The organism is Nitrosospira multiformis (assembly GCF_003050865.1).
Classification (GTDB): Bacteria; Pseudomonadota; Gammaproteobacteria; order Burkholderiales; family Nitrosomonadaceae; genus Nitrosospira; species Nitrosospira multiformis_E.
Genome location: NZ_QAOK01000003.1, coordinates 1 through 57,671, shown reverse-complemented (window position 1 = coordinate 57,671; position 57,671 = coordinate 1). Strand labels below are relative to the sequence as shown.

General features: G+C 54.4%; 49 protein-coding genes and 1 tRNA gene (1 of these 50 running past the window's edge). 18 read left to right on the top strand and 32 right to left on the bottom strand.

The annotated features are described in order from the left end of the window. Window positions 1–471, top strand: the 3' portion of a protein-coding gene (locus tag C8R21_RS02530) for a M23 family metallopeptidase (protein WP_308811369.1). The gene continues 339 nt to the left of window position 1, outside the view; 471 of the gene's 810 nt are visible here — the last part of the coding sequence; its start codon lies off the left edge, out of view; it ends in the stop codon at window positions 469–471. 90 nt (window positions 472–561) lie between these two features. Next, on the top strand, window positions 562–3,312 hold the full coding sequence (gene secA, locus C8R21_RS02525; protein WP_107761301.1) for a preprotein translocase subunit SecA: 2,751 nt from the start codon (window positions 562–564) through the stop codon (window positions 3,310–3,312). 337 nt (window positions 3,313–3,649) lie between these two features. Here the strand turns inward: secA and C8R21_RS02515 are convergent, their stop codons facing one another. From C8R21_RS02515 to C8R21_RS02485, 7 genes are all read right to left on the bottom strand, one after another. After that, window positions 3,650–4,216: a cytochrome P460 family protein gene (locus tag C8R21_RS02515; protein WP_107761299.1), complete on the bottom strand. Its 567-nt coding sequence runs from the start codon at window positions 4,214–4,216 to the stop codon at window positions 3,650–3,652. A gap of 203 nt (window positions 4,217–4,419) precedes the next feature. After that, complete coding sequence (locus tag C8R21_RS02510; protein ID WP_107761298.1) at window positions 4,420–6,528, bottom strand: M3 family metallopeptidase; 2,109 nt, start codon at window positions 6,526–6,528, stop codon at window positions 4,420–4,422. Window positions 6,529–6,594: 66 nt separating this feature from the next. Then, window positions 6,595–7,869 carry a dihydroorotase gene (locus C8R21_RS02505; protein WP_107761297.1) on the bottom strand — a complete coding sequence of 425 codons (1,275 nt, stop codon included), beginning with the start codon at window positions 7,867–7,869 and terminating at the stop codon, window positions 6,595–6,597. A 5-nt stretch (window positions 7,870–7,874) separates the two neighbouring features. Continuing rightward, the gene (locus C8R21_RS02500) at window positions 7,875–8,825 is read right to left on the bottom strand and encodes an aspartate carbamoyltransferase catalytic subunit (RefSeq protein WP_074975559.1); all 951 of its coding nucleotides are present in this window, start codon (window positions 8,823–8,825) and stop codon (window positions 7,875–7,877) included. Next, on the bottom strand, window positions 8,818–9,327 hold the full coding sequence (pyrR, locus tag C8R21_RS02495; RefSeq protein ID WP_074975560.1) for a bifunctional pyr operon transcriptional regulator/uracil phosphoribosyltransferase PyrR: 510 nt from the start codon (window positions 9,325–9,327) through the stop codon (window positions 8,818–8,820). The genes C8R21_RS02500 and pyrR overlap by 8 nt, the downstream gene beginning before the upstream one ends. Further along, the gene (ruvX, locus tag C8R21_RS02490) at window positions 9,314–9,769 is read right to left on the bottom strand and encodes a Holliday junction resolvase RuvX (RefSeq protein ID WP_107761296.1); all 456 of its coding nucleotides are present in this window, start codon (window positions 9,767–9,769) and stop codon (window positions 9,314–9,316) included. Before ruvX ends, pyrR begins: the two co-directional genes overlap by 14 nt. Before the next feature lie 72 nt (window positions 9,770–9,841). Continuing rightward, entirely contained in the window at window positions 9,842–10,402 is a 561-nt protein-coding gene (locus tag C8R21_RS02485; protein ID WP_107761295.1) for a YqgE/AlgH family protein, read from the bottom strand. A gap of 204 nt (window positions 10,403–10,606) precedes the next feature. On the opposite strand from C8R21_RS02485, the gene C8R21_RS02480 reads away from it, so the two are divergent. Next, complete coding sequence (locus tag C8R21_RS02480; RefSeq protein ID WP_107761294.1) at window positions 10,607–11,071, top strand: sodium:proline symporter; 465 nt, start codon at window positions 10,607–10,609, stop codon at window positions 11,069–11,071. Here the strand turns inward: C8R21_RS02480 and C8R21_RS02475 are convergent. The 9 genes from C8R21_RS02475 to C8R21_RS02430 all read right to left on the bottom strand — a co-directional run bounded on the left by C8R21_RS02475 (window position 11,059) and on the right by C8R21_RS02430 (window position 21,521). Continuing rightward, a complete protein-coding gene (locus tag C8R21_RS02475) occupies window positions 11,059–11,508 on the bottom strand; it encodes a hypothetical protein (protein ID WP_107761293.1) in 450 nt (149 codons plus the stop codon). The two genes, C8R21_RS02480 and C8R21_RS02475, sit on opposite strands and share 13 nt — an antisense overlap. Before the next feature lie 553 nt (window positions 11,509–12,061). After that, window positions 12,062–12,550, bottom strand: a complete 489-nt coding sequence (locus C8R21_RS02465) for a pilin (protein WP_107761291.1) — start codon at window positions 12,548–12,550, stop codon at window positions 12,062–12,064. A 55-nt stretch (window positions 12,551–12,605) separates the two neighbouring features. Beyond that, entirely contained in the window at window positions 12,606–13,031 is a 426-nt protein-coding gene (locus C8R21_RS02460; RefSeq protein ID WP_107761290.1) for a universal stress protein, read from the bottom strand. Window positions 13,032–13,062: 31 nt separating this feature from the next. Next, the gene (locus C8R21_RS02455; protein WP_107761289.1) at window positions 13,063–13,794 is read right to left on the bottom strand and encodes a TerC family protein; all 732 of its coding nucleotides are present in this window, start codon (window positions 13,792–13,794) and stop codon (window positions 13,063–13,065) included. Between the two features lie 46 nt (window positions 13,795–13,840). Then, window positions 13,841–15,073 carry a patatin-like phospholipase family protein gene (locus C8R21_RS02450; protein WP_107761288.1) on the bottom strand — a complete coding sequence of 411 codons (1,233 nt, stop codon included), beginning with the start codon at window positions 15,071–15,073 and terminating at the stop codon, window positions 13,841–13,843. Between the two features lie 40 nt (window positions 15,074–15,113). Continuing rightward, entirely contained in the window at window positions 15,114–16,514 is a 1,401-nt protein-coding gene (fumC, locus tag C8R21_RS02445; RefSeq protein ID WP_107761287.1) for a class II fumarate hydratase, read from the bottom strand. 270 nt (window positions 16,515–16,784) lie between these two features. Beyond that, complete coding sequence (locus C8R21_RS02440) at window positions 16,785–17,063, bottom strand: hypothetical protein (protein WP_107761286.1); 279 nt, start codon at window positions 17,061–17,063, stop codon at window positions 16,785–16,787. Window positions 17,064–17,394: 331 nt separating this feature from the next. After that, window positions 17,395–18,624, bottom strand: a complete 1,230-nt coding sequence (locus C8R21_RS02435; protein WP_107761285.1) for a ribonucleotide-diphosphate reductase subunit beta — start codon at window positions 18,622–18,624, stop codon at window positions 17,395–17,397. A 29-nt stretch (window positions 18,625–18,653) separates the two neighbouring features. Further along, window positions 18,654–21,521, bottom strand: coding sequence for a ribonucleoside-diphosphate reductase subunit alpha (locus tag C8R21_RS02430; protein WP_107761284.1), 2,868 nt, complete (start codon window positions 21,519–21,521; stop codon window positions 18,654–18,656). 246 nt (window positions 21,522–21,767) lie between these two features. Between C8R21_RS02430 and C8R21_RS02425 the strand changes: the two genes are divergently transcribed. Genes C8R21_RS02425 through C8R21_RS02415 form a run of 3 tightly spaced genes read left to right on the top strand, consistent with a single transcriptional unit; the run spans window position 21,768 to window position 22,814 of the window. Next, window positions 21,768–22,109: a hypothetical protein gene (locus tag C8R21_RS02425; protein ID WP_107761283.1), complete on the top strand. Its 342-nt coding sequence runs from the start codon at window positions 21,768–21,770 to the stop codon at window positions 22,107–22,109. Further along, window positions 22,093–22,401 carry a hypothetical protein gene (locus tag C8R21_RS02420; RefSeq protein WP_146162434.1) on the top strand — a complete coding sequence of 103 codons (309 nt, stop codon included), beginning with the start codon at window positions 22,093–22,095 and terminating at the stop codon, window positions 22,399–22,401. The genes C8R21_RS02425 and C8R21_RS02420 overlap by 17 nt, the downstream gene beginning before the upstream one ends. A gap of 14 nt (window positions 22,402–22,415) precedes the next feature. Continuing rightward, complete coding sequence (locus C8R21_RS02415) at window positions 22,416–22,814, top strand: transglycosylase SLT domain-containing protein (protein WP_107761392.1); 399 nt, start codon at window positions 22,416–22,418, stop codon at window positions 22,812–22,814. Window positions 22,815–23,054: 240 nt separating this feature from the next. On the opposite strand, the gene C8R21_RS02410 is transcribed toward C8R21_RS02415, so the two are convergent. Together C8R21_RS02410 and C8R21_RS02405 are read right to left on the bottom strand one after the other, a co-directional pair. Continuing rightward, the gene (locus C8R21_RS02410) at window positions 23,055–23,990 is read right to left on the bottom strand and encodes a pyridoxal-phosphate dependent enzyme (protein WP_107761281.1); all 936 of its coding nucleotides are present in this window, start codon (window positions 23,988–23,990) and stop codon (window positions 23,055–23,057) included. A 122-nt stretch (window positions 23,991–24,112) separates the two neighbouring features. Beyond that, complete coding sequence (locus C8R21_RS02405) at window positions 24,113–24,523, bottom strand: hypothetical protein (RefSeq protein ID WP_107761280.1); 411 nt, start codon at window positions 24,521–24,523, stop codon at window positions 24,113–24,115. Between the two features lie 454 nt (window positions 24,524–24,977). On the opposite strand from C8R21_RS02405, the gene C8R21_RS02400 reads away from it, so the two are divergent. Continuing rightward, complete coding sequence (locus tag C8R21_RS02400) at window positions 24,978–26,927, top strand: ParB/RepB/Spo0J family partition protein (protein WP_258192207.1); 1,950 nt, start codon at window positions 24,978–24,980, stop codon at window positions 26,925–26,927. Window positions 26,928–27,019: 92 nt separating this feature from the next. On the opposite strand, the gene C8R21_RS02395 is transcribed toward C8R21_RS02400, so the two are convergent. From C8R21_RS02395 to C8R21_RS02365, 7 genes are all read right to left on the bottom strand, one after another. Then, window positions 27,020–28,762 carry a hypothetical protein gene (locus C8R21_RS02395; protein WP_107761278.1) on the bottom strand — a complete coding sequence of 581 codons (1,743 nt, stop codon included), beginning with the start codon at window positions 28,760–28,762 and terminating at the stop codon, window positions 27,020–27,022. Window positions 28,763–28,773: 11 nt separating this feature from the next. Beyond that, window positions 28,774–30,615, bottom strand: coding sequence for a hypothetical protein (locus tag C8R21_RS02390; protein ID WP_107761277.1), 1,842 nt, complete (start codon window positions 30,613–30,615; stop codon window positions 28,774–28,776). A 214-nt stretch (window positions 30,616–30,829) separates the two neighbouring features. Then, entirely contained in the window at window positions 30,830–33,544 is a 2,715-nt protein-coding gene (locus tag C8R21_RS02385; protein WP_107761276.1) for a family 16 glycoside hydrolase, read from the bottom strand. A 385-nt stretch (window positions 33,545–33,929) separates the two neighbouring features. Further along, window positions 33,930–34,628 (bottom strand): DUF1826 domain-containing protein, encoded by a 699-nt coding sequence (locus C8R21_RS02380; protein ID WP_107761275.1) that lies wholly within the window; start codon window positions 34,626–34,628, stop codon window positions 33,930–33,932. A 10-nt stretch (window positions 34,629–34,638) separates the two neighbouring features. Next, on the bottom strand, window positions 34,639–35,016 hold the full coding sequence (dksA, locus tag C8R21_RS02375; RefSeq protein WP_107761391.1) for an RNA polymerase-binding protein DksA: 378 nt from the start codon (window positions 35,014–35,016) through the stop codon (window positions 34,639–34,641). A gap of 135 nt (window positions 35,017–35,151) precedes the next feature. Then, window positions 35,152–36,417: a GTP-binding protein gene (locus tag C8R21_RS02370; RefSeq protein WP_107761274.1), complete on the bottom strand. Its 1,266-nt coding sequence runs from the start codon at window positions 36,415–36,417 to the stop codon at window positions 35,152–35,154. 115 nt (window positions 36,418–36,532) lie between these two features. Next, entirely contained in the window at window positions 36,533–37,375 is an 843-nt protein-coding gene (locus tag C8R21_RS02365) for an all3515 family Zur-repressed PEP-CTERM protein (RefSeq protein ID WP_107761273.1), read from the bottom strand. A 152-nt stretch (window positions 37,376–37,527) separates the two neighbouring features. On the opposite strand from C8R21_RS02365, the gene C8R21_RS02360 reads away from it, so the two are divergent. Then, a complete protein-coding gene (locus tag C8R21_RS02360) occupies window positions 37,528–37,905 on the top strand; it encodes a Fur family transcriptional regulator (protein ID WP_107761272.1) in 378 nt (125 codons plus the stop codon). Window positions 37,906–38,025: 120 nt separating this feature from the next. On the opposite strand, the gene C8R21_RS02355 is transcribed toward C8R21_RS02360, so the two are convergent. Further along, a complete protein-coding gene (locus tag C8R21_RS02355; RefSeq protein ID WP_107761390.1) occupies window positions 38,026–39,144 on the bottom strand; it encodes a rhomboid family intramembrane serine protease in 1,119 nt (372 codons plus the stop codon). A gap of 164 nt (window positions 39,145–39,308) precedes the next feature. Between C8R21_RS02355 and C8R21_RS02350 the strand changes: the two genes are divergently transcribed. From C8R21_RS02350 to msrA, 7 genes are all read left to right on the top strand, one after another. Continuing rightward, complete coding sequence (locus C8R21_RS02350; RefSeq protein ID WP_258192206.1) at window positions 39,309–40,577, top strand: TIGR03790 family protein; 1,269 nt, start codon at window positions 39,309–39,311, stop codon at window positions 40,575–40,577. Between the two features lie 162 nt (window positions 40,578–40,739). Beyond that, window positions 40,740–41,777, top strand: coding sequence for a DUF2278 family protein (locus C8R21_RS02345; protein WP_107761271.1), 1,038 nt, complete (start codon window positions 40,740–40,742; stop codon window positions 41,775–41,777). A gap of 95 nt (window positions 41,778–41,872) precedes the next feature. Then, window positions 41,873–43,618: an arginine--tRNA ligase gene (gene argS, locus C8R21_RS02340; protein WP_107761270.1), complete on the top strand. Its 1,746-nt coding sequence runs from the start codon at window positions 41,873–41,875 to the stop codon at window positions 43,616–43,618. A gap of 14 nt (window positions 43,619–43,632) precedes the next feature. After that, window positions 43,633–44,226, top strand: a complete 594-nt coding sequence (locus C8R21_RS02335) for an SPOR domain-containing protein (protein ID WP_258192205.1) — start codon at window positions 43,633–43,635, stop codon at window positions 44,224–44,226. Window positions 44,227–44,292: 66 nt separating this feature from the next. Beyond that, window positions 44,293–44,940, top strand: a complete 648-nt coding sequence (locus tag C8R21_RS02330; RefSeq protein ID WP_107761269.1) for a thiol:disulfide interchange protein DsbA/DsbL — start codon at window positions 44,293–44,295, stop codon at window positions 44,938–44,940. Between the two features lie 9 nt (window positions 44,941–44,949). Then, on the top strand, window positions 44,950–45,762 hold the full coding sequence (locus tag C8R21_RS02325) for an SDR family oxidoreductase (protein ID WP_181258830.1): 813 nt from the start codon (window positions 44,950–44,952) through the stop codon (window positions 45,760–45,762). 84 nt (window positions 45,763–45,846) lie between these two features. Next, the gene (gene msrA / locus C8R21_RS02320) at window positions 45,847–46,323 is read left to right on the top strand and encodes a peptide-methionine (S)-S-oxide reductase MsrA (protein WP_107761268.1); all 477 of its coding nucleotides are present in this window, start codon (window positions 45,847–45,849) and stop codon (window positions 46,321–46,323) included. A gap of 90 nt (window positions 46,324–46,413) precedes the next feature. On the opposite strand, the gene C8R21_RS02315 is transcribed toward msrA, so the two are convergent. From C8R21_RS02315 to C8R21_RS02305, 3 genes are read right to left on the bottom strand one after another with little or no spacing between them, the layout of a single operon-like run. Further along, a complete protein-coding gene (locus C8R21_RS02315) occupies window positions 46,414–47,655 on the bottom strand; it encodes a multifunctional CCA addition/repair protein (RefSeq protein ID WP_107761267.1) in 1,242 nt (413 codons plus the stop codon). Between the two features lie 31 nt (window positions 47,656–47,686). Then, window positions 47,687–48,625 carry a complex I NDUFA9 subunit family protein gene (locus C8R21_RS02310; protein WP_107761266.1) on the bottom strand — a complete coding sequence of 313 codons (939 nt, stop codon included), beginning with the start codon at window positions 48,623–48,625 and terminating at the stop codon, window positions 47,687–47,689. A gap of 10 nt (window positions 48,626–48,635) precedes the next feature. Further along, entirely contained in the window at window positions 48,636–50,570 is a 1,935-nt protein-coding gene (locus C8R21_RS02305) for a lytic transglycosylase domain-containing protein (RefSeq protein ID WP_107761265.1), read from the bottom strand. A 145-nt stretch (window positions 50,571–50,715) separates the two neighbouring features. Here C8R21_RS02305 and C8R21_RS02300 point away from each other — a divergent pair, with 145 nt between their 5' ends. Then, the gene (locus C8R21_RS02300; protein ID WP_107761264.1) at window positions 50,716–52,080 is read left to right on the top strand and encodes an NAD-dependent succinate-semialdehyde dehydrogenase; all 1,365 of its coding nucleotides are present in this window, start codon (window positions 50,716–50,718) and stop codon (window positions 52,078–52,080) included. A gap of 100 nt (window positions 52,081–52,180) precedes the next feature. Here C8R21_RS02300 and gdhA read toward each other — a convergent pair whose 3' ends face one another. Next, the gene (gene gdhA, locus C8R21_RS02295; RefSeq protein WP_107761263.1) at window positions 52,181–53,524 is read right to left on the bottom strand and encodes an NADP-specific glutamate dehydrogenase; all 1,344 of its coding nucleotides are present in this window, start codon (window positions 53,522–53,524) and stop codon (window positions 52,181–52,183) included. A 550-nt stretch (window positions 53,525–54,074) separates the two neighbouring features. Here gdhA and mltA point away from each other — a divergent pair. Then, window positions 54,075–55,268, top strand: coding sequence for a murein transglycosylase A (gene mltA / locus C8R21_RS02285; RefSeq protein ID WP_107761261.1), 1,194 nt, complete (start codon window positions 54,075–54,077; stop codon window positions 55,266–55,268). Between the two features lie 51 nt (window positions 55,269–55,319). Here the strand turns inward: mltA and C8R21_RS02280 are convergent, their stop codons facing one another. After that, window positions 55,320–56,039, bottom strand: a complete 720-nt coding sequence (locus tag C8R21_RS02280; protein WP_107761260.1) for a DsbC family protein — start codon at window positions 56,037–56,039, stop codon at window positions 55,320–55,322. Between the two features lie 85 nt (window positions 56,040–56,124). Then, on the bottom strand, window positions 56,125–57,294 hold the full coding sequence (locus tag C8R21_RS02275; protein ID WP_107761259.1) for a UbiH/UbiF family hydroxylase: 1,170 nt from the start codon (window positions 57,292–57,294) through the stop codon (window positions 56,125–56,127). Window positions 57,295–57,495: 201 nt separating this feature from the next. Here C8R21_RS02275 and C8R21_RS02270 point away from each other — a divergent pair. Then, window positions 57,496–57,571, top strand: a tRNA-Met gene (locus C8R21_RS02270). The last annotated feature ends 100 nt before the right edge of the window (window positions 57,572–57,671 follow it).

Sequence of the window (57,671 nt, the reverse complement as noted above, 5' to 3'; positions counted from 1 at the left end):
ACGCTGGATGATCGCACCGACAAACTCGACGCCCTGGATTCATTGCTGATGCAGGACAGGCTCAGGAAGAAGTTTTTTCCATCGGCAATGCCGGTAGAGGGAAAGGCGTACTCCTCCGGTTTTGGCCTGCGTATCGATCCTTTTTCCGGAAAGCGCCATTTTCATGAAGGTATCGACTTCATAATGCCTGCCGGATCGCCCGTTCTCGCGGCGGCAGGTGGCGTGGTGGTGTATTCCGATTATCATCCTGAGTATGGTAATATGATTGATGTTGACCACGGCAATGACTTTGTCAGCCGCTATGCTCATGCCTCCAAGCGCTTGGTGAAGGTGGGCCAGGTAGTGGTGCGTGGACAGAAGATTGCGGAAGTGGGCAGTACAGGCCGCTCTACCGGTCCGCATCTTCACTTTGAAGTCAGGCATAGGGGCTCGCCGCAAAATCCGTCCCGGTTCCTGAAGATGCCGGGTTGAGCCGGGATAAATACTTTGCAGTGGGGGGTGAGGCCGAAAAAACCTCACCCCCTATTTTTTTGATGATCGCTTAATAGAAATAGAATTTTCATGCTCAACAATCTGCTCAAAAAAGTGTTCGGGAGCCGTAACGACAGGCTCATCAAACAGTATTCACAGACCGTAGCGGCGATCAATGCGCTGGAAGCGACGATTGCGGCGCTGAGCGATGCTGAGTTGCGTGGAAAGACCGAAGAGTTCAGGCAGCGCATCGGGGAAGGAGCCAATCTCGATATGCTGCTGCCGGAGGCATTTGCGGTCGTGCGCGAAGCAGGCAAGCGCGTGCTCGGAATGCGTCATTTCGATGTGCAGTTGATTGGCGGCATGGTGCTTCACGACGGCAGGATTGCCGAAATGCGGACAGGTGAAGGCAAGACACTGATGGCAACTTTGCCTGCTTACCTCAATGCCTTGGCGGGCAAGGGTGTGCACCTTGTCACCGTGAACGATTATCTGGCAAAGCGCGATGCCGAATGGATGGGGCGCATCTATCGATTCCTGGGGATCAACGTAGGAGTGATTCTGTCCCAGATGGATCATGGCGACAAGCAGGCAGCCTACGCGGCCGATATAACCTATGGAACCAACAACGAATACGGATTCGATTACCTGCGCGACAACATGGTGAATCATTCGATCGAACGGGTACAGCGCCTGCTCAATTTTGCCATTGTCGACGAGGTCGACTCCATCCTGATCGACGAGGCACGTACTCCTTTGATCATTTCCGGGCAGGCGGAAGGCAACACGGATGTTTATGTGCGCATGAACACGCTGATTCCCAAACTGGTCCGGCAGGAAAACGAGGACAGTCCGGGGGATTTCAGCGTAGATGAAAAAGCCCAGCAGGTATTGTTGAGCGAGTCAGGGTTCGAGCACGCGGAAAAACTGTTGGTCCAGAGCGGTTTGCTTCCCCCCGGAACAAGCCTGTACGATCCCGCGAATATCAGTCTCGTTCACCACCTTTATGCCGGTCTGCGCGCACACGCCTTGTTCCATCGGGACCAGCACTACGTAATTCAGAATGGCGAAGTCGTTATCGTCGATGAGTTTACCGGACGGCTCATGTCAGGCAGGCGTTGGTCCGAAGGCTTGCATCAGGCGGTGGAGGCAAAGGAAGGTGTTACCATCCAGAAGGAGAATCAGACGCTCGCCTCGATCACCTTCCAGAATTATTTCCGGATGTACGAGAAACTGGCAGGCATGACCGGCACTGCCGATACCGAAGCTTACGAATTCCAGCAGATTTACGGGCTGGAAACCGTCATCATTCCGACCCACCGTCCCATGATCCGTGCCGATCGGATGGACCAGGTATTCCGCACGATGGACGAAAAGCACCAGGCGATTATCGCGGACATCAAGGATTGCCAGGAGAGAGGTCAACCTGTTCTGGTGGGTACCACTTCGATTGAAAACAACGAACTGCTTTCCTCCCTGTTGACCCGCGAGAAATTGCCGCATCAGCTGCTGAACGCGAAGCAGCACGCGCGAGAGGCGGAAATCGTCGCCCAGGCGGGTCGTCCGAAAATGATCACCATCGCCACGAACATGGCCGGCCGGGGTACGGACATCGTGCTGGGCGGCAATCCCGAACCTGAATTCGAGCGCATCCGCTCCGATGAGACTCTGAGCGAATCAGAGAAAACAGAACGGATTGCGGAACTGCAACAGCAGTGGCAGACCCTTCATGATGAAGTGCTGGAAAAAGGAGGGTTGCATATCATCGGCACCGAACGCCATGAATCGCGTCGGGTAGATAACCAGTTGCGTGGCCGTTCCGGCCGTCAGGGAGATGCTGGTTCCAGCCGGTTTTATCTATCGTTGGAGGATGCGCTGTTGCGCATTTTTGCATCCGACCGCGTAGCAAGCATCATGCAGCGGCTCAACATGCCGCAGGGAGAAGCCATTGAACACCCCTGGGTGACGCGCGCAATCGAGAACGCGCAACGCAAGGTGGAGGCGCGCAACTTCGACATACGCAAGCAACTGCTGGAGTACGATGATGTTGCCAATGATCAGCGCAAAGTCATCTATCAGCAACGCAATGAACTGCTTGAGTCGGAAGATATTACCGAAACGACAACTGCGATGCGGGCGGACATGCTGCGCAATCTCATCGCACTCCATGTGCCGCCGCAAAGTGTCGAGGAGGAATGGGACATTCCAGGACTGGAGAAGGCGCTGGCCGCCGAGTATTACCTGCCCCTGCCCTTGAGGGAATGGCTGGAAAAGGAGCCGGACTTACATGAGGATAGCCTTCATCAGCGCATCATAGAGGCGGCGAATGCGCTCTACTCCGGCAAGGTGGAGCAGGTGGGAGCGGCTATCATGCATCAGTACGAGCGCGCGGTCATGCTGCAAAGCCTTGACATTCACTGGCGCGAGCATCTCGCCTCACTGGATCACCTGCGCCAGGGAATTCATTTGCGCGGATATGCGCAGAAAAATCCCAAGCAGGAATATAAGCGCGAAGCTTTTGAACTCTTCACATCCATGCTCGAAGAAATCAAGGCGGAAGTCACCAAGACCCTCATGGCAGTGCAGATCAGAAGTGAGCAACAGGTGGAAGCCGTGGCGGAAACCCACCACGCGCCAGTCAATGTGCAGTATCATCACGCTGCTTTTGAAGAAGCCCTGGGTGAAGAAGGGAGTGCCGAGAGTGGGGAAGATATGGGAGTCCAGGAGCGTCCGCAGAAACATCAGCCGTTCGTCCGCCAGGGAGAAAAGATCGGACGTAACGACCCATGTCCCTGCGGCTCAGGAAAGAAATATAAACAGTGTCATGGCAAGCTGAATTAATCTATCCCGTTTACCTGTGCAGTTCCATCCATTTTGGGATGTAATGGCGCAGCGCAAAGAACATTCCCGTCCCGGTAACGTCTATGGCGTCCGGCGATAAAGCTGAGGGGGCCGATGTTGACATCGACCCCTTCGCCTAATGGGATGGCCGGAAAGAAAAGGAACTGGCAGAAACGAAGCTCAGCAGGATAGCAGGATGTAATCAGATTGCCTTGAGTGAAACTCTGGTCCTGGTTTTGCCGCCGAGAGGCGGCTCGGCGGCAGGATTCAATGGTTGCTTTTTGAAACAGTTTCAATACGCAGCTTTAATGTGCGGTTTCAATAGGTCGATGCAGCATCAGCTTGCCCGCTTCTGGAAATACTCGTCGTAGCGGAAAATATAATCCTTGTCTTTCAAAGGCAGGTGACACCCGCGGCAGGTATTGAGATCATCGGGCGCTTTTGTTTTACCGTCCGCCATATACATTGAATATACCCAGTCTCCATTCCTGAGGTCCGTTGGCGCCCTTTCACCCCAACCGGCTCCTTTCGCCATCACGCCGATCTTCTGCAATTCCCCTTTGACGAGCTTGCCATCCGGTCCCTTGAGCGGCGTTCCGTCAGCCGCCTCGCCCGCCTTGTAGATTTCCATCACCGTAATGGTTCCATCAGGGAAGGCCTCCCCCATCTTGGTCCCGTGACCGGTGGGATTGATATAGATTTCCCGGACTTGCTTATTGTCCGGACGCTGTACTTCGGATAGAAACTTGGGCCAGCTTTTATAGTTATCCGGCAGCGGCAGTTCACCGTCACTATATTTCTGCGCCTGCTCCTCCACTTTCGGAGCGGGCGGTTTTTGCGCGCAACCCGCTAATGCTGTTATCAGCACCACTGCCGTAATGACTTTCCGTGTCACACCTTTCATCTGGTTTTCTCCTATAGTCGAGGCCGTTGAATTACTTATGGTTTTCACTTTCTTGGGTTCAAAGGGCTGAATTGGAGTCGTTTTCCCACAATTCGCAGGTTGCAACCGGTATAGGGGGAAGCATGAGCCCCATATTCCTGGATTCCGAATTCATGCAGGATGAGGTTGATTTAAGCTTCATTGCCCTTTTTTTCTCAAGCGTGTCATGCAGGCGCTGGCGCCATGCCATTATGCCGCAGGAGCGCATTTATTTCTGGCTCGCGTCCCCGAAATGCAATAAAAGATTCCAATGCCGGCCGGCTTCCACCTACTGCGAGAATTTCTTTCCAGAAGCGTAATCCGGTTTCAGAATTGACAACGGTTCCCGCGGGATTTTCCTCGAACATGCTGTATGCATCCGCGGACAACACTTCCGCCCATTTGTAACTGTAATATCCGGCGGCATAGCCTCCCCCGAAAATATGCGAGAAACTGTTGGGAAAGCGGTTGAATCCGGGAGGGATGATGACGGCAACCTGCTCGCGGACTTCATCGAGCAGTTGCTGTGCGGTTTTTTGGCCATACGGGTCGAAATCGAAATGCAAATGCATATCGAACAATGCAAACTCGAGCTGCCTGAGCATTTGCAGACCGCTCTGGAAATTCTTCCCCGCCAGCATCTTGTCGAACAGTTCACGCGGCATGGACGCGCCCGTATCCACATGCCTTGCCATCCTGCTGATTACCTCCCATTCCCAGCAGAAGTTTTCCATGAACTGGCTGGGCAGTTCCACCGCATCCCATTCCACGCCATGGATGCCAGATACGCCGAGGTCGTCTACCCGGGTTAGCAGGTGATGGAGGCCATGTCCGAATTCATGAAACAGGGTAATGACCTCATCATGAGTGAACAGGGCAGGGCGAACTTTCTCCCCATGAGAAACAGGTCCGGAAAAATTACAATTGAGGTATGCGACAGGCGCTTGAACCGCGTATTCCCGATTGTCCACACCCCCGACATACCGGCGGCTGATCGCATCATCCATCCAGCCTCCACCCCGCTTGCCTGGTCGCGCATAGAGATCAAGGTAGAACCGGCCGATGAGCTTTCCCTCACTGTCGGCTATATTGAACAGCTTGGCATCCGGATGCCAGAGTTGAATCGTGGTTGCCTCCACTGGAGTGATGTTGATGCCGTAAAGATTCCCTACCAGACCAAACATACCCGGCAACACGCTCGTTTCCGGAAAATATTGCTTTACTTCCTGTTCTGAGAAGGCATAACGCTCGAGGCGCAGCTTTTCGCTGACGTATGCCAGATCCCATGCTTCGAGGGTATCCAGTTGCAGCTTGGCGGCCGCAAACTGGCGCAACTCCTTCAGGTCGCGTTCGGCATACGGCCGAGCCTTGGTGGCGAGTTCGCCAAGAAAGTCCAACACCTGCGCCGGAGTCGAAGCCATCTTCGTCGCCAGCGATACTTCGGCATAGCATTCGAATCCAAGCAACTGTGCCTCCTCCTTGCGCAGTTCAAGTATTCCTGCAATGAGTGGAGTGTTATCCAGATTGCCCGTATCCCCGGATGGGGAGGCGGCTGTGTCCAGTTCGCTGGCGCGAGTGGAGTAAGCGCGATACATTTTTTCACGCAACTCCCGGTTGTCCGCGTATTGCATAAGAGGCAGATAGGAAGGCGCGTGCAAGGTGAACTTCCAGCCAGCCGCATTATCCCTTTCCGCAACTTCTCTCGCTGTTTGCAATACATCATCAGGAATACCGGAAAGCTCACCGGCATCCTCCACATGCAATACAAACGCGTTGGTGGCGTCCAGGAGATTGTCGTTGAAGCGCGAGCCCAGTGCTGACAGCTCTTCCTGAATCTGGAGGAAGCGGGCTTTCTTCTCGGCAGGCAGTTCTGCCCCGCCCAGGCGAAAGTCCCGCAACTCATTCTCGATGACCTTTTGCCGAGCGGCGCTCAGTCCTTCAAATTCCCTGCCGCCGCGCAATTCCTTGAATTTCTCGAACAGCGTCTGATCCTGGGCCAGCTCCGCATAATACTGCGTGACAAGAGGCAGATTGGCATTATAAGCCTCGCGCAGTTCCGGCGTGTTTACCACCGCGTTCAAGTGGGATACCTGGCCCCATGCACGGGAGAGCCGCTCGTTGGCATCCGCCATGGGTTGAACGAAGTTGTCCCATGTCGGCAAGTCGGTATCCTGCCGTATTCGCCCAATGAGGGCACGATTGTCACCCAGCAATTGACTTACAGCCGGTGTGATATGTTCGGTACGAATCTCGGCAAAGCGCGGCAATCCGGAAAAATCGAGCAAAGGGTTCATTGATGGAAATTCAGTCAGTCAGTTTGAAAGAAGAGAACTCGAAAATACATGTCCCTGTTGCGGCGCCTAGTCCGCGTAAACAACGTTTCCATTGATCAGCGTATACTTTACCTTGCCTTGCAGCTCCCAGCCCAGGAACGGCGTGTTCTTGCCCTGGCTTCTGAGGGTCGAGGCTTCAATCATCCAGTAATGATCAGGGTCGAAAATACACAAATCGGCATCGCCGCCGGGCGTAAGATGGCCGGCTTCCACCCCAAGGATGCGGGCAGGTTCTCCCGTGATCCTCGATAACGCGGCTACCAGGGGCAGCTTCGTTTCCGCCGCCCATTTCAGCGTAAGCGGCAGCAGCAATTCAAGGCCGGTTGCGCCGGCCTCCGCCTCTGCGAAGGGCAGCAGCTTTGCATCCTCGTCCACGGGGGCGTGGTCGGAGCATATGGCATCTATAGTGCCATCCAGCAGTCCTGCGCGCAAGGCGTCGCGGTCTCCCAGACTTCTCAACGGCGGTACCAGATGACAGTTGGAATCGAAGAAGCCAATATCCATTTCAGACAGGTGGACATGATTGGCCGCCACGTCGCAGGTAATCGGCAACCCCTGCTTCCGGGCTGCGCGTGTCATGGCCACACCTTCCGCGCTGGAGATGCGGCACAAGTGCACCCTGGCGCCCGTTTCTTTTGCCATCAGGATGATGTGGGACAGGGCCACAGTTTCGGCGCAGACGGGAATGGCGGCCAGGCCAAGGCGCGTCGCCACTTCCCCATCGTGGGCAACCCCGCCATCAGCGAGATTTACATCCTGGGGACGCAACCACAGGCAAAACCCGAAGGTGGATGCATACTGCATCGCCTGCATGAGCACCCGGTTGTTGGGAAGCGGCCTGTCCGACTGGCCGAATGCGACACACCCCGCGCTGTGCAGTTCAGCCATCTCAGTCAGCCATTCACCTCTCAGTCCACGGGTAAGCGCTCCAATGGGATAAACACGCGTCTGATTGCGGCCCCTTGCGCGATACTTCAGCATTTCCACCAGTCCGGGCTCGTCCAGCACAGGATCGGTATCGGGGGGGCATGCCAGGCTTGTAACGCCTCCCGCCACCGCAGCTCCCATTTCTGATTCAAGCGTCGCCTTGTATTCCAGGCCGGGTTCCCGCAGCCGGGCCGAGAGGTCCACAAGTCCGGGACACACGATCAATCCTTGGGCGTTTATTTCCCGGCGTGCCTCAAAGCCTAGCGGGACGGCGCCGAGAGAGGCGATTTTGCCGGACCGGATGTAAATATCCGTTACGCGATCGAAGCTGTTTTTCGGGTCAATGACACGACCATTTCGGATGGCGATATTCATGGCCTTCAGCTTCCAGCCAGAATGGACATTACCGCCATGCGCACTGCGATGCCGAATGTTACCTGGGGGAGGATTACAGATTGCTTTCCATCGGCTACGACCGAATCGATTTCAACCCCGCGGTTCATGGGTCCGGGATGCAGAACGATTGCATCCGGCTTCGCCAGCGCCAGTTTCTCGGGAGTGAGTCCGTAATATTTGAAGTATTCTTCAGTGCTCGGAAGACGTGCGCTGAGCATGCGTTCGTTCTGCAGACGAAGCATCATCAGCACATCGACGTCCTTCAGTCCTTTCGCCATATCATGATAAACATGCACCCCCAGACGTTCGACCTTGGCGGGCAGTAATGTCTTGGGTGCGATGACGCGTACCTCCGGTACGCCGAGCGTCGTCAACGCATGAATCTGCGAGCGGGCCACCCGGGAATGAAGAATGTCGCCCACTATGGCGACGCGCAGGTTATGAAAGTCGCGCTTGCAGCGACGAATGGTAAACATGTCAAGCAGCGCCTGCGTGGGATGCGCGTGCCGTCCATCCCCGGCATTGATGACGTGAATTTCAGAGCGGACATGCTGCGCAATGAGGTGCGCAGCCCCGCTCTGAGCGTGCCTCACCACGAACATATCGGCATGCATGGCGGAAAGATTGTTCACCGTGTCCAGCAGTGTCTCTCCTTTGGACTGGGACGACACCGCAATGTTGAGATTGATGACATCGGCAGACAACCGTTTTGCAGCAATTTCAAAGGTCGTGCGTGTACGCGTACTGGGTTCGAAGAACAGGTTGAATATGGATTTTCCGCGCAACAACGGCACTTTCTTGACGTCACGTTCCGTGACCCCGACGAACGGTTCGGCCGTATCGAGAATATTCAGGAGAATGGAAGCAGGCAGCCCCTCGGTAGTCAGAAGGTGTTGCAGTTGACCATTTTTATTCAACTGCGGATTGTTACTCATTGCCCTGGTGCTTGTCATACAGGCTCAGGCCCAGCTTTCCATCCGCTTTTTTTTCCAGCGCCAGCATTTTTGCAGGGGGCACCTCCAGGGTCGTGCCAATGTATTGAGCAGCAATGGGAAGCTCTCTCCCGCCCCTGTCTATCAGCGCAGCCAGGCGAATGCTTGCCGGCCGCCCATAATCGAACAGTTCGTTGATGGCAGCCCGGATCGTTCGTCCTGTATAAAGCACATCATCCACGAGAATGATGTGGCTTCCTTCCACTTTGAACGGGATGTCCGAAGGTCTGATCTGGGGATGCAGGCCGATCTGTCCAAAGTCGTCACGGTAGAAGGAGACATCGAGCACTCCCAGGGGGAGCGCCAGTTGCAGATCCTTATGCAGCCTTTCCGCAAGCCATACTCCGCCGGTATGAATTCCCACGACTGCGGTATCACTGGAAATGCCTTGCCGGATCCGGGCAGTCAGCACAGCCAGCAGGTCTTCCGCTTCAGGTAATTGCATTTCGTTGGTCAAAATAAGATTGCAATATCAGTTGAGCCGCGATCTGATCCAACACCTGTTTCTGTCTCCTGCCTCTGACCCTCGCTTCGTCCAGTGCTGAACTGGCGCTGATCGAGGTATAACGCTCATCTTCCAGGACAGTGCGAATGCCAAAGCTGGCCTGAAGGCGATGCGCGAAGCGGCGGCTTCGACGGGTAAGCTCGTGCTCTGCACCGTCCGCATGAACCGGCAGTCCAACCACCAGTAAAACAGGCTCCCACTCCTTGATTAACCGGGCGATGCTTCTCAAGCATTCCTCCTTATTCTCGTTGGATATGGTAACAAGAGGATGAGCCAATCCCAATTCCAGATTCCCGATCGCGACGCCGATCCGTTTTTCGCCGAAATCGAAAGCCAACGCCGTGCCGGCGCGCGGCTGACTCGCTTTTTCAGCTTCCTCCATATCGGGTATCTGATCCGTCAGCTCTGCCTGTAATGGCTGAAGTATTGCTCCTTCGTTGAATGGGCGATACTTTCAGGCATGACCCACTTCATCCGACAGGCTCGAAAAGTCCACTCCAAGCAACTGCATCGCAGCTGTCAAACGTTCTTCTGCAGGTAACTCAAAAATGATGGCGGGGGATGCAGGCACCGTCAGCCAGGCATTCTGCGATAATTCGTGCTCTATCTGGCCCGGCGCCCAGCCGGAATAGCCTAGCGCGACCAGGAGTTGCCTGGGACTCTCGCCGTTTGCTATCGCCCGTAAAATATCGAGGGAGGTGGTAAGCCCTACATCGTCATTCACTGCCATGGTCGATTGCCATTCACCCACGGGTTGGTGGAGGACGAAGCCACGATCGAGTTGTATCGGACCGCCGAACATGATTGGAAATCTTCGCGTCAATTGGTCATCGGAAGAAATATCAAGCTGATCCAACAGGTCCTTCAAGGTGAGATCGATCGGGCGGTTCACCACCAGGCCCAGTGCGCCCTGGTCACTATGCTCGCAGATATAGGTCAGCGTCTTCGCAAAGAAGGGATCTGTCATGGCCGGCATGGCGATGAGGAAATGATGGGTCAGGTCGACACTTTGCATGAGGTGAATGATTATGCGATTACCATCTCGTGGGATTGGGTTCCGGAGTGGGCTGGCGGCTGCCTGTCCGTTTCATGCTCACCCGTAAAAGGACCATCCGGCCCCCGAACTTGTAGGGTAAGGTTTTCGGAACTTTACTATCATTGTAGAACGAATACGTTTTTCAGTGGTGAAACTGTGAAGAACCTTTTCTCCCTACCGTAAATGCCTATCAATCCTGTCGCGGCAGTTGCTGCTGGAATCATTGCTGGTGTCATTGCCACCGGCGCTCAGCTTGTTCTGTGGTGGGTATTCACTGATGCACTCCCCTCCATTTTTTACCGGGATGCGCGGCTGACTGCGGCAATGCTAATGGGTCCTGATGTCCTCCCGCCGCCCGCCACATTCGAGTGGAGAGTCATGCTCGTCGCAACCTTTATTCATTTCATGCTTTCCATTGCGTATGGCCTGATTCTGGCGCCCCTCATTTCCCGTCCTGGCATGGTGGCTTCCATGCTGGCAGGCGCTGTCTTCGGGTTGATCATCTATGCAACGAATATGTACGGAATGACCCTGATTTTTCCCTGGTTCTCCGTAGCACGGGACTGGATCACCCTCGCTACCCATATCGTATTCGGAATCTCGCTGGCCGTGCCTTACAAATTATTGTCCAGGCCTCATTCCGCATAACGCAAAAGGTTTGAGACAAGCTGGTGAAAAGTTTTTTTCGGGTCTGATTCCCTGCCCGGGTTCGTTTCCGCGGCAATACATTTGTCATCGGTAATCTCATTGCGGCAGAATTCATAGTAATTATCCCAATCCCTGTTATACGCCGGGATATCCTGCTGCCGCACACTCGATCTAAAGTCCTCGATGATTTCATGCATGACCGGCAAGCGTGCCCGCAGATAAGTATCGATACTTCTCGGCCAGTTGGTAGGTTCGGGATACAGGCCCGAGAGGGTGGATAAAATGGCCGAGCGGAATTCTTCAGCAGCCTCCGTCCGCCGTTTGCGGGTGAACATTTCATAAATACCGGCCACTACAATTCCCGCGCCCAGCAAAACCAGGGGCCACATGGGTACGTGAGTAAAGTATGCTGATATTTGATCGCTAAATTCGTTCATGTATTTTTCCGGTTATCTTGTTGCTATAGAACGTACCAAAACGTGGGGTGTATCACCTTTTTTCTTTTTCTTCCGGGTTCCGGGAGCGAGCCTGGCCGGATATGCCAGTGCTCAGAGAGGGGGAAGCGTAGTGAGCCCGGAAAAAGTATGGCTCTGCCCTAAAATAGAGCACGACTATTCGACGATTATATGCTTTGGAAGATGGGGGTCAATGCTCCATGACACGATTTTCCGGCAGCAGCTTTGCCTGTTCTTCTGGATAACCGACAATCCGGCCGGATGTCACAGATGAAAGCTCCCGTGAATCCCTGGATCTGGAAAGATTAACGAAGGCTGAATTTGACAGGGAAGCACTATTCATCTGCTGGCGGTCGAAGCGCCCTTGCAGCGTAATTTCAGGATGTAAAGGATAAAGGACCTGTAACTGGGAGCAAATCAACCTTCTCACGAACTATTGGACCAGGCTTATAACCCGTGATGGGTGGCGAAGCGGCCGAAGCGGCAGAAGGGAAAGGGCCGCGGCGGACCGCAAATCCTCTTTTTCGGGTCTCTCCTATTTGCAGGATGAGGGTCGATGCTGGGGCAGGACAGTACCCGGGACAAGGTCGGGCACCCCGGAGGCAGGATCGGTATTATCATTGCAGAACCATTCCTTGCCGTTTGTTGTCGCCAGAACCAGTGTTCTACCGGATCCTCCCATCACCAGACCCGGACTCACTCCGGTACTCTTGAATTTTGCTATTACCTCAAAACCTTTTTCCCGGGATTCCGGTGTAAGGCTCTCAACATACTTTCCGGTCCGTGTGGGCACCAGATTGTCGAACTCCTCGGGGGTAGGCCATTTTCCCTTATCCGAATAGAACGTGGCAACAGGAGATTTAACGCTGTCGAGAAGATCGACCGCTTCGGTTACCTGTTCGCGGGCCTGGGAATCCTCATAGAGCCGAAATGCAGGCGGGATAGCGATCGTCGCCAGAATGCCAATGAGGGCAATTACCATCATTGACTCGATCAAGGTTAAACCCTTCTGATCCTGCTTCATTCTAAAAAAGCTCCTTCTTGGTTAAACGCATTACATCCCCTGATATCTGCCATTCCTATTTGATCAGGAGCACCGGAATCTTCGAAAGCTGTATGATTCTGCTCGCAACCGAACCCAGCAATATTCCTTTCACCGTTCCAAGTCCACGCGGGCCAAGCACGATCTGATCGAAATTCATTTCTTCCGCATAGCGCAGAATGATGTTCGGCGGGTTTCCAGAAGAGACGTGGAACCGATAACTGATACCGGCCTGATCAAGCAAAGCCCGTGCGGATGACAGCTCTTTCGCGCCTTCCTCCTGGTAATACAGATCTATGCTCTTCTTGTCTATGAACATCGGCACGTTGCCGCGCAGTGGGAACTGTACGTTCAACAAATGTACTTCCGGCATTTCCCTGTATGAGGGAACCAGCTTGATGAACTGCCCGACTGCGTTGTCCGATGCGCCTGAGCCATCTACCGGCAACAAGAGTTTCAGCATGTTTTCTCTCCCATCAGCAGTTAAATTGCCGCTACGAGCGCGGTTTGTCGTTTATGTCGTCCATCAGGTCGACAATCGCGGCTCTTCTTGCCCCCGTCCTGTTCCCAAGCCATTTACCGATGACCACGATCAGCAGAGCGCCGCCGGCGGGCGCAACCCAGTGCAGAAAAGCCGCATTGTTATCTACCCATTCCCTGCTGACCGCGTCGGTAACGCTCATGTGTCCCGCGATCCAGCCAAGCAGGCCCGCACCGATGAAGATAGTGACGGGAAATTTTTCCATGAGTCTCATTACCAGCTTGCTGCCCCAAACGATGATGGGCACACTCACCACCAGGCCAAAGACCACCAGAACGACACTGTCCCTGGCGGCTCCGGCAATGGCAATCACATTATCCAGGCTCATCATGGCGTCGGCGATAATGATGGTTTTAATCGCGCCCAGCAGAGTTGCGCTTGCGCTGATCTCATGTCCGTTCCCTTCCGGCTCGGGTTGGAGCAACTTGATGCCGATCCATAATAGCAGCAGTGCCGCCACGATTTTCAGGAATGGAATTGCCATCAAGGTGAAAGCGAAGTAGATCAGCACGACCCGCAGCACAATGGCGCCGAACACTCCCCAGAAAATACCGAGATTTCGCTGCTTTTCGGGAAGTCGCCGGCATGCAAGCGCGATAACCACGGCATTATCGCCTCCCAGAATGATATCAATGGCGATAATCTGGAGTACGGCAATCCAGAATTGCGGACTGGCAAGGTCCATAAGAAGTCTCTGAAAAATAGGGAATCAGGTGAAGCGACCAGGGCGTTCAGCCTGTCCCCGGAACTGGATTGCGGATTATACCAGTGTCGGATAAATCTGCTTGTATCGGTCCATTGATTGGCGCTGCATTGAGGAACCGCAAGAGTTCGGCTTTGCGCGGCAGTGTATCCTGATAGCCGAGATCGATGAGGGCGCGACAGAAGGGTTCTTCAAACAGAACATAGCTCAGGAGAGACGAGCCATCGCGTCTCATTGCGCCGATGGCCCGGTAAAAAAGCCGGATGGTATGCGGCAGGGTGGCAGCGTGATGCTGCGCAATTTCAGTGAATTCGACACTGGGGGAAATGACCATGTGCTGAATCTGGCGCAGCGGCATGTCGTGATTTTTCATGTTTTCTTCAGGAATCATGCGTAAGGTCCGGTTGATGCGCTGCAACCGTTCCAGATCGACATAAAGGTTGTCGAGAAAAATACTGCTCATGATATGGCCACCGATCTGCGCGAGCGTGGGATAGCTTTCTACCTTGACACGCTCAGGCTGCGTTTCCTCTATCTTGCGCACGCCAATCACCAGCACGCGGTCCGCCCCGAGATGCAGCGCAGGACTCAACGGCGCAAGCTGGCGCATTGAACCGTCTCCAAAGTATTCGCGGTTGAGCCGTACGGCCGGAAAAAGAAGTGGAATGGCGGAAGAGGCCAGCAGGTGCTCAATTTCGATAGGTACAGCGACACCGATACGGCGTTCCCGCTTCCACGACCGTATACTGTCCGCACCCTGATAGAAGGTAACTGATTGTCCACTGGTATAGCCCCAGGCGGTAATACCGAGCGCGTGCAAGGCGCCTGTGTCGATACTCTTCTGAATGCCTTGAAGCGGCAGGCTGTTTTTCAGCAGTTGCGCAAGCGGCGAGTTGTCGAGCAGCGAGGTCGCACCCTGCTTTCCCAAGCTGGCAAACAAGAGAGATGCGAGCCAGCGTAATGCATTTCCGTATACGCCGAGAGGGTCTGTCCGGTAGGCCTGGTTGACTTGCGCGTTTTCCCATACCGCTGACAGTCGTTGTACACCCTCATGAAAGTTGCGGGCGGAGATAGCGAGAACCGCGGCATTGAATGCGCCGGCGGACGTGCCGCAAATCACGGGGAAGGGGTTGCGCGTTCTCTTCGGCAGCATCGTGGCGATAGCCTGCAGAACGCCTACCTGATAGGCCGCGCGCGCGCCTCCCCCAGTCAGGACAAGGCCTACCTTCGGCGCCCGTGAGGATGACGGGAGCAAGCTCATTCACCGGAATGGCAGAGGCCACGGGAGCAGCAGCATTTATTCAACCCGAGGAGCATTGTGGGTGAATCATGTCTTCCGGTCTTACCCAATCCCGGAATTGATCGAGGGTAATGTAGCCGGTTGCAACGGCTGCCTGTTCCAGCGTAGTGCCTTCGCGATGCGCCTTCTTCGCGATTTCAGCTGCCTTGTCGTAGCCGATGTGAGGTGCGAGTGCAGTTACCAGCATCAGGGATTTGCGCAGCAATTCGTCTATGCGATCGATGTTTGCGGTGATTCCGGTCGCGCAGTGCTCGTTGAAGCTTATCATACCATCCCCCAGCAGGCGCACGCTCTGCAGGAAATTATGGATGATAAGCGGTTTCATGACGTTGAGCTCGAAGTTCCCCATTGCGCCGCCCATATTGATGGCGACATCATTGCCCATCACCTGGCAGCACAGCATGGTAAGCGCTTCTGACTGGGTCGGATTGACTTTGCCGGGCATGATGGAGCTGCCCGGCTCATTTTCGGGAATTTTCAGTTCGCCGATTCCGCAGCGCGGACCCGATGCAAGCCAGCGGATATCATTGGCGATTTTCATGAGCGAGGCTGCCAGGGTCTTGAGCGCACCGTGGGCATGGACGAGCGCATCATTGGCAGCGAGGGCCTCGAACTTGTTGGGAGCTGTCACAAACGGCAAGCCGGTCAATCTTGCCAATTCCGCTGCGACCCGCACCGCAAACTCAGGATGAGCGTTCAGCCCGGTGCCAACCGCTGTCCCTCCCAGGGCCAGTTCATATATATGGGGAAGCGCTGTCTCGATGTGCTCCAGCCCGTGGTCGAGTTGAGAAACATAGCCCGAGAATTCCTGCCCCAAGGTGAGGGGAGTAGCATCCTGCAAATGGGTGCGACCGATTTTGACAATGCCTGAAAATGCTTCCGCCTTAGTGGCCAGCGTATGCCGCAACGCGGCAATGGCAGGCTTCAACTGATGATGGAGGGAGCGGGCGGCTGCCACATGCATGGCAGAGGGAAACACATCATTGGATGACTGCCCCTTGTTTACATCGTCGTTGGGATGAATCCTGCAATCCGGCCCTCTTCCGCCCCCCAGCAGTTCAGAAGCGCGGTTTGCCAGCACTTCGTTCATATTCATGTTGGTCTGGGTTCCGGAACCGGTCTGCCATACGACCAGCGGAAATTCCGCATCATGATTACCTGCGACCACCTCATCCGCAGCCTGGATGATGGCAGTAGCACGCTCGTCATCCAGGACACCCAGATCACGATTTACGGCAGCCGCCGCACGCTTCACCAGTGCCAGCGCGTGAAGCAGCGCAGGCGGCATGCGCTCGCCAGAAATTCTGAAATTCTGCAAGGAACGCTGGGTCTGCGCGCCCCAAAGCGCATGCGCAGGCACCTGTACTGAGCCCATCGTATCCCGTTCATCACGGTAATTCATATCAGCCTTGGATCAAGGAAAGACAGGCGGGCATATAAGAAATACCTGAGCGCACGTATTCACCAGCTCATGGCAGGAAATAAAAGCAGTCAGGAAGGGAGACTGCGGAGAGGCCGTATGTTTGACACAGGCGCACTGAGATTCAGCGGGTGTTGCTGCAAAGATTGAAAACTGAGTCAGCGAAGGTTTATTCGTACTTATTCTGAAGAAGAGCACGTCAAATCGCTTGGACATAATGCGATGAGACGTGCCAGATCAATTATGTACTGATCAGTTTTCGAGCCGGAAGGGCCCTTCGCCGGGTTGGCCGGTTTCAGGATCGATCCAGTCGGATATGCCAATCTCGTCCTCTGCCTGCTCCAGGGTTTCTCCCGGTTCATAGTCCGAGTCGGCGTTGTACTCCATATCCTGGATGGCTTCAAGTAAGGTGGGGAAGGGACCGAATACCCTGTCACCCTCTTTTTCGTCATGCCAATAAAAACCATCGGGCCGTTCAACAATGCGCGTGGTGTCGTAGTCGCGGGACCCTTGTGGAATTGTACGAGCCATTGCCACCTCCATCAGATAGAGATTCGAATGAAAGTCAATGTTAACCTCGTCCTTAAAATTTTACCAGCGCAAATAATCAGTGTATGGAAAACGTATTGATGGCACGCATCCTCGCGCGCAGGCCTTAAGTGCTGGCAAACAGGCGGGCAAACATTTCCTATGGGGGATTGCGGGAAACCGGGGATGCGATGTGGCAGACGATCAGCCCTCGGGGTTGAGGCTTGCTACCAGGCGACGCTAAAACCCGAAATGCGAAGAGTTGTTTTCAGCGGGGGTAGGGCAGGCAGGCCCTTCGTGACGCGCCTGCTCCCCTCCCTATTATTCTAGGTGTTCAGTCCCAGTTCAACACCCCGCCCGTTTGATACTCGGTAACGCGTGTTTCAAAAAAATTCTTTTCCTTTTTCAGGTCGATCATTTCAGACATCCAGGGGAAGGGATTGCTGGCTCCCGGATAGAGAATGTCCAGGCCAATCTGCTGGCAGCGGCGGTTGGCGATATAGCGCAGGTATTCCTTGAACATGGGTGCGTTCAACCCCAGAACGCCACGCGGCATGGTGTCCTCGGCATAACGGTATTCCAGTTCCACCGCTTTTTGCATCAGCGCACTGATTTCGCTGCGAAATTCCTTGGTCCACAAATGCGGGTCTTCCATTTTGATCTGATTCACGACATCGATGCCGAAATTGCAGTGCATGGATTCATCCCGCAGGATGTATTGATACTGCTCGGCTGAGCCCGTCATCTTATTCTGCCTTCCCAGCGCCAGGACCTGTATGAAACCTACATAAAAGAACAGGCCTTCCATGATGCAGGCGAATACGATCAGGCTTTTCAGCAGTTTCTGATCCGCTTCGAGCGTGCCCGTCCTGAATGCCGGATCAGTTAGCGTATCGATAAAGGGAATCAGAAATTCATCCTTCTCGCGGATGGATTTCACTTCGTGATAGGCGTTGAAAATCTCGCCTTCGTCCAGTCCCAGCGATTCGACGATGTACTGATAGGCATGCGTATGAATCGCTTCTTCAAATGCCTGCCGCAACAGGTACTGGCGGCATTCCGGATTGGTGATGTGCCGGTAGGTGCCGAGTACGATGTTATTGGCGGCGAGCGAATCCGCGGTAACGAAGAAGCCAAGGTTGCGCTTGACTATCCGCCGCTCATCCTCGGTCAGTCCGTTCGGATCTTTCCAAAGGGCGATATCGCGGCTCATGTTGATTTCCTGAGGCATCCAATGGTTGGCACAGGCCGCCAGATATTTCTCCCACGCCCACTTGTACTTGAAAGGCACCAGCTGGTTGACATCCGCCTTGCAATTGATGATGCGCTTGTCTTCCACCGACACGCGCCGATGCATGTCCTCTGCGGAAGAGTCCTTTTCCGCTGTGCCATTCCCTGCACGCACTCCTGCGACATCGCTCACGCTACCTTCTGTCTCGGTCCCGTTCGTGTCGGCAAGGTGGCTCGCTGCTTCAGGGCCCACCCCGGCTCCTCCGGCAAGCGATCCCGGATCGCCGTTTCTCCGCGGCGTCGATGGCATGATTTCATCCTCGAATATCAACATATCTTTCTCCTAATATTACATTTTAATTGTTATTGGCATGATTCACATTCCGGGTCATCGATGGAACAGAACGACACATCTGTCGCCGGCGCTGCCGCACTCATGGCTGGCATGTTTCCTTCCGCGGACACTGCATTCAAAGAACCGGCCTGGACTGTAGATTTTTCTGCTGACGTTGCTCCGAGCGAGCGCAGATAGTAAGTCGTCTTCAAGCCACGCAACCAGGCCAGTTTGTAGGTTTCATCCAGCTTTTTGCCGGAGACGCTCGCAATATAGATATTCAGCGACTGGGACTGATCTATCCATTTCTGCCTGCGCGCTGCCGCTTCGATCAACCACTGGGGTTCTACCTCGAAGGCAGTGGCATAAAGCCTGCGGAGATCGGTGGGTACACGGTCTATCTTGCCCAGGGCTCCATCGAAATACTTGATATCAGAAATCATGACCTCGTCCCATAGCCCAAGTTTTTTCAGGTCGCTTACCAGATATTGGTTGGCAATGGTGAATTCTCCCGACAAATTGGATTTGACGTAAAGATTCTTGAAGGTGGGCTCGATGCTGGCTGAAACGCCGACAATGTTCGAAATGGTCGCGGTGGGCGCTATTGCCAGGCAGTTGGAGTTACGCATGCCATGGTTTCTGATGCGTTCGCGCAGCGCTTCCCAGTCCAGCGTCGACGACCTGTCCGCCTCGATGTATCCGCCGCGTTCTTCCTGCAGCAGGTCGAGCGTATCCTGAGGCAGAATGCCGCGATCCCACAGACTGCCGCGATAGGAAGCATAACGTCCCCGCTCTTCGGCCAGTTCAGTCGAGGCCCAGTAGGCATGGTAGGCGATCGCTTCCATGGTATGGTCCGCAAATTCCACTGCTTCATCCGAAGCGTAGGGAATGCGCATCCTGTGCAGACAATCCTGGAAACCCATGATACCCAGCCCGACAGGCCGATGCCTGAGATTGGAGTTGCGTGCCTTGGCAACGGCATAGAAATTGATATCGATTACATTGTCCAGCATGCGCATGGCGAGGCTGACAGTACGCTTGAGTTTGTTGCCGTCAAGCTTGCCGGCATCATCGATATGGGCTGCCAGATTGATCGAGCCGAGGTTGCACACCGCGATTTCCTGATCATTGGTATTCAGTGTTATTTCAGTGCAGAGATTGGAACTGTGCACCACGCCGATATGGTTTTGCGGCGAGCGGATATTGCAGGCATCCTTGAAGGTGATCCATGGATGCCCGGTTTCAAACAGCATGCTCAGCATTTTGCGCCATAACTGCATCGCGGGTATTGTCTTGTACAGGCCGAGTTCGCCGCGTGCGACTTTATCCTCATAGGCGAGATAAGCCTGCTCAAATGCCTTGCCATACTTCTCATGCAGATCGGGAACGTCCGAAGGCGAAAAAAGCGTCCATACGCCCCCTTCCATTACCCGTTTCATGAACAGATCGGGAACCCATGTGGCGGTATTCATATCATGCGTGCGCCGGCGATCGTCCCCGGTATTCTTGCGCAGTTCGAGAAACTCCTCGATGTCCAGATGCCAGGATTCGAGGTAGGCACAAACGGCGCCCTTGCGTTTGCCGCCCTGGTTTACCGCCACGGCCGTGTCGGATACCACCTTGAGAAAGGGGACTACGCCCTGGGATTTGCCGTTGGTGCCCTTGATATGCGAGCCCATTGCCCGCACACGCGTCCAATCGTTGCCCAGTCCCCCGGCATACTTGGCAAGCAGCGCGTTTTCCTTGATTGCTTCGTAAATACCATCCAGGTCGTCCGGCACTGTCGTGAGATAGCACGAAGACAGTTGCGAGCGACGTGTGCCGGAATTAAACAGGGTAGGCGTGGAACTCATGAAATCGAAGTTCGACAGCACATGGTAGAACTCTATCGCCCGTGCTTCGCGGTCGATTTCGTTCAATGCAAGCCCCATTGCCACCCGCATGAAAAATGCCTGCGGCAACTCGATACGGCTCTCCTGTATATGCAGAAAATAACGGTCATACAAGGTTTGCAAACCGAGATAGCCAAATTTAAGATCGCGGTGCGCATCGAGTGTTTTTGCCAGCCGGGGCAGGTCAAACTGCGCCAGCCGCTCATCCAGCAGTTCGGCCTCGATCCCGCGCTTTATGAAGGCCGGGAAATATTCCATATAGCGCTCAGCCATTTCCCTTTGTACGATTTCCTCGCCCAGCACCTCGAAGCGGAGCGAGTGCAGCAGCAATCGTGCCGTGACGTAGCTGTAGGCCGGCTCTTTTTCCAGCAACGCACGTGCTGACAGGATTACCGATTTCCTTACTTCCTCCATCGGCACTCCATCATATAAATCCTTGAGCGTAGCTTTGAGTATCAGTGCAGGATCGACCGCTTCACCCAGACCTTCGCAGCAGGACTCGATCAGCGCCAGCAGCCTCGCGGTATCGAGCGGAACCGTGCGCCCATCCTCGAGTACGTTCAGGACGCTGCCGGTCCCCTCCGTTGCCCCCGCCTCCTTTTGTTGCGCCCGCTTGCGCGCGCGATCCTCGCGGTACAGCACATAGGCCCGCGCTACATCGTGCTCGCCCGAGCGCATCAATGCGAGTTCCACCTGATCCTGGATATCCTCGATGTGAAAAGTTCCACCTGAGGGCTGACGGCGCATCAAGGCGTTCACTACATCTTCGGTCAGGCGCCCCACCACTTCGCGTACCCTGGCCGAAGCGGCACCCTGGCTGCCCTCGACGGCGAGAAACGCTTTCGTCATGGCAATGGAAATCTTGTTTGGCTCGAATCCGGCTACTGAGCCATTGCGACGGATGATCTTGTATTGGGAATAGCGCGTATCATGGCCGGGAGGGTTCGAAGAAAACTCATAGCCTGCCATTGCCGGCCGGGGGGCTTGATCTGTGGAAAGCTGCATGCTGGATGCTCCTCATTTGTAAGGGAAATGTGCCGAATCCCTGGGCAAAACTTGATATTGTGGGTGCTGTGGAAATGCTGTGGAAAACCTGTGCACTACTATATATAGTAGTGCATGAGAGTGTGTTCAACTACCTCTAGTGCTCAAGACTCAATAGTCCTATATTTTCTGACGGGTGTCAAAAGGTATTTTTGGGATTTTTGAGGGTGCGACTTTCAGGACTTTGACGGCCATATCCGGAAGGTGATGTGCACGGGAATTGAGGCAATCCGGGGAGATTACTATCGCCACATGAGCATGGGGCTCAATCTCAAGGAGAGGGGGGTAATGATGGTCGTGTCCATCATTCTTCTTGTGCTGGTCGACAAGATTCCGCCCATGCTAAGCAGCATTGTCGGCGGTGGGGCAGGGGGAATAGGCAACCTTGGGGCGGGGGCTGCGATTGCCGCGGCTGCAACTGCAAGAGGTGTTGCCACCGGTATGATGATGGCCTCGGCCGCCAATGCAGCCGGGGGAGCATCCGCTATCAAGGCCCGCATTCGATGCGGCGCATGCCAGCAGGGACGGCGGCATGGGTATGTTCGCTGAAGAGCAGCCCAGGCAGAGCGCGCCCTTGGGAGGACTAGCTCAGGCAATGGGCATGCCTTGGCGCTTTGTGGCTGAAATGGGCTCTCATCTCGCTCGTGGAGGAATGGAAGCGGTAAAGAGCAGCATTGCTTCGCAAGGCGGGCGCGTGGCACAAACCCCCGGCGGAAAAGTTGCCTCCGCCATTCGCTCCAACATTCCTGAGCCGCAATTCAAGGGCAATGCCTTTGCTGGATCGACGGAAACAAAGCTCGATGCCGAAGCGGAAGCCGCTGCCTTCCGGGGCAGCAAGTAACAGGGCAGGGAGTGGTGGATCTGTCCCCCGATTTGCCGGAGCGCGTCGCTTGTTCGATTCAAGCCGCGGTCAGATACGAAGTGCCTGCCAATATCCTCCTTGCCATCGCAGAGAAGGAAGGAGGCAAACCGGGGCAGTGGATGCGAAACACAAATGACACCTACGATGTCGGCCCCATGCAGTTCAATACCACATATTTATCCGACTTGGCCAAGTACGGCATTACCCCTGAACATGTGGCGCAGCAAGGTTGCTACTCCTATGCGCTTGCCGCCTGGAGTATTCATATGCACATCCGCAACGATCGGGGCGATCTGTGGACGAAGGTGGCCAACTACCACTCGTACACGCCTCATCTCAATGCCGCCTACCGAATAGACCTGATGCGACGGGCGTCCAGGTGGGAAAAATAGCTCACTTCCCGCTTTGCTACGAGGGAAGTAACCTTTGAGATGGACAAGCGGTAGCAATGTGGATGATCGGCACAGCCTACCGTCTGGCAGCACTAGCTTGACCCATGGACAACCCTGCTGGAAAACCTGATGGACGGATAAAGCCTCGTCCACGAGGTTTCCTACAGGGATTGCCCAAATTAATTGTTCTTACCAAACGTTTTCTCCCTTGTCCTCCTGGGAGTGAGGCACATTGAATATTTAACATTTTGCTACGTCACATTCCACACGTGCCAACTCGGCTAAGTCATCAGCGGTAGAACCAACGCCACCGCATACGATAACTAATACCGTTTTATACCCTGATAACGCTGCAACTTTTTCGTACACCGCAGCGAGCGCAACCCCGCAAGCAGGCTCAACGACAATTCCATGATCTTGCAAAAACTGCAAAGAAGCAGAAACGGCCAACTTGTCCGGCAACACAACGCTTTCGATACGGTGATCTTTGGAGTACGCCAGTGCTTGTTCACAAACAATACGCGCTCCTAAGGTCGTCGCAATACTCGATATGTATGCAAGCTCGACAAGGAATCCCGCGTTTAACGATTTCCCATAGGAGTCGGCACCTTCAGTCTCAACCGCGATGACGGGCACACCGGCCCCTCCATTTCGCCTCAATCCTTCTATAACACCGCAAAGAAGGCCGCCACCGCCGACTGACAGAACGATTACGTCAGGCTTTAGACCAGCACGGAATATTTCATCAATTAGACTGGCATGCCCTCTCCAAACCAGAGGGTCATCGAAAGGATGTATATATGCATCGGTAGATTGGATGAGTGACAGCGCAAATCGGTGCGCTTCGTCCAAAGACTTCCCATGGACTATAACTTCCGCATTCTCTAAGCGCATCAAGTTCACCGCCCGCTTTGAAGCTGCTTCAGGCACCACGATGATTACAGGTACCGAAAGGCGGCGTCCAGCAAAAGCAACTGCTAGTCCCGCATTACCGCCCGATGATGCAATGAAACGTTTTGCTCCTCGTTTTAAATATTCTTCGCATGCATAGCCGATTCCTCTGGCTTTGAAAGAGCCAGATGGTTGGGCGGACTCCATTTTCAGCCAAATAGATTGGCCCACTTTATGGCTGATCAAATGGGATTCAATTAGCGGTGTTTCAATATGTAGCGGCATTCAAAAGAGATCTCCAATGAGATACGAACAGCTAATCTGCGGCCAGTGCCACAAGAATCAAGTCGTACTGTTTCATCCAGTTCCAGCCAAGGTTCACCGCTGAGCTCCCGGGGCACTCCAAATCAATGCGACGCCGTCGAAGCAATATAATCGCGTTTCGCGAGTTGCGACCCCGTCCTGTGGTGAAAAGCAAATTCGGTGGCTTTCTCTGCCGCCAGCTTGCATGCCAGCTTGTATTTTTGTACTAGGGCGATGGCTTGCGCTTTTGAATCCTGCCCGTGTCTCCCTTGGAGGGACTTTTTGTCCTCGTAATACTGGAGCCGTTTCTGGTGTTTCACTGCTATTTCCAGCAGTTTCCTGGCCCGGTTTTCATACCCTTTTGCGAGGCCGTCGTGGTCGACAAGAGGCCTGATATTTTGTGCGGGCACACTGGAATCGTCTTTCTTTGCTTCGATTGTACCGGTCTCCGAGCAGCCCGCTAGTAGGCCCAGCGTGGATATCGCCGCTACAAACTTCCTTATTTCTTTTTGCATGAAGGCAGACTCCAATGAAATGGATGAAGTGAAAGCCACTCGTTCTGATACGGGCCATGACATTGGAACATTGTACTCGGCATTACTATAAATAAAAGTCACGTGTTTTGATTGTAATCATAATTTTTTGTTTATATATTACGGACCTTAAATCCTAGCTGCAGTTACCCCCGGAATAGCAGATAACGAATTGCGGGTGGCGGAGCGACCGGAGACCCAAAAAGACGCCATAGGGCAGGACTTCCATCCTCTCTGCCTGTCAGATGGATAGATAAAACCGTTTCAGGAATCGGGAAAGATTCGGGGATAATATGCTCTGGATTATCACGGAAGCGGATCACGGCGTGACGGCATTCCTTTTGCCGAAGATCATCAAAGCCGATGCCGGTGCTTGATAACACTGATACCACCAGCTTTTCTTTTCCGTTTTATTTAAGTATTCAGGAGAACCATCATGGAAACCATCGAAACCACTCTTATCCGCATTCCGATAAAAAAGCTTGTCATCTCGCCCCTGAATGTTCGCAAAAAACAGGGGACCGGCATCGAAGAATTGGCCGCCCTGATCGCTTCACAGGGATTGATCCATAACCTGGTCGTTACCGTGCAGCAGAAAAAGGGCAGGAAAAGCGGCAAGTATGAAGTGATTGCCGGCGGGCGCAGACTGACCGCCTTGAACCTGCTGGTAGCCGATGGGCGGCTGTCGAAAGACCATGAGGTGGATTGCCGCGTGGTCGAGCACAAAGAGGCGCTGGAAATAAGCCTGTCTGAGAACAGTGGCCGGGAGCATATGCATCCTGCCGATCTCGTCATGGCCTACCGCGCCCTGATAGATGCAGGATTTGCGCTGGATGAGATTGCCCCACGCTTTGGCGTCTCTCCGCTGACCGTCAGGCGTTACCTGAAACTGACCAAGGTCTCTCCCAGGATTTTCGCGCTGTATGCCGAAGACAAGATGAGCTTCGAGCAGATAACGGCGTTGGCGCTCACCGATGACCACGAATTGCAGGAGCGGCTCTGGCACAACACGCCGGAGTACCAGCGCAACGGCGCAACCTTCCGGCGGCTCATCACCGAAACTGAGATCAACATAAGGACGAACCCGCTTGCCCGGTTCGTCGGAGTAGAGGAATACGAGGCCGCAGGAGGCGTGATACGTCGTGATCTTTTCGGGGAGGAGGACGACGGTTATATGCAGGATGCCGAATTACTCGAATCGCTTGCTCTGGAAAAACTCAACCAGGTGGTCGAACCGCTGAAGGAGAAAGGATATGCGTGGGTGCAGGTTCGCACCACCTTCGACTATTCCGACAGGGCCGAATTCTCGCAGATGCGGATAGTCAGGCGCGAGCCGACTGCGGAGGAGCAAGCAAGGATGGATGCGCTGGCAGCGGAACTGGAAGCCATCGAAGCCGGATACGATGCCTCCGATGAGGAGCGGGGCAGGACAGGGGAACTCTACGAAGCGACAGAGAAAAAGAAAAAAGCGGAGTGCATTCGGGACGAACTGACGAAGCTTACCGAATCGCTGGAAGAAATTTATCCGGACGATCTTGCAATTGCAGGGGCTATTGCCACCGTCGACCACGAAGGCAAGCTCCGCATCGAGCGGGGCCTCATCCGCAAGGAGGATATGAAGAAGCAGCCGAAGGAATCAAGGGAATCAAAAGAACCAAGGGAATCGAGGGAACCAGAGGAGCCAGGAGAGTCAGGGGAGCGGGAAGCGGCAGGGATCGAAGGAGCTGGTGGCGAGAAGCCGGTCCATTCGGAAAAGCTGACCCGCATGCTGACCGTGCATCGCACGGCCGCCGTGCAGGCGGCCATGACGGATCGGCCGGAAGTTGCGCTCGCCGCCCTCGTGCATTGGATGGCGGTACAGATTTTCCCAAATGGCTCCGCGTCAAATCCTATCCTGCAGATCAGCATCGAGGAAACCCGTCTCAAGCCGGACGTGGAGAGTATCGAGCAGAGCAAGGCAGCGACTGCACTTGCAAAAAAGCGCCGGCAATGGCAGAAGCGTATCGATGCGGCAGGGCGGAGCGGCAAGACTCTGTTCGGGTGGCTATTAGAGCAATCGCAGCAAGACCTTCTGGATCTGCTGGCTTTCTGCACGGCGATTTCGGTCAATACGGTGTCGGAGCGGGAAAGTACACCGCCGCAGGAAGTCACTGCACTCATGACCGCCTTGAATCTGGACATGGCCGACTGGTGGAAACCTACATCCGGGAATTATCTATCGCATGTCTCGAAGGACAGGATTCTCTCGGTGGTCGCAGAAGCGGTATCGACCGAGCGTGCCAATCTCATGCGCAATCTCAGAAAGGAGCAGTTGGTGCGAAAGGCAGATGAAGAACTCTCAGATTCGAGGTGGCTGCCTGAAAATCTCAAGGCTATCGGACGGTAGAACGAATCGTGATCCATGGGTTATAAATCCCCGAATGGGGCTTTATAATGATAAGGAGAATAACTTCCTGATCTTCTACCACCCGCGGCCGATCACCCGATTATCCCCGATGGCAAAGCGACCTCAAATTGACCGTTCGGAACAATATCCACCAGACACGAGTGGCCATAGGTGATATCGTCAGAGCCGCCTGCGTCAATAAAATTGCTAGTCACCGGGAGACCCCCTATGGTCGTGGCGGCAATAAGCGGGTCGGTCCCTGCTGGAACATCATTACGCGTCTGGGCGAACAGATAAGTCGACCACATACCGATCTCCTCGTCTGGCAGCAAGGTAAGTTCCCCCCGGTAGATGCAGTAGTTCCGCAGTTGTTTCACGGTGCAAATTTCCACCAGTTCCGGCGATTCGTCCTTGCTACGAAAAACGACATGCGTGATGCTGGGAGCGGTGAGGTGCAACTCTGCGGGAGATACGCCTGATGTCGTCGCAGTCCCAACCACCTCGGCTCCATTGAATGCCGTCATGGTTACCGAGGCACGAAACACGACACGACCGAGCACCTCCTGTATCGGTGTCGGAAATCTTATGGTCAGGCCGGCAGGCGGAAAAACCAGCGCGGGTCGTTCGGTCGCAGCCGGCTGCACAAAACATGCGGTGTAGTCTTTGGGGTCGAAAATCATTCCGCTGATGCTGCGAGGCTGCCGAAAACAATCGTCGGGTTTTTGGTCATCAAAGGATGTGCAACGCCGCACAGCTCGGCCGTCCACCAGGCTTTGGCTGGGGTCGTCAATTCTCAGACCAGTATCGATCTCCCAAGGTTTTAGAATGATTTTATAGGCTCGATGATGGCTCGGGGACAGCGCTGCAGCCGTCACAAAGTAATTTTGGCAGGTTTCTTGATGAGGTTCGGCTCCCACCAGGGCGAAAAACACTACTTGGTTACCACGCTGGTAGATTGTCCGGTCCGTGAGCAATTCCTGCGTTTCCACGAAGTGCAGGTTCGGCTTGGTTTCCGAGACCGAATATTCCAAGGTGCGCCTATCTGTTTCCCGTTGGTATTTCCATTTCACATCGAGTTTATACGGGTACCCAGGAAGTGGTATCTCGGGATACTGCATCTCGACTGAAACGGTTTCACGCAGGGTACGCTCAGTGGGGTCGGGTACCGTTGCGTCCTGACCACGACGGTGGGGATCAATCTGATCAGACAAGACTGCTGCGATGGATGCAGCGGCAAAAACCCCGGCTGCCGCATCCACGATGGGATTATCGACAGGCCGATAGTGGAGCTGACCATTGGGACAGCAAGCTGCACTGTCGATAGAAACCTCGCTGTTTAGATAGAAGCGAGGCTGCTGCACTTCGTCGCCCACATGTCCGTCAATATCATTGACAAGAACATGCTCGTTTGTCAGCCCAAGCGGGCGGCTGTCGCTTTGCGCGAACAGGATCATGCCCAACGTGCCATAGACATTCATGTTCGCGTTTCCTACCGCGATTCCCCCTGCAAGTGTATCGAACATCTGGCTTCGCGTTGATTTCGTATCCACAGTTCCTCGTGGCTTTGTTATAGCCTGGATCACATCGGTAGGCACACCCTCGATTTGATCGGGAATAGGCAGATAGCCTCTGTCCGTCAACTTTGCCAGATCGACTTTTTCTCTGACATAGAAGCCTATTGCCAGAGTGTCAGGTTGAGCATACGGCCCCACAGTCTTGATTGCGGGCAAAATATCCAGGACATTTCGGTCTTGCCCCCACTGTGACTTTATCTTCGCGATAATTGATTCAACCTGGGCCCGAGCGGAGGGATCTTGCGGATTCAGTTTTTGCATAATATTTTTCCCTAGGGTCGCAATTTAAGGGAGAGCGCGGTGAGTACATCCTGAATCGGCGACACATTGGTGGACGTGTCGCCACCCCCATATAAAAGGCCGACTACCTGATTCATGGTAGCTGGTTCGTGGGAAAAGACCACGGAGCCGGAATCGCCGTGATCGGAGAATTGTTCTTCGCCAAAAGCGGGATCTGACGCAATGATAATTTGCCCTGTTAGAAACAGATCGGGGTGATGTGGATCCGTGCCGGTACATCCGGTGCCGGCAGCATTCTGGGGTCCCCTGCACTCGCCTGCCGGGGCGCTGGGATTAGTGATGATTCCGTGTGTGAGGCCAGTGCGGGAGCCGGATTTATAGACATGCATTCCCATAAATGGCGCGGCAACTGTCGGATCAATCGAAATCAGCGTGTCCAGGCCTGTGATAAAGCTTGAGTTCGGCTCACCGGTGATCGCATCGACGGTCTGCTGGACGAACGGCCTGCTGTTATCCAGTTCAATAAGCGCGGCATCGGTCGTCACCCGGTTAGAGGCACCCACAGTACCAATTTTGCGAGGATGGTCACCGACATTTCCCCATCCGGTTTTTTCTGCGACAATGGATTCTATGAGCCCGACCAGCCAGGCAATGAGTGCGATGATCAGCAACACGATCTTCCACCACGGGTCTTGAAACGCCAGTGGTCCGTGTTGGCCTGCGAAGCCGTCTTTAATTTCGACGCTGTAGTCAAAGGCGAGCGGTAACCATATGCCACCTGGCAGACACACCCGCTGCCATCCCCCAGAACCACCCCCGCCGCCACCGCCACCGCCACCGCAATCGGAGCCGACAAGACATCCGCACAGCAGCGTGATCAATTCACGTAGTATTTTCTGGTCGCAATTGCCTCCACGCATCCCGCGCACCAGACGGGTAATGTCGTCGCCCACCCTCGATCCTTTCGATCCGCTTCCCGGCTTGAACACATTCTTGCAAAGTTGCTGCAGGGCGACCGGATCAACCGCCATAGATTTGAGCGTCAGCGAAACCTTGCCTTCCGGTATATAAACCACGGATATTCCTGTGTTGGGATCATAGTCAAGTTCGGCAATGAAGATGGTTCTGGCATTGTGGCGCATCGCATCGTCCGGGTCCGGGTCGCCTCCCAGGTTATGCAAAACAAACTCCACGGGGGGCTTGCCGCGTCGTGCGCCGCTAGCGTCCACCAGAAAATAGACTGTAGTCTTTTCCCCGATCTGCAAAGGAGGTATACGGATTGCCCGCCCCTGTACCGTCTGCTGGGTAGCCGTCAACTCGGCGGCCGTCCATGTGTCAACGACCATAATTCCGAACGACGCGAGCGTGGCCCGCCCAATGTTGGAGATATCGAACAGGAGTTCGTCCTCAAATGCTTCTCCCCAGGTGTTTTCAATTTCGACACCCATGTACTGTATCCCGTTGATACCAAGGAACACGCCGTCGGCGAACATCAGTAGAGATTGACCATCGATCGCGAAGGGTCGAACGGTAACATTAAACATCGGACCGATCTTGTCCACCCGAATCACGAGGTCATTCGGGTCGGTATCGGAAGGGGTGAAGACATCCTTGGAGCGGATGACTTGCGAGAGGTGTGCGCCATTCTCCTGTAACGGGTCGGGGAGAACGGCGGCATTCTCCTGCCATCCGTGGGTGCCGTCATTATGCTCGACCGTCAGATTCCAGAGGGTCCCGTCCACGATCTGCGTTGAACCCATGACGCCTGCGAGGATACCGCCCCCGCTTGAGGCCCCGGTAATTGAAATACGTTGATCCCAGGCTGAATCTTTACCTATGACAGTAATCTGCCAGCGCCCGCGATATGTTTGCATGTTCGTTCCCCCTGATGATGGATGAACTAACGCTAGCCCATTTATTTTGGTGATTCAATCTCAATGGCTGCCAGTAAATGTCATAGCTTTCCATTTATAGACCAGATAAGGGAAATTACAACGCCTGATTGAACGATACGTAATTCGCGGGAAAATCGTAGAGGAATGGTTGAATATCACCAACTGGCATTACGTTTGCACTTTAGGGGTGCTTTCAGGGCGTTTTGATGCGTATATGCCGCCAAGCCAGGGTACTGCCAGGATACACCTGTATCCCGATGAAACCTGGAGCTCGACCACGCTCTCCATCGGTGTTGTCAAATGAGGTGGTCTGCTGTCGTATGCCGGTCTCGATATTGGTTAGAAAAACCTTGTAGTTATTGCCCTGTACCTCGATCTCGTATTCGAACCACACACCAGGAACAAGCGCGGGCCCAGGGGTGTAATTCTGTACGGCAGGCTCGTTGAAGTTCAGGTGCCAGACGCGATCGCCGGCTTGAATCTTGTATATGGCACCCGTCCGGTTTTTGAACAGGCCATCCGGCTCCGGCCTGATTTCATAGAAATCCTTGCCCGAGTCCCCCCACGCGTTGTCATCGATCTGAACCTCAAAGCCCGCTAGGACTGCCCTCCATGCCGCGTTGCCTGCATCGAAGAACGGCTCATTCGGGATACGGGTTTTGAGCGTATCGGCAAGTTCAAGTGTCGGACGCGGGAAGCGAACGAAGACGCCACTGTTATGGTTCGCGGTGTCGAAGATACGGAACTGGAGGCGCAACGTAAAATCGCTAAAGGCTTCCTTGGCGTAATAAAAGAGTCTCAGCCCGCCACCCCCGTAACTTACCATCTCCCCGTTCAAATGAAGCATGCCTCCACCCCCCGGACCGGCAAGGTACCAGTCCTTGAAGGTCTTATCCGTACCGTCGAATAATGAGCGAAAACCCGCTTCGGGCTGGGGACTGATGATCGCGTCTGAACTGGGCAACACACTGCTGTTGAGCAGGTCGGCGGTGCGGCGGCACAGGGCGATGCCAGTGAGCATCGGGTTTGGGGAACCCATCGTTGGAAAGAGCGCGGGGCTGGCGATATAGCAGTTAGTGGTATCGTGGATGCGGCCGAAGTCGTTGGTAACAGAATCGGCGATATCGTCGCCCATACGCATCGTGCCGGTGTCGTGGTGCGTCGTACCCAAGTCGTCGCGGCGGTTCCTGAATGCGCCCAGTAAGGCGAGTCGTTGTGCTCTGCTTCCCACCGGCACCGGAATGGCGCTAGATTGAGTGGGGAGAATCTCGAATGGCTCATTTCCTGCGAAGATCAGCGCGATCTTGTCAGACACGGAATCCATTTCATCCCATGTGGCCCGGTCGATGTTTGTTTCGTTACTGCCTGGAAAGGCTTCTGGTGCTGCTTTTGCGTTTCCAAGATGAACAACCGCCTTTGGCCGCCCGAATTCAGCCTCGAGCATAGACAGATCAACAAAGCTGTTCGGATTGCGCGGTTTCATCTCGCCGATGCCGCGAATCGTGATCACGACGGTTTTATCGTTGGCACGAAGCATGCCCTCCAGATGTTCAAGAGTTGGAATTTTTTTGAAGAGTTCTGCCTCGGCGTCGGTACCCAGTTCGTTTAAACCTGAAGCTGTGATCTGAAAGTGGAAGGTACTTCCGCTGGCTGCCTTGCCTTTCACGAATAGGGCGGAACATTGGAGGCTATTGAACGGTTCGGGAGGCAGATTTGCTTCAATTGCCTTCCTTGGCACACGAATGGTCAGGTTCGAGCGCAAATGAGCGATGAGATTTGAGCCCATGCGCTGTGCGGCACGACCTGCGAGCGATTGCTGGAATGTGGTGAGTGCCACACGTGTCGTTTCGACTGTACCGAGCGCAATGACGACTGCGCTTTGCCCGCTATCTCGCGGCGGTGCGAGTGGAATATCCACGGACATCCCGTTTTGCCAGACCCGCACTCCCGTGATACGCACCCAATTGTCCGCTTGGGTCTCAGTGATGAGTTCCTGTACATGACAGTCCGGAACGATCATGAGCCTCTTTCGCGCGTCCGCTATAGGCCCTGTACCATCAGCCTCGCGGTTTGCGAGCCGCGCGGCGCGAATGAGACCGGGCACAGCGCTGAATTTGTTCGTTGGAAATAATCCTGATTCAGTCCTGGATTGAACTGCAAGGGGCGCTTCAAGTTTGAGCAGTTCAAGCAATTCTGCTTTTGATGTCCTGTTCCCGGCAGGGAGATTCAACCATTTGCGCAATAGTGCGACGTTGATCGGGCCAAGCGTGGAATCGTGATAACGCACACTGGGGTGATCGGGCAGATCGGCGAAGGAAAAACCTGTTTCGTTACCTGGCGTTTTAAGGCCAGTATGAAGTTGCTTGCGTAACGCACTGTGAAGCGGGCCGAAAATGAAGTCGTTCGTCGCCGTGACCCCGATCTGATCACTTGACTGCTCAAAATATCTCGTGCGCAGGTCATCGCGTGTTGTTTGTGGCCAGGTGGCCCACTCTAAGTCGAGCAACTCAGGCGACCAGCCGCCCCAGGTCAGTGAACGCCCTCCAATGGCGAAGATCAGTCCGCTGTAGTTGAGTGCCGGGTGATTTACCCACGGCACACGCAGATCCGGAGCGCCTCCCATAAACGGCATGTTCTGCATGTGCTCGGGCAGCACGAAAGGTCCAGCCTCCAGCACGAGGATTCGGCGGCTACGTGTACCGTCTCCTCCAGCGTCGGTTACGAAGAGATGTTCCGCGATGGCAGCTCCGAAGGTTCCCCCCCCGACAACGATCACGTCGAACGCGCGTTGTCGACCGGCAATGGTTTGGGTGGTGCTATCAAATGCTTCCTGCAAGGTATTGCAAAGGTACCTCCCCATATTGTCCAGGGTGAACGAGGTCGATTCAGAAGTCAGCGGCTGGGCCATATATATCCTCCTGATTCATTTCAATCACTACAGGAAACAGTCAATCCTGCATTAAGTAAACGAGCTTGCTTGAGAAGCCGGAACTTCCAAACATTATCTGCTTCGGGGGTTACACCAAAGTTAATTTATTCCCGCCACTTGGGGGATTCCTTTTACTTTACGAGACCGAATGGATAATTGCTGAATTTGGATTTTGTTTATCCTATTAACCTTAGTTTATAAGCTGCGCATGTCAAGAAAGGACGTGCCAGACGAGTTGCATGACAAATGGCTGGGAGGGTAACCAGAGAGGATATCCTGCCTACAGTGCTGATGCGGATAGCACTGAGATAAAGATCCGATGGTTAAAATGTGTTGCCGAAGGAGGAAGAGGGAAGGGCTAAGATTAGCCGGGGTTGCTACCCCAGACTGCATCCATTACAAGAAGGACACGGGATTGACCTGCGGCGACGGCAGGAGAACGATGGAGCGCACCTCGTTGAGGGTTCCCCTGCCATAGAGACCCCTTGAGGAGGGTAATGTCGAAGGGTGCTGTCGCTTCGACCCTGGTTCTTTCATCAAGCAGACTGGGAGCGCTGTCAGCAAAACCAAGGGAGTTCAGTTCAGGTTTATCACGATCAACCCGTTCGTCATTGATCCACTCCGTTCCCTGTCCATGATAGGTACAAACCAGACGAATACCTGTGCGATCGACATGAAAGCGGGGACACATTGCTTTATCAAGCACTTCCAGACGCAGAGCAATTTCATTACATCCCATGAGGTCAGAGTAAAGCTCCGCAAGGAAGCGCACATCCTCAACCATTGCTTCTCGACCGGGAAGCGGAGGCAGAAAATCCGGTGCGAGACCTTCCTCAGAACGGATAACCGTTAGAAAACCGTTTCCGAAAAGGTTATTTTCCAATCCCTGTTGTATGTAGCGATCCACAATGTTGCTGGTATCTCGCTGGCATATCACGATCTGGGTGAAGGGATGGAATATCCGTATCAACTCCTCAAGCTCAGAGGTGATATATGCGTACGGTTGGGGTTCCCAATCTTGAGTCAGATTGGGAGAAAGCGCCTTGGTTACTAGAACGGCCATACTATATCCCTCACGGTTCTTCTAACGCTACGGCACCATGAGTGCGCTCAAGCAACTCGTGGCGTTCCTGGGCCCCGATGCACAGGTTGGCAGTTGGCCTTGCCAGTAGACGGGGAATACCGATAGGATCGCCTGTTTCCTGGCACCAGCCATAAGTCCCGTCTTCGATGCGTTGAAGCGCCTGCTCGATCTTTCTCAGCAAGTTGCGTTCCCGATCCCGTACCCGGAATTCCAGCAGAAATTTTTCCTCCCTGCTGGCGCGGTCATTGAAATCGGGCTCTGTGGCTACCTCCTGCATCTGCTCCAGCGTACGTCGCGCACACTCCAGCAGTCGCTCCCGCTCATCCTCCAGGCGAGCACGAAAGAATTCCAATTGCGGAAGAGACATGTACTCCTCTGGCGGGGCGGTCAGAAGTGATTTTTCGAAGGAAGAAAGCTGATCGGTTTTCACGGTTGATTGGCGTGGCTTGTCACTTCTCCGGCTGATGACATACTGGTAAAGGTATCTGGGGAATGACTGCACTCATGCGTACTCTGATTCCCCTTCTGAAGCGAGAGCCAACGGTGTCCATTGGGGAAACTGGTCCGGCATCTTGCGCCAGTAATCGATACCCTTGCGAACTTCGGCAGCTTCAAGCTGACATTCCGCAAATGCCTGCTCTACGGCTTTCAGGTCCTGGGCGCGATCCTTAAAACGACCAATGAAAACCACTTCATTGATCCTGTCCCCATAAGGCATGCGCCAGGATTGTTCTATTGCTTGGCGCTCTTCACTGCCCTTCGCGGGCCATCGTTCCTCTGGGACGGCGGCCCACCAGCGTCCCACCGGTTCCACAGCAGCAGTATTGCCACAACGCGAATACGAGATTACCCAGTCCGGGCGGCTGGCCAGCCAGACGTAACCCTTTGCTCTCAGGATTCCGGGCAAGGATTTTTCGAGGAAAGCGGCGAAGCGCTGCGGATGCAGCGGTTCAGGCAGGCGTACAATGAAACTGCTGATCCCGAATTCTTCCGTTTCCGGAGTGTGCTCGCCCGCCAATTCCTTGACCCAGCCAGCCATCCTGCTGGCACGATCAAGGTTAAACCGGCCGGTACCGAGCACCTTGTTCAAGGGGACGTTTCCGCGGTGGGCATGAATGATTTCCGCCGTTGGATTCAATGCCTTGATCACGCCGATCACCTCGTGGAGTTGCGCAGGCGTCACCCTGTCCACCTTGTTTATGACAATTACGTCCGCAAATTCCATCTGCTCGGTTAGCAGGCCGGCCAGCGAGCGGTCGTCCTCTTCGCCCGCCACTTCCCCGCGCTGGGCGAGCAACTCCTCGCTGGTAAAATCTTTCAGCAGATTTTCCCCATCGACGACCGTTACCATGGTATCGATGCGAGCGATATCATTGAGTGAGTTTCCATTTTCATCGCGGAAATCAAACGTGGCGGCAACGGGCATGGGTTCCCCGATACCGGTCGACTCGATCAGCAGGTAATCGAAGTGGCGCTCGGCGCAAAGCTTGCGCACCTCGGTCAGGAGGTCTTCGCGCAAGGTACAGCAGATACAGCCGTTGCTCATCTCCACCAGTTTTTCTTCAGTGCGCGATAAAGCGGCACCCGCATTCTGAGTGCCTATAGCTACAAGTGATGCATCAATGTTGATTTCGCTCATATCGTTCACGATTACTGCCACGCGCAATCCTTCGCGATTGGCCAGAATGTGGTTGAGCAAAGTGGTTTTACCTGCTCCGAGAAAACCGGACAGCACGGTGACCGGCAGGCGTTGATCGATTAGCGTCATGATGATCCTGGCTGATTTAGTTGAATGGAGTCTCACTCATCGACCCGCTTGCTCTACTTTCGGAAGTGCTTCCTCAGAATGAGACTTTTATTTACGAGAAAGAGCAAAGAAAGTATCAGTAGTGCAGCCAGTGCAGTCGCCTTCTCACTATCGATCCCGCCAGGAGCAAACCCGCCAGGAACATTGCGTAAGTGTGCGGTTCGGGTATAGGCGAAACGTTGAAATCGAAATGGAATGTGCCCGAGTCCAGGATGGACGAGCCTGTTTCCGTATTTAGCAATTCGAAAGTTGCCGAATAAATGCCCGCTGGAGCCGCTGTATCGGTCCAATAAACCGGCTTGAACTCGAAATCATTGCCTGCCCCTAGAGTAAATATATCGCTGCCGGCGTAAACGTCCTTCGTGGTTTCCGTCCCGATATGTAACTCAGGTGTGCTCTCGACCAGCCTGAGTCCGATTTCCACATCATTCAATTGATCTGACCAGCGGTTATTGCTGCTTTGGAAAAGGACATCTTCCATACTGCCTGAGGGGTGGTTGGCAAGTGACTGAATGGAAGCTATGCCGAGGTAGCTATATTCCGAACTGCTAACATTTGTTCGCAACGTATCTGCGTAGATTCCATTCCCTTGTGCCAGCGGAAGAGGTTCTTCCTTGGAAGAAATCTCAGGAATCCGATTATTCGTGTTGGTTGACAGTATGTCGGGTGAAGAGGTTGGCCCAGTGTAACTGTATGTCCCGATACCATGAAAATGGTTGCCGTGATCGAGCAAAAGAGTCAGGCGGTTCGAGTTCGGATTGGATAATCCGGCATACGTCCCGGAAGTCAATGTGGACAATCCATCATAGCCAATATAGAACCTGATTCCCTCATCATGCCTCGAAGCTGCCGACGAAGGGAAGGGCGTCAGCGCCAGAGCGACCAGTCCCAAGATACTGCTTTTCGATGTAAGGCTCATCTATCTCCTCTTTTTTCAGTTATTTTGAATGATAATAATATATCAATAGCAACAGTATTCGGTCAAGGCTACGATGACATAATGAGAGTTAAGAGGCTCGTGAATCGGATAATATCTATATAGATATGGAATGATATTGTTGAGGCAAATTCATGGAACGTAATACTCGGCAGCGGGATGCAATTCTTGACGTCATTTCAGGGGCAGGAAGGCCGCTTTCGACACAGGAAATACTTGCGGCAGGAAAGGCTGCGGTATCCTCTCTGAGTATTGCTACCGTTTACCGGACATTGAGAGATCTCGTAGCAGAAGGACACATTCTGCCCGTCAAGCTGCCTGGTGAAGCGGACCGATACGAAATGGCCAAGCTGGATGATCACTATCACTTCAAGTGCAGTACCTGCAGCAAGGTATTCGACATTCACGACAGCATCAAAAAGAACAATCTTCACGTACCCCGCAACTTCGTGATCGATAAATATGACCTGATTCTTTATGGGCAGTGTAGCGATTGCGTTCCCAAACATTGAAATCGATCAAAGTTACGGTATTTCCAACACGGATGCCGCGATATCCGACGCAACGTACTTAACTGCCATCTGGCGTAGACTTGCGTGTCTCATCTTCGCGAAACGCGGGATTGGGCAGCGTCAGCGGGGTAGGGTGGACGGGGTTGGGGGGGAGAGCTTGGGTAACTGGAGCGGCTGCCTCGCCATTTCCAGCGCGTGGCGGATTTGCGCGGGATTGTGGGTGCGCAGACCTTCCGCAAGGGCGCGGGACGCATCCCTGCGGCGTCCGGCGTAGTCTCGCAGCATTTCTACTGTAGCGGCAGAAGGCAATGCGGGATCAGGTGGAAGTTCCGAAAGCTGCTCGAAGCTTTCTTCATAGGGATTACCCACCGCGGTATCGATTTGTCCCGCCAGTTCGTCAAAGGAGACTCCTCCTCTCCTGGCCTCATCGAGTATATGCTGCCAGGCCTGGGTGATCGCCCTGTCATCGCGCAGAAAATTGCCGATTTCCTTGCGCGCCAATACTTCCTCGCTCCACTTATAGGCGGGAGGTGGAATCCGAACGATCAGCGTGAAGACGGCCAGTGCAAGAATGCTTATAGCGGAAAGGCGACTGCTGAACACGTGAGAAGACTTTCCGCTCATCCTGGCGGGGTCCGCAAATATTATTCCACCGAGCAGACCGGTTACGAAGCCGCCGATATGAGCAGCGTTATCGATACCGGTAATTGCGAGGCCGAGTCCAAGGCTGACAATTGCAAAGGCCGTGGCGCCCCAGAAAAACCATCGGAACTCGTGGGGATGCAGCCTGCCGCGCTCGCGCCAGAGAAATACCAGCAGGGCGCCATATAGGCCGAAAATGGCGCCTGAAGCGCCACCGGAGATGGCCAAGCCTTTATGTGCAACCAGCGAGAGCAGATTGCCGGCAAGACCGCTGGCAAAGTAGAGGGCGGTAAAGCGCGCGTGCCCGTACATGCGTTCAACCAGTTGGCCTGCATCCCAGAGCGCCCAGAGGTTCAATGTGAGATGGACCAGGCCAAAATGAAGGAACATGGCGGTCCCGAGGCGCCACCACTCCCCATCCTGGGTAGCGGGACCGAAATTGGCGCCCCAGGCGAGTTGTACGCTGTTGGATGAGTGCCACAAGCCTGCTCCGCTGGCAAGCATGGCTACGAAGATCAGCAGGTTGGTCGCCACCAGCAGCTTCGTTACTGGAACTCGAGGAACCTGCCGGTGAAGAAGATCATGGAGTGACAGCATGGAAGGTAGACCTGTTCTTCTGGAATCATTATGATGCATGCGGATGAAACGTATTGATGCAATAAGGAATAACAATCCCTCTCTGATCCCCTTTTCGGGGCATTGGTTTCCTGGATGCTTTTCCACCAGCCGGGTGCAGCGGATAATGTGCCTGACCCAGAGAGATGCAGCGTACCGGTAGCAAATCCAGCTTTCTTCTGGCAATGCGGATTGCGCTCCTTGTCGCCACTCCACTTGTCATGCTGTTATTGCTCCCGTCGGCAGGCAAGGCCGAAACGCACATCCAGTTGCCGCAAACCAGCCTTACCTCTGACGACGTCGCCGTCATCATCAATGACAGCGACCCTCTTTCAGTGCAGATTGGACAGTACTACCGCGAGGCGCGCGGCATTCCGGCGGCCAATATGATTCATTTACAGTTTCCTCCCGGTCGAACCGCACTGTCACGGGAGGAGTTTCAGGAACTGAAAGCCGAGATAGACCAGAAGGTGCCTGCGCACGTCCAGGCCTACGCAGTGGCCTGGACCCTTCCCTACCGGGTGGATTGCATGTCGCTGACTTCTGCGCTGGCTTTCGGATTCGACGAGAAGTATTGTTCCTTTAATTGCAGCGCAACTGCCGCCAGTCCCTATTTCAATTCACCGAGTCATCATCCTGTCAGTGACCACCAGTTGAGGCCGGCGATGATGTTGGCGGGGCTCGATTTCGAACAGGTCAAATCGCTGATCGATCGCGGGGTGGCAGCCGATCACACTTTCCCCGCAGGACATGCCTATCTTGTCATTACTTCTGACAAGGCGCGAAGCGTGCGCGCGAATTATTTCGAAATGACAGCACAGCAACTGAACGGCGTTTTTCCCATCGAGATTCTTGAAACGGATGCGATTACCGACCGGCACGACGTTCTATTTTACTTCACGGGACTGGTTCGGGTACCGCAGCTCGATACGCTGGATTTTTTGCCGGGCGCATTGGCGGACCATCTGACCTCGGCGGGAGGGCAGCTTACAGGCTCAAGCCAGATGAGCAGCGTGCAATGGCTTGAGGCCGGAGCCACGGCAAGTTATGGGACAGTGGTGGAACCCTGCAGCCATATGCAGAAATTTCCTTTTCCCGCTATTGCCATGTTTCACTATGCGCTTGGCGCCAGCGCCATCGAAGCTTACTGGAAGAGCGTGGCATGGCCGGGAGAGGGCGTGTTCATAGGAGAGCCGCTCGCGCAGCCATTTGCGCCGGAGTTGCGGGAAATTCGCACCGGGCAGTTCGAATTACGCATTTTCTCGCCACGTGAAACACAACTTCGAATCGAGCAGTCCCGTTCAGCCGCAGGACCGTTCAAGCCATTGCCCAGGCAGGCCGCAATCCGGCGCGGCATGAATCGACTGCGCTTCAATTTCAATCAAACAGAAGGCTACCTGCGGTTGAGATGGTAGATGTTGTCCGAAGAGTATGGATTTATGAAGAGGTCAACCGCATAGACAATAGAGCAATAGGCGATAAAGAGGTTCGATCGAAGCATGGTATTCGAAGAGCAGACGGCCGGGTTTGCAGCTATGCTGAATAACTAGATCACTGAATAAACCCTGGAGAAGAATATGCCGCTCAATAATTATGGTGTTCTGAAAGGCAGGGCAATAGGCCGTCGTTTAGGTTCGGGATCATCCCCCCACTATCAGATTCATCTTGTCGATGAGACTGGAACCCACTACCGCATTGCAATCAACGTGCGATCGCAGTTGGCTCCATCCGAGTTGATGTATTACATCAAGCCTTATTTTGTCCATCCGCTCACCTCGACGATAGAGGCGCTTCCCAGCGGCTTTAGCCGGCTTGCACCCAACTCCGGCTCGGGTGCACTTGATCTGATCCGCGGCAACCTCCTGCAACCCGGGATGATGACGCCGCTTCCACCCGATCTTCCCGGCCCCGATAATGACCTGAACGAGAAGCTCGATCAGATCGTGCAGCGCGCGATGGCGGATGAAGAGGCCCTGGTTTACGCCTTCGGTGAAAGGTGGGGACCGGAGAGCAACAAGGCGGATAAGTATTTTGGTTTTCTGCCCGGTAACGGCATACACGATATTCACATGAACCAGGGAAATGTCGGAAGCTTTATCAAGGATGATGGCGTGTGGCAGGATGGCGGGGCGCTATTCCATTTTCCTCTCCAGCGGCAGTGGACGGCTGTTTTCTTGAAATTTCAGTCGCAAAGCTGGCATACCGATGACCGGACCGGCCATACGTTGGCCGAAGGTGAAGAGGGAGAACCGAGGAATCCGGATCCGATCGTGCCGCAGCCGACCGAAGCACTGCCGGACGGACTGGTGCGCATTATTTCGGCAATGGTTAATTCGATCGAATCTCCCGAAAAGGAGTGGGTCAATATATTGAACGCAAGTGATCGCGCTATTTCCCTGGCGGGCTGGCAACTGGCTGACAAGCAGAAAGCGAAAATGCCGCTGAGCGGGACTATCGAGCCGGGCGCGCCGCTTCGGATCGATATTCAGCCTCCGGTCGCGCTGTCCAACAAGGGGGGCATCATCACCCTGCTGAACCAGAACGGCCTGAAGGTGCATGGTGTATCCTACACCAGGCAGCAGGCAAATCAGCCGGGTTGGACGATTATCTTTTAGCAAGACTGCGATTTATCCATCCCCCACCGTAAACTGACGCGCGTAACTTGGCCGGAGGCCGTTATAATAGCGGCTGTGTAACAGCCGAGAATGCCGTGATTCCCCCTGTTCAGCCTAACTTCAAATCCCATTTTACCGATATCCTGCGCAATACCCTGAATGACAGGGGATGGGCGGACCTGAATCTCGATATAGAATTTGCCCGTCCGCGGCAGTCGAGCCACGGCGATTATTCCTGTAACCTGGCGATGCAACTGGCCAAGCCATTGCGTCAAAAGCCGCGCGACATTGCGCAATCTCTTGCCACCGCACTCGCCGCCTCCCCTTATCTGGAAAAAGTGGAAATTGCAGGCGCGGGTTTTATCAATCTGTTTCTCGCGACCTCGGCCAAGCAGCAGTTTTCGCGATATGTGCTGGAGAGCGGCGAGAAGTTTGGTCACAGCAACATGGGCGCAGGGGAAAAAATCCAGGTCGAATTCGTTTCAGCCAATCCCACGGGTCCATTGCATGTAGGACACGGCAGGGGTGCGGCATTTGGCGCAAGCCTTGCCAATGTGCTCGCGGCCGCAGGCTATTCGGTCACACGCGAGTATTACATCAACGATGCCGGCCGCCAGATGGATATTCTCGCGCTTTCCACCTGGCTGCGCTATCTGGAACTGAACGGTGTCGCATCAGCCTTTCCGCCCAATGCCTATCAGGGGGAGTATGTACGCGACATGGCAAGGCTGATTCATAAAGCCCATGCCGGACGTTATGTGCATGAGCCGGAACTGCTGTTTGATAGCGCTGCCGACTCGGAAGCGGGCACAGAGGCTGCCCTTGATGGATTGATTGCCAACGCGAAAAAGCTGCTGGGGCAGGATTATGCCTACATCCATAACTTCGTTCTGAACGAGCAATTGGGAGATTGCCGCAACGATCTGATGGAATTCGGCGTCACCTTCGATATCTGGTTTTCCGAGCAATCCTTATTCGACAGCGGGAATGTGGCGCAGGCTGTTCATCTGCTCGAAGAAGGCAATTACCTGTATCAGCAGGATGGTGCCAAATGGTTCCGCTCCACCCATTTCGGTGACGAAAAGGACAGGGTGGTGCAACGCGAAAACGGCCAGTTCACCTATTTTGCCTCCGATATTGCCTATCACCTCAACAAATTCTCACGAGGATTCGACCGTGTGATCGATATCTGGGGTGCGGACCATCACGGCTACATTTCACGGGTGAAAGGCGCCATTCAGGCATTGGCGCTCGATCCCGGGAAACTTGAAATTGCCTTGGTGCAGTTTGCCGTACTCTACCGTGATGGCAAGAAGGTGCCGATGTCCACCCGGGCGGGAGAATTTGTCACCTTGCGGGAGTTGCGCCAGGAAGTGGGAACCGATGCGGCGCGCTTTTTTTACGTATTACGCAAGAGCGATCAGCATCTCGATTTCGACCTGGACCTGGCAAAGTCGCAAAGCACCGATAACCCGGTGTATTACGTGCAATACGCGCATGCAAGGGTGTGCAGCGTGCTGGAACAGTGGGATGAAGATCCAGGCATGCTGGTTACAGCCGACACCTCTGCATTAACCGGTCCTGCGGAGCTCTCCTTGTTGCAGAAGCTGATCGACTATCCCGAAACGGTCGAAGCCGCGGCGAGGGAATTCTCTCCCCACCTCATTGCCTTTTACTTGAAGGAACTGGCAGGCGAGTTCCACAGTTACTATAATTCTACTCGTTTCCTGGTGCCGGAGATGGCGGTCCGTCTTGCGAGATTGGCGCTTGTGGCGGCGGTCAGACAGGTATTGAATAACGGTCTTAAACTATTGGGCGTGAGCGCGCCAGCTAAAATGTGATGACGCATCCTTACTTGAATCGAGATTATAAAACGCCTCTTTACTCTGGAAAGAAAACAGGCACCCTCTTTTTCGGAATGTTTATCGGCTATGTCCTGGGTCTTCTCACCGCCATGGGCACCTGGATGTACATGAGCCAAGCGCCCAGTCCCTTTATCTCCCAGGACAAGCAGGCGAACGGTGCCGCGAGCGGGGATGCTGTGGAGAAGTCTGAGAAAGAAGAGGAAGGGGCTGGCATTGAAGACAAAACCGCGAAAGCGCCCGACAGCAAGCCGCGCTTTGAATTTTATAATATTCTTCCCTCCACGGAGGAACCTGTAACGGAGCAGCAGCTGAAACAGGTTGCCAAGCAGCCGACCTCTCAGGATAAGTACTTTCTTCAAGCGGGGGCATTCCAGAATCCGGATGATGCCGATAATATGAAAGCGAAGCTGGCGATGCTGGGAGTGGAAGCGGCTGTCCAGACTGCCGAGGTCCCGCAAAAGGGACTGTGGCACCGCGTACGTGTAGGACCTTTTTCCAATGTGGATGACATGAACCGGATTCGTGCGTCGCTCCAGCAGAACGGCGTCCAGACAAGCCCCATCAGGGTGCATGAGGGAGCGTAGGGGCAGCAAGACAGGGACCAATAAACGATCCACCAATCTCGGGACGTTCAACTGAAGGAGAAAAATATGAATTTACTGCGGCTGCTTACCGCATTCCTGTTGCTGGCCGGTATGAACTTTCCGTCGATTTCCACTGCTCGCGCGGATATCGTCGAAGGAAAGGATTACAAGGTCCTGCCCCGTCCTTTTCCAACGGAAGGGGGAAAGAATATAGAAGTCATGGAATTTTTCTGGTACGGCTGTCCGCACTGTTACGAGTTGCATCCACGCATCAAGGCCTGGCTCAAGAACAAGCCCGCGGATGTCAGCTTCCGCTATGTTCCGGCGGTTTTTCGTCCAACCTGGGAGCCGGCCGCAAAAACATTTTATGCGCTGGAAGCACTGGGAGAAAAAGATCGGCTGCATGACAAGGTCTATGATGCCATTCACAGAAACGGGTTAGACCTGGGCAGGGAGGACGTGCTGTTCGACTGGATTGCAAAGCAGGGAATAGACCGTCAGAAATTTATAGATGTCTACAATTCGTTCTCGGTACAGAATCAGTTATCCAGATCGGTGCATTTCTCGAAGGATTATGGCCTTACCGGCGTGCCTGCGATAGCGGTGGATGGCAGATATCTCACGAGTGGCAGAATGGGCAGTACGCCGGACGATACCATTCGAACCATGGAAGAGCTGATACAGAAAGTGCGCAAGGAACGGACCCGGAAATAGCCTCTTCCGTTGACACTAAAAGTCATTATCAGTGGCGCCTCCGCAGGCCTCGGAAGGGCATTGGCGCGCTATTACGCCGACAGCGGCGCAACGCTCGGCCTGATTGCGCGGCGGGCGGATTTGCTGGAGAACCTTGCGGCGGAGATGGCGGAAGTATCTATCTACGTCGCCGATGTGCGTGATGCTTCTGCCCTGCGGACTGCGGCAGAAGATTTTATCGTCCGCCATGGCTGTCCCGATATCGTCATCGCCAACGCAGGTATCAGCCACGGCACGCTTACCGAATGCGTCGAAGACAAGGAGGTTTTTGAGGATATTCTCGCCACGAATGTTGTCGGCATGGTGAACCTCTTTCAGCCCTTTGTTTCGGTCATGCGCACCGTCGGGCAGGGTAGTCTGGTCGGAATTGCAAGTGTCGCCGGGTATCGCGGGTTGCCCGGCAGCGGCGCCTACTCGGCTTCCAAGGCGGCTGCAATCAGCTACCTGGAAAGCCTCCGCGTCGAATTGCATGGAAGCGGCCTATCCGTCATAACCATTTGCCCCGGCTATGTCGTAACGCCCATGACAGCCGATAATCCCTTCCCCATGCCCTTCATCCTGACGGCGGACGACACCGCCCGAAAGATCGCCCGCATTATCGAGAGCAAGAAATCGTTTGCCGTAATACCGTGGCAGATGGCAATTGTCGCGCGCGTCTTGCGGTTGCTTCCAAATTTCCTGTATGACCGGTTGTTTGCCAGGGCACCGCGTAAACCTCGCCTAAATCACAAAGACCACAAAGGCCACAAAGGCTCCAAAGAAAATTATCAGGTTCCCGATTGATTTGTACGGAGAAAACACCATTTAACCGATTAACCAATGTAGCCAGTCCGCCGATCATGGTTTACATGACATAAGGGTACAGCAATGACAGAAAAAGCGATTTTTGGAGCAGGTTGCTTTTGGGGCGTGGAGGCCGCTTTTCGTTTAGTTAGAGGCGTAAAGGAGGTTACCAGCGGCTACTCTGGCGGGCATCTGAAAAATCCGTCCTATCGCGACGTGTGCACTGACAAGACTGGCCACGCCGAGGTAGTGCAGGTGGAATACGATCCGTCCCAGGTCAGCTATGATGAGTTGCTCGACATCTTCTGGAACTGCCATAATCCCACTACGCTCAACCGGCAGGGACCGGATGTGGGTAGACAGTATCGCTCCGCCATATTCTTCTACACCCCTGAACAGGAGAGCGCGGCGCGAGCATCGAAGGAAAAACTGGAGCAAAGCGACCGCTGGTGCGCCCCAGTCGTGACTGAAATTACACCTGCCTCAGATTTTTATCCCGCCGAGGAATATCATCAACGCTACCTCGAAAAGCGCGGTATCTCCGGACACTGCCAGATGTGAGCGCTAACTCAGCTATAAGAAAAGCCTATGCCCCGCTTTTCCTGGCGCAATTTTTAGTGCGCTCAGGCCTATCGAAGGAAAAAGCGATCTTCAGGTCAGGCTTTCAAGACGGTTTCTGATTTCAGCGATACGGGTTTCGCTTACCCTGGTGTTAATGGCGACAGGCAGGCGGCTGGGATCGGAAACACTTCTTGCCAGTTCTTTGGCAATCGTCCCCGCATCCACGCTTCTGGCCGCGTGAAACGCTTCGCGTAATCGATCCGCCTGGGGATAAGGTCTCTCCGCGTAGCCCGGCCGCCCATGGAAATCGCACGAGCAGGCTTGCAGGAATTCTTCGAAGCGCTCGGCTTTGCGATATGCATCCACTCCCTGGAGCAGGTTGGCGATCGTGACAGGGCGCAGTTCGGCGGCGCGGTGTACGTCGCCGTGATAGCGGGCCACCAGCAATGCCAGGTTCCGCATTTCGTTAGGGGGGTTGATACGTTCGCATAGGCCCTGCACCAGTTTGACGCTGCGCGCCTCGTGTCCGATATGGCGTGGCCATTCTTCCGGAGGAGTCGTGCCTTTACCGAGATCGTGGGTGAGTGCGGCAAACCGGACCGCCAGGGAATAGTTCCTCGAAGCGGCGTAGTCGATCACCATCATTACGTGTACCCCGGTATCGATTTCAGGGTGATACTGCGGTGGTTGCGGCACGCCGAATAAGGCATCCACTTCAGGCATGATACGGGTGAGGGCGCCGCACTCGCGCAGCGCGTAAAACATGCGTGAAGGGTGGCGCTCCATCAAACCGCGTGCAAACTCCTGCCACACCCGCTCCTGCACCAGGGCGTCCACCTCCCCGTTATGGACCATTTCGTTCATCAGCGCCAAGGTTTCGGGTGCGATATGGAAACCGAAACGTGCAGCAAAGCGAGCAGTACGCAGGACACGCACCGGGTCTTCAATGAATGCCGGGCCGATATGCCGGAGCACCCCGGCTTCCAGATCAGCGACTCCGCCGAAAGGGTCGATGATATTGCCGTGCTCATCCTTCGCGATCGCGTTTATTGTCAGATCACGGCGCGCCAGATCCTCCTGTAGTGTAACCTCGGGGGAAGCATAAACCTCAAACCCTTTGTAGCCGCGCGAAACCTTGCGCTCCGTGCGCGCCAGCGCGTATTGTTCCTGGCTTTGCGGGTGAAGAAAAACGGGAAAATCTTTTCCTACCGGGCGAAAGCCAAGTCGCACCATTTCTTCAGGCGAGACGCCGACAACCACGTAATCATGATCCGTTACGGGTAGTCCCAGTATTTCGTCGCGCACCGAACCGCCCACCAGATAGGTTTTCATTCCGGAGCTAGCTGTATGAATCTATCCGCATTCAACGCCCTGACCAATGCCGCAGATAGTCGTAACGTTCCCGGGGCAACTGATGATTCAGATATACCGGTGCCGCCTCTTCAAGTGCCGTAGGATGAATTCCCCAGACTTCCAGCAGTGCCTCTGAATTATCGCAGTCGCACACGCTGTCGATCTTCATGGAATAATAATTATCGACGCTCATCAGTTTGCCTGGCAGTATCTCCATGGCTGCTGCTTCAAGATGGGAAAGGGCATCCCCAAGGCCGATGATGGCGGGATCGTGTCCCGTCACATGCACCGCATACTCCACCAGTTCGCGAAGGCTGTAGCACTTCGGTCCGCACAGGTCGTAGCTTCGCCCGAAAGTACGCGGTTCATCCAGGCTGAGCGCAAACGCCTGCACGACATTCTCGACGAAGATCGGCTGGAATTTTGCATGGGGTGAGGCCAGCGGCAAGACCGGCAGGCGCCCCAGCCTGGCAAACAGATTAATTGAGGCGTCGCCAGGACCGAATATGACTGACGGCCTGAAAACAGTAGCATCCAACCCGGATGTCTTTACGATCTGTTCTCCTTCTCCCTTTGAACGCAAATACTCACTCGGTTGACCCGGCCCGGCTTTCAGGGCACTCATATGCAGTATGCGGGTGACGCCGTTGCGCTTGCAGGCCGCGATGAGCTTTTGCGGCAGTTCGACATGGGCGGCATGAAAGTCACCCTGCAACACACCTACCAGGTTGATCACGGCATCGATGCCAAGGAGCAGCCTGTCGAGGTCTCTATCATCGTGGATATCGGCTTCGATCAGATCCGTAGTGGGTATCACCAGCAACTCCTTCGCACGCTCGTAGTTTCGTGTGGGAATACGCAGGTAGATTTCCCCGTCGGTCAGGAGATTTGCGAGATGTTTCCCGACAAAGCCACTGCCACCGAAAATGCAGACATTCTTGAATGTCATGTCAGACCCCTCACTCCGACACTTTTTCACTCCCGAACCGGGACGACACAATACCCAGGCGCTGCTTCAGCGCCTTGACCTGATGCCCGAAGTTGCGGGCGTAATACATGGAGTTGCTCATCACCTTTTTGACATAATCGCGTGTTTCATTGAAGGGGATCGTTTCAGCATAAATCGCGCCCTCCAGCGGCTTCTCATCACGCCACTGCCACACTCGGCTGGGACCAGCGTTGTATGCGGCTGAAGCCAGCGACTGATTGTCGAACTGGGTCAACACGTGTTTCATATAATAGGTGCCCAGTGTCAGATTGGTGTTTACCTCCGTCACCAGGCTCGGACGATACTTTCTCAGCCCCACCTGTTTGGATGCCCATTTTGCCGTGGCAGGCATCAATTGCATCAGCCCCATGGCGCCGGCGCTGGACTTGGCATCGCTGACGAAACGGCTCTCCTGGCGAATGAGGCCGTAGACCCATGCTTCGTCGAGATCCTGCTGCTTCAGGATGTTGCGCATTGCATCTCTATGCGGTGCAAGGAACCTCAGGTGGAAATCGTGGCGCTGCACGGTTCTGTCGGCGGTATTGATGGCGCGGTCGTAGTGCCCGTGACGGCGGGCCACTTCCGCAGCCGCCAGCAGCTTATGGTCATCAAAATTTCGCACGGCCCAGATCCATTCCTGTGCCGCCTCCGGACGCAAATTCAAGTTGTAGAAGGCCAGCGCTCGCGCGATTCCAGGCGTCCGCTCCATTGCAGAAATTTCTTTCGCTGTCGGCTTGAAGGATTCCGCAGGAGCGCCGATGGTAACGCCCAACTCCTCTTCGGCCAGTTGCCCGTAAAAATGATGCTCGCTGCTCAACGGTGCAAGGATGGCATTTGCTTCCTTTATTTTTCCTTTAGCTCCCAACGCACGCGCTTTCCAGTAACGCCAGACCCCCTCTCGTTTTTCCGCCGCCGACATGGCCTCGATCGTATCCAGCACGAGATTCCAGTCCCCGGCACGCAAGGCGGTGCGGGTTTTCCAGGCAAGCTGGGCGTCGGTGAGCTGAACAGACTTATGCGTATTGGCGGCTTCTCCAAACCACTGCAATGCGCGCGGATCCAGCCGTCGCGCCCCCTGGTCCGCAAGTTGCACCAGAAAATACGCCTGATCCGGTGCGCCGAAGCGGGCGCGTATCCGCGGCCAATAAGCATGCGCCTGATCAAGTCCGCTGCGGAGCAAACGCACCATGGCGAAAAGTGCAATTTCCCGATCGGAGCGTGTTTTGATCTCACGCCGATGCCTTTCCAGATAGCGAAGAGGGTTTTCTGTGGCGGCATTCAGCTTGCGTTCGTTCAGACGCTGATTTTTGGACAGGTATTCATTGATGCGTTTTGCCGCGCTGACATTGCCGGATTCGAGAGCAAGACGTAGCCTTGACCAGATATCATCGTCCGTCAGCGTTCCGGCAGTGATCAACACATCGAATATCTGATTACAGCTCTGCGGCATCTCGCGTGCATTGAACCATAACGGAAATGCCTCCTTATAGATGCTGCGATCGCCTGCCGCCAAGCGCTGTTGAAGAGAGTAGCAGACCAGCTCGACATCCTTGTTGACCATGCGCGGATAGTTTTCCGCGAAAAGATCCCACCGCTCGGTCCAGCCCAGGACCTTCAGCCATTCCCCCATCAGGCGGTCACTGAGAGGGCTATCGCGATATTTCTCAACAAACTCCTTGACAGTCTCCGGACTCAGCTTCGGACTCCAGAGTTGCGGTCGCAGTTGGTAATACGCTGCATAAGGCTCAAGCACATGTCCTTGCAGCCGTTGCGCATACATATTCACGCGCGCAGTGTTGCCGGCCTGATATGCGTGCCTCAGGGCAAGGAAGTCCTGATTTCTTGCGGCTGCACATGTTGCAGTGGAGGTTATTGCCAAAAACAGCCCGATCAACAGTTTCTTCATAACCTGCTATACATTAGTAATTGAGGGAAAAAATTGAAGAGCGTATCTGCTCCAGGTTCACTTACAGGCTGTTTTCCTTTATTTCCTTTATTTCCTTTTGCCAGCCCCTGTTCCCATTCGGATTTTGTTTTAAGAATAGCACATCATGCCATACATCAGTTTGAATCCGGCGACCAATAAGACACTGAAAACCTATATGAGCTGGAATCGCAATCGTCTGGCCGAGGCGTTGGAGCAAACATATCGTGCACAGCCTGGATGGGCGCGACTGGGTTTTCCCGAACGCGCAGAGCTTATGCACAGAGCCGCCAGCCTCTTGCATGAACGGGCAGCCGAATATGCCATTCTTATAGCTGCGGAAATGGGCAAGCCTGTGCGCGAAGGTCGCGCGGAGGTGGAAAAGTGCGCGCTGGTTTGTGATTATTACGCAGTGCACGCCGAGCATTTCATGCAGGTCGAGATGGTTCAGACCGGTGCCGGCAAAAGTTACGTGTCCTATGAGCCTCTTGGAGTCGTCCTAGGCGTGATGCCCTGGAATTTCCCTTTTTTCCAAGTGATCCGCTTCGCCGCTCCCACACTCATGGCGGGAAATGGTTGCGTGCTGAAACATGCATCGAATGTTCCGCAGTGCGCTTTGGCGCTCGAGCGGCTGTTCCAGGATGCCGGTTTTCCCCCGCACCTTTTCAGCACGCTTATGATAGAGTCATCGGAAGTGGGTGAGGCTATCGCCAGCCATCACGTGCAGGCGGTGACACTCACGGGCTCCGAGCGGGCCGGTCGGGAAATAGCTTCCCAGGCAGGACAGCATTTGAAGAAGTGCGTGATGGAACTCGGCGGGTCGGATGCGTTTATCGTCCTGAAGGATGCGGACCTGGAACTCGCCGCCACCTTTGCGGTGAGATCGCGCTTTCAGAACTGTGGACAGTCATGCATTGCAGCAAAGCGCATTATTCCTGTGGCCGACATTGCCGATGAGCTTGGTTCGCTGCTCATAAAGAAAACAAAAGAATTGAAAATGGGCGATCCCCTGAACGAGGCGACGCAGGTCGGTCCGATGGCAAGACTTGATCTGCGGGAAAACCTGCATCAGCAAGTAACTGATTCGATTGCACAAGGAGCCCAAGTGGTTCTCGGGTGCGAACCGCGGGAGGGGGAGGGCGCATTCTATCTCCCATCCATCCTGGATGGTGTCACGGCCGCGACGAGAGCTTATCACGAGGAATTATTCGGACCGGTGGCGGCCGTGATACGCGCGGCAGACGAGGAGGACGCCATTCGCATTGCCAATGACACCCGCTTCGGGCTCGGCTCCAGCATCTGGAGCCGAGATACCGAACACGCCGAGGAACTGGCGCATCGAATCCAGGCGGGTTGCAGCTTTATCAACGGCATGGTCAGGTCAGATCCACGCCTTCCCTTCGGAGGAACCAAAAACTCCGGATTCGGTAGGGAACTGTCCTATCATGGCATCCGGGAGTTCGTTAATGTAAAAACGGTATGGGTACGATGACTCCACAAAAAACCCCACAGCGCGAGTTCATTCCGTTTTCTCTTCTCCCTCCTTGAAACAGGAAGGAGCGAACCGGGACCGGAGATTGCTCACTCAGGCCCTAGATCACGCCCTGGCCTGTCATCGCATCCGCCACCTTTACAAAACCTGCCACGTTCGCCCCGTTGACATAGCTGATGGTGCCATCTTCCCGCCGCCCATGCTCCGTACAGGAGCGGTGGATAGCCTGCATGATCTGGAGCAATCGGGCATCCACTTCTTCCCGCTGCCAGGAAAGACGCATGGCGTTCTGGCTCATTTCCAGACCGGAGGTGGCTACACCGCCTGCATTGCTGGCTTTGCCGGGCGCAAAAAGAACCTCGCTGCGCTCGAAGTGCTTTACCGCCTCCGCGGTGGAAGGCATGTTGGCGCCCTCTGCCACGCATATCACGCCGTTTTTGATAAGCGTGGCGGCGTCCTCTTCATTCAGCTCGTTCTGTGTGGCGCAAGGAAGCGCGACCTCTACAGGAACATGCCACGGTCTTTTACCGGGAATAAAATCGGCTTTCACACGCTCTGCGTAGGCGTTGATACGGCCATACTGTTTATTCTTCACATCCATCAGTTCAGCGAGCTTTTCGGGGGTAAAACCTTCTTCATCGACTACTGTGCCGTCTGAATCGGAAACCGTTATCACTTTGGCGCCAAGCGCCATTGCTTTCTCCACCGCATATTGCGCCACGTTTCCCGAACCCGAGACGGCAACGCGCATGCCTTCCAGCGAGCGTCCGGATTGCTTGAGCATCTCCTCGGCAAAGTAGACGGTACCGTAGCCGGTAGCTTCCGGACGAATGAGCGACCCGCCGAAACTCAACCCCTTGCCTGTGAAGACGCAGTCAGCACGATTGGAAAGCTTTTTCATCATGCCTGCCATGAAGCCCACTTCCCGGGCTCCCACGCCGATATCCCCCGCCGGCACATCGACATCAGATCCGATATGCCGGAACAACTCCGTCATATAGGCCTGGCAGAAGCGCATGATCTCGCCCGGGCTGCGGTCCCTGGGGTTGAAATCGGCGCCACCCTTGCCGCCACCCATGGGAAGTGTAGTAAGCGCGTTCTTGAAAGTTTGCTCGAACGCAAGGAACTTGAGGATGGAAAGATTGACCGAGGGATGAAAGCGGGTGCCCCCCTTATAGGGGCCAATGGAGGAACTGTGTTGTATGCGGTAACCGCGGTTGACCTTCACCTCACCCCGATCATCCACCCAGGACACACGAAAAATGATTATTCGCTCCGGCTCTACAAGGCGGTCGAGAATGCCATGCTCCGCATAACGAGGGTTTTTCGTAATAAAGGGCCAGAGGCTCTCCATGACTTCCGTCACTGCCTGGAGATATTCGGACTGTCCCGGATTATGCTCCGCCACGTACGCGCAGAATTCCTCGAAACTGCGATATTTCATTGGTTATTCCCCTTATGTCCTCTTGTGCTAAACCATTTTCCCAAGACAAGTATTCTGCCAAATAACTTGCGGAATCGCACTGAATTTATGTTCGGAATTGCGCGATGGAAAGCTGGATGCGCGGGACGTGTGGAAGAGATGAAACATCGAAGCATCGGACGTCTTGTTTTCCGGCAACAGGCTTTCAAAAATCATTTCAATGAGGCGCTCCCAGGGAAAGCGAACCGACAAGTCAAAGCGCGCCGGACCAGAGGTGCTCTTGTTCTTCGTTATCATATCCTGCCATCCTCTCATCCGCCTTTCAACTGTCCAACTGTCAGCCCGGGATCTTGAGGTCCTTACTCTTTATTGTCTTCATCCTCATCCTTCTTTTGGGGTCTTGTCGTCCACCAGACGACGAGAATCAGTAGCGACAGCGCTACGCCGGCTTCAAGCAGTAATATCCACATAGGATCAACCATGATGTATATTAAGAGGAAGCCTCTGATGCCGCCACGAGCGGGATTGCTCTTTCAGAGATTTCCGATATGAAACTTTAACCCAAAACTTCATGAAAGACCAATTACGCACACTTACCGTTGTCGCGCTACTGTTGCTCGGCGCCTGCAATATCATTCCTACTCCCCGTGTCACGGAGAAACCGGCCGAACCCCAGCCCATGCCTGTGCTCAAAGCCGCTGATTGGGACACAGTAGAGGGTTGGAGGGATGACGAGATTGTGCCGGCCCTGGATGCGTTCCTCCAGAGTTGCACTGTTTTGAAAAAAAAGGCGCTATGGCAGGAAGCCTGCATTCAGGCTGATTCCATGAGAGGACAGGATGACGATACGGTGCGCCAGTTTTTTGAAAGCTATTTTGTTCCCTACCAGGTATTGAATCCTGATGGGACCGAGAATGGTCTTATCACCGGTTATTACGAGCCTCTGCTCAAGGGGAGCCGCACGCCTTCCGCCCGTTACCGCTATCCGCTTTACACCACCCCTGAAGAACTGCTGATAGTGGATCTGAGTTCCGTCTATCCCCAGCTCAAAAACATGCGGTTGCGGGGACGACTCGAAGGGCGCAAGGTGGTCCCCTTCTATAGTCGGGCCGAAATATCCGGCAACCCTGCAGCGCTACAGGGAAAAGAACTGCTCTGGGTGGATGACGAGGTCGATCTGTTTTTCCTGCAGATTCAGGGTTCCGGTCGGGTGGAGCTTGAAAATGGCGAGATCGTAAGGGTGGGGTACGCGGATCAAAACGGCCACCCGTACAGGTCCATCGGGAAGCTGCTGGTGGATCGCGGCGAATTACCCCTGGAAAGAGCCTCAATGCAGGGAATCAAGGCCTGGGGGCAGAAGAATCCCCGGAAATTGCCGAATATTTTGCATCAGAACTCAAGCTTCGTCTTTTTCCGTGAACTGCCGGGTACGATGGCGGGTCCGTTCGGCTCCATGGGTGTGCCTCTCACGGCTGGAAGAAGCCTTGCGGTGGATCCGCGTGTGATCCCCCAGGGCGCTCCGGTCTTTCTTTCCACTACCTGGCCAAATACCGATGAGCAGCTTCAACGGTTGATGGTGGCGCAGGATACAGGCGGGGCAATCAAAGGAAATGTGAGGGCGGATTTTTTCTGGGGATTTGGCCCTGACGCAGCGCAGAACGCGGGCAAGATGAGGCAGACGGGGAGAATGTGGGTATTGATGCCGGTGGAATATCTGCCCAAGGACTTTCCACCTGCCGCGCGAGTACTGGGAAGCTCCAGATAAATCCGCGAACTGGAGGATGCAGGCGCTTCCCAGCGCCTGTCATCGATTTATTTATTTCGTGGAGGTCGCGTTTAATTTCTTTTCTATGGTTTCCGCGGGAATCAATCCCGGCGTTACCGAGCCGTTGGCAAAAATCAGGGTAGGCGTACCGCTTATATCGTTTTCTTTCCCTGCCTTGAGAATCACGTCTATGGGTGTGGCGCAATCCTTGCCGGCGGGCGCAATATTCCTGAGCATGAAATCTTCCCAAGCCTTGAGCCTGTCCTCGGAGCACCATATCGCCGTCGCGGTCGGGATTGAACCGTTCAGCACCGGATAAAGCAGGGTATAGACCGTTACATCCGTTACGTTAACCAGCTCCTTTTCCAGACGCTTGCAAAAAGGGCAGTTCGGGTCGGAGAAAACGACAAGTTTGCGTTTTCCATTCCCCTTGACCGCCTTGATCGCATGCTCCAGGGGAAGAGTGCCCACATCTATGCGCCGAGCTTCCTTGATCTGTTGCAAGCGTTCGGAAGTCAGGCTTTCCTTCGTTTTCGGATCAATTACGTGACCGAAAAAAAGGTACGAAACCTTGTCGTCCGTATAGAACAATTCGCCTCCCACCACCACTTCATATAGACCGAGATAGGGGGTTTTTTTTATGCTTTCGACCTTCTCCCCGGGAAAATTTGCCTGAATCGCTTTTTTCAGGGATGCCTCGTCAGCGGACGCGCTGGAAAGGAAGCATAGCAATAGAGAAGGCAAAGCGAGAGAAACGAGTTTTGAACGCATGGTCTTTACTCCGTTTTGGGATGGGATGCAGCCGGACGGCCTGCGGTTGTTCTAGTGGATGGACAGGAAAACGAATCAGCCGGATTCAACTCAATGCCTGCTGCATCAAGCGGTCTTTTATCAGGGGCAACTGGTTGGTGATTTCCAGCCCCAGATTGCGCAGGCGAATGAGTGTCGGGTGAGTATGGTTGAACAGCTTCTGCAAGCTATCGGTAACCAGTTCCATGGCCAGGATGTCTTCCTTGCGGGCGCGTTCATAACGACGCAGCAACAGGTAATCACCGCAATCCGATTGCAGTCCGCGCGTGAGGATAACAGAGGCGAGTTCCTGCGCATCGCGTAAACCGAGATTCACGCCCTGCCCCGCAAGGGGATGTATGCCATGCGCTGCGTCGCCGATGAGCGCAAGATGTGGCTGGGCCAGCTTTTTCACATGTACAAAATTCAGGGGAAAAGCGGCAGGCCGCGTAACGAGCCGCATCTGACCCAGGACATGTTGCGAAGCCCGGACGACGCGCTCGCATAATTCCTTTTCAGGGAGCTCGAGCATCGTTTGCGCGAGTTCTTCCTTTGTAGACCATACCATGGACACCACTCTGCCAGGCATTGGCAGCAGCGCCAGCACGCCATCGCGCCGAAACCACTGGTGGCCGACGTTATTATGGGGACGCGTTGCATCGAAGTTTGCCACCACCCCCATCTGCTGGTAGGAATGCCGCGCCACTTCAATACCTGCCTGTTCGCGTACCCAGGAATTCACCCCGTCCGCCCCCACGATCAACCCCGTCTGCATGACAGTTCCATCATCGAGATGCAGTTCGGCGTGAGACTCGGCGCGGAGCATCATGGAACATTGCGCGGGACAAAAAACCTGGATCGGATTCCCGCGGTGCTTGAGTCCTTTCCAGGCGGCGTTCTGGAGCTGGCGGTTCTCCACTATGAAAGCCAGTTCGGGGACGCCGATATTGTAGGCGCTGAAATCCAGCCGCGCCGCGCTGTCGTCGCCGAAGACCGCCATATTGTAAACAGGAGTCACCCGCTCCTGGTCGAGAGCGTCCCACACTCCCAGGTTTTGCAGGAATGCAGCGCTGCCCGGACTGATGGCGTAGACTCTGCTGTCCCAGCTCTCATCGTCAGGAAGCGGCGGGATGGGGCGGAATTCAACCAGCGCTATTTTCAGACCGCTATCCTTGAGGGCAAGCGCCAGGCTTGCTCCAACCAATCCCCCCCCCACGATAACGATATCGAATTTCATGGAACCATTATACAGCCGCTTTCCGCTGCGCGGGGATGCATGGATAAGCCGGTACGCCTGTTTTTGCCTCGGTAAACAACAGCTGCGCCCCTCCTATTTTAATAACTGAATCAATCAATTGGATAAACTGGTGCCGCCAATCCGAATCTTGACAGGAAGGTGGTGCGAAGGCATAATGTCAGACCTTCCATATAAAACAGTAGCGAATTAGCTCAGTGGTTAGAGCAGCGGAATCATAATCCGTTGGTCCCCAGTTCGAATCTGGGATTCGCTACCATTCTGGGCTCTTTCCCATTAACGGGGGATGGGTCATTCATCAGACACGGTTGATCACACCGTTCCAACCGCATTGAGCCAAGACCCTCATGCGGTAATTC

What these genes read in the sequence shown, in the direction of transcription:
- secA (WP_107761301.1), top strand. Translation starts at nt 562, where the DNA reads ATGCTCAACAATCTGCTCAAAAAAGTGTTCGGGAGCCGTAACGACAGG.
- C8R21_RS02515 (WP_107761299.1), bottom strand. Translation starts at nt 4,216, where the DNA reads ATGAAAGGTGTGACACGGAAAGTCATTACGGCAGTGGTGCTGATAACA.
- C8R21_RS02510 (WP_107761298.1), bottom strand. Translation starts at nt 6,528, where the DNA reads ATGAACCCTTTGCTCGATTTTTCCGGATTGCCGCGCTTTGCCGAGATT.
- C8R21_RS02505 (WP_107761297.1), bottom strand. Translation starts at nt 7,869, where the DNA reads ATGAATATCGCCATCCGAAATGGTCGTGTCATTGACCCGAAAAACAGC.
- C8R21_RS02500 (WP_074975559.1), bottom strand. Translation starts at nt 8,825, where the DNA reads ATGAGTAACAATCCGCAGTTGAATAAAAATGGTCAACTGCAACACCTT.
- pyrR (WP_074975560.1), bottom strand. Translation starts at nt 9,327, where the DNA reads ATGCAATTACCTGAAGCGGAAGACCTGCTGGCTGTGCTGACTGCCCGG.
- ruvX (WP_107761296.1), bottom strand. Translation starts at nt 9,769, where the DNA reads ATGGAGGAAGCTGAAAAAGCGAGTCAGCCGCGCGCCGGCACGGCGTTG.
- C8R21_RS02485 (WP_107761295.1), bottom strand. Translation starts at nt 10,402, where the DNA reads ATGCAAAGTGTCGACCTGACCCATCATTTCCTCATCGCCATGCCGGCC.
- C8R21_RS02480 (WP_107761294.1), top strand. Translation starts at nt 10,607, where the DNA reads ATGCCTATCAATCCTGTCGCGGCAGTTGCTGCTGGAATCATTGCTGGT.
- C8R21_RS02475 (WP_107761293.1), bottom strand. Translation starts at nt 11,508, where the DNA reads ATGAACGAATTTAGCGATCAAATATCAGCATACTTTACTCACGTACCC.
- C8R21_RS02465 (WP_107761291.1), bottom strand. Translation starts at nt 12,550, where the DNA reads ATGAAGCAGGATCAGAAGGGTTTAACCTTGATCGAGTCAATGATGGTA.
- C8R21_RS02460 (WP_107761290.1), bottom strand. Translation starts at nt 13,031, where the DNA reads ATGCTGAAACTCTTGTTGCCGGTAGATGGCTCAGGCGCATCGGACAAC.
- C8R21_RS02455 (WP_107761289.1), bottom strand. Translation starts at nt 13,794, where the DNA reads ATGGACCTTGCCAGTCCGCAATTCTGGATTGCCGTACTCCAGATTATC.
- C8R21_RS02450 (WP_107761288.1), bottom strand. Translation starts at nt 15,073, where the DNA reads ATGAGCTTGCTCCCGTCATCCTCACGGGCGCCGAAGGTAGGCCTTGTC.
- fumC (WP_107761287.1), bottom strand. Translation starts at nt 16,514, where the DNA reads ATGAATTACCGTGATGAACGGGATACGATGGGCTCAGTACAGGTGCCT.
- C8R21_RS02440 (WP_107761286.1), bottom strand. Translation starts at nt 17,063, where the DNA reads ATGGCTCGTACAATTCCACAAGGGTCCCGCGACTACGACACCACGCGC.
- C8R21_RS02435 (WP_107761285.1), bottom strand. Translation starts at nt 18,624, where the DNA reads ATGTTGATATTCGAGGATGAAATCATGCCATCGACGCCGCGGAGAAAC.
- C8R21_RS02430 (WP_107761284.1), bottom strand. Translation starts at nt 21,521, where the DNA reads ATGCAGCTTTCCACAGATCAAGCCCCCCGGCCGGCAATGGCAGGCTAT.
- C8R21_RS02425 (WP_107761283.1), top strand. Translation starts at nt 21,768, where the DNA reads ATGTGCACGGGAATTGAGGCAATCCGGGGAGATTACTATCGCCACATG.
- C8R21_RS02420 (WP_146162434.1), top strand. Translation starts at nt 22,093, where the DNA reads ATGGGTATGTTCGCTGAAGAGCAGCCCAGGCAGAGCGCGCCCTTGGGA.
- C8R21_RS02410 (WP_107761281.1), bottom strand. Translation starts at nt 23,990, where the DNA reads ATGCCGCTACATATTGAAACACCGCTAATTGAATCCCATTTGATCAGC.
- C8R21_RS02405 (WP_107761280.1), bottom strand. Translation starts at nt 24,523, where the DNA reads ATGCAAAAAGAAATAAGGAAGTTTGTAGCGGCGATATCCACGCTGGGC.
- C8R21_RS02400 (WP_258192207.1), top strand. Translation starts at nt 24,978, where the DNA reads ATGGAAACCATCGAAACCACTCTTATCCGCATTCCGATAAAAAAGCTT.
- C8R21_RS02395 (WP_107761278.1), bottom strand. Translation starts at nt 28,762, where the DNA reads ATGCAAAAACTGAATCCGCAAGATCCCTCCGCTCGGGCCCAGGTTGAA.
- C8R21_RS02390 (WP_107761277.1), bottom strand. Translation starts at nt 30,615, where the DNA reads ATGCAAACATATCGCGGGCGCTGGCAGATTACTGTCATAGGTAAAGAT.
- C8R21_RS02385 (WP_107761276.1), bottom strand. Translation starts at nt 33,544, where the DNA reads ATGGCCCAGCCGCTGACTTCTGAATCGACCTCGTTCACCCTGGACAAT.
- C8R21_RS02380 (WP_107761275.1), bottom strand. Translation starts at nt 34,628, where the DNA reads ATGGCCGTTCTAGTAACCAAGGCGCTTTCTCCCAATCTGACTCAAGAT.
- dksA (WP_107761391.1), bottom strand. Translation starts at nt 35,016, where the DNA reads ATGTCTCTTCCGCAATTGGAATTCTTTCGTGCTCGCCTGGAGGATGAG.
- C8R21_RS02370 (WP_107761274.1), bottom strand. Translation starts at nt 36,417, where the DNA reads ATGACGCTAATCGATCAACGCCTGCCGGTCACCGTGCTGTCCGGTTTT.
- C8R21_RS02365 (WP_107761273.1), bottom strand. Translation starts at nt 37,375, where the DNA reads ATGAGCCTTACATCGAAAAGCAGTATCTTGGGACTGGTCGCTCTGGCG.
- C8R21_RS02360 (WP_107761272.1), top strand. Translation starts at nt 37,528, where the DNA reads ATGGAACGTAATACTCGGCAGCGGGATGCAATTCTTGACGTCATTTCA.
- C8R21_RS02355 (WP_107761390.1), bottom strand. Translation starts at nt 39,144, where the DNA reads ATGCTGTCACTCCATGATCTTCTTCACCGGCAGGTTCCTCGAGTTCCA.
- C8R21_RS02350 (WP_258192206.1), top strand. Translation starts at nt 39,309, where the DNA reads ATGCAGCGTACCGGTAGCAAATCCAGCTTTCTTCTGGCAATGCGGATT.
- C8R21_RS02345 (WP_107761271.1), top strand. Translation starts at nt 40,740, where the DNA reads ATGCCGCTCAATAATTATGGTGTTCTGAAAGGCAGGGCAATAGGCCGT.
- C8R21_RS02330 (WP_107761269.1), top strand. Translation starts at nt 44,293, where the DNA reads ATGAATTTACTGCGGCTGCTTACCGCATTCCTGTTGCTGGCCGGTATG.
- msrA (WP_107761268.1), top strand. Translation starts at nt 45,847, where the DNA reads ATGACAGAAAAAGCGATTTTTGGAGCAGGTTGCTTTTGGGGCGTGGAG.
- C8R21_RS02315 (WP_107761267.1), bottom strand. Translation starts at nt 47,655, where the DNA reads ATGAAAACCTATCTGGTGGGCGGTTCGGTGCGCGACGAAATACTGGGA.
- C8R21_RS02310 (WP_107761266.1), bottom strand. Translation starts at nt 48,625, where the DNA reads ATGACATTCAAGAATGTCTGCATTTTCGGTGGCAGTGGCTTTGTCGGG.
- C8R21_RS02305 (WP_107761265.1), bottom strand. Translation starts at nt 50,570, where the DNA reads ATGAAGAAACTGTTGATCGGGCTGTTTTTGGCAATAACCTCCACTGCA.
- C8R21_RS02300 (WP_107761264.1), top strand. Translation starts at nt 50,716, where the DNA reads ATGCCATACATCAGTTTGAATCCGGCGACCAATAAGACACTGAAAACC.
- gdhA (WP_107761263.1), bottom strand. Translation starts at nt 53,524, where the DNA reads ATGAAATATCGCAGTTTCGAGGAATTCTGCGCGTACGTGGCGGAGCAT.
- mltA (WP_107761261.1), top strand. Translation starts at nt 54,075, where the DNA reads ATGAAAGACCAATTACGCACACTTACCGTTGTCGCGCTACTGTTGCTC.
- C8R21_RS02280 (WP_107761260.1), bottom strand. Translation starts at nt 56,039, where the DNA reads ATGCGTTCAAAACTCGTTTCTCTCGCTTTGCCTTCTCTATTGCTATGC.
- C8R21_RS02275 (WP_107761259.1), bottom strand. Translation starts at nt 57,294, where the DNA reads ATGAAATTCGATATCGTTATCGTGGGGGGGGGATTGGTTGGAGCAAGC.